This is a genomic window from Corynebacterium frankenforstense (genome assembly GCF_030211955.1).
Classification (GTDB): domain Bacteria; phylum Actinomycetota; class Actinomycetes; order Mycobacteriales; family Mycobacteriaceae; genus Corynebacterium; species Corynebacterium frankenforstense_A.
In genome coordinates this window covers 1-47,285 of the sequence record NZ_JASODI010000019.1, presented here as the reverse complement: position 1 = coordinate 47,285, position 47,285 = coordinate 1, and the positions used below count along the sequence as shown (strand labels likewise).

44 protein-coding genes and 4 tRNA genes are annotated in these 47,285 nt (G+C 70.8%); 28 read left to right on the top strand and 20 right to left on the bottom strand.

Annotated elements, in window-relative coordinates; translation table 11 throughout:
- Positions 1-212 precede the first annotated feature (212 nt).
- On the bottom strand, positions 213-587 hold the full coding sequence (locus tag QP119_RS09680) for a DUF3817 domain-containing protein (protein WP_284775689.1): 375 nt from the start codon (positions 585-587) through the stop codon (positions 213-215).
- A 116-nt stretch (positions 588-703) separates the two neighbouring features.
- Positions 704-1,243: a hypothetical protein gene (locus QP119_RS09675; RefSeq protein WP_284775688.1), complete on the bottom strand. Its 540-nt coding sequence runs from the start codon at positions 1,241-1,243 to the stop codon at positions 704-706.
- 98 nt (positions 1,244-1,341) lie between these two features.
- Between QP119_RS09675 and QP119_RS09670 the strand changes: the two genes are divergently transcribed.
- The 4 genes from QP119_RS09670 (at position 1,342) to thiE (ending at position 3,410) form a co-directional block, all read left to right on the top strand.
- A tRNA-Leu gene (locus tag QP119_RS09670) sits at positions 1,342-1,425 on the top strand.
- Positions 1,426-1,444: 19 nt separating this feature from the next.
- Positions 1,445-1,867: a holo-ACP synthase gene (locus QP119_RS09665; protein ID WP_284775700.1), complete on the top strand. Its 423-nt coding sequence runs from the start codon at positions 1,445-1,447 to the stop codon at positions 1,865-1,867.
- A gap of 11 nt (positions 1,868-1,878) precedes the next feature.
- Complete coding sequence (gene thiM, locus QP119_RS09660; protein ID WP_284775685.1) at positions 1,879-2,724, top strand: hydroxyethylthiazole kinase; 846 nt, start codon at positions 1,879-1,881, stop codon at positions 2,722-2,724.
- On the top strand, positions 2,721-3,410 hold the full coding sequence (thiE, locus tag QP119_RS09655) for a thiamine phosphate synthase (protein ID WP_284775683.1): 690 nt from the start codon (positions 2,721-2,723) through the stop codon (positions 3,408-3,410). Before thiM ends, thiE begins: the two co-directional genes overlap by 4 nt.
- 74 nt (positions 3,411-3,484) lie before the next feature.
- Here thiE and QP119_RS09650 read toward each other — a convergent pair whose 3' ends face one another.
- Together QP119_RS09650 and bcp are read right to left on the bottom strand one after the other, a co-directional pair.
- Entirely contained in the window at positions 3,485-4,135 is a 651-nt protein-coding gene (locus QP119_RS09650) for a TetR/AcrR family transcriptional regulator (RefSeq protein WP_284775682.1), read from the bottom strand.
- A gap of 13 nt (positions 4,136-4,148) precedes the next feature.
- Positions 4,149-4,643, bottom strand: a complete 495-nt coding sequence (gene bcp / locus QP119_RS09645; protein WP_284775680.1) for a thioredoxin-dependent thiol peroxidase — start codon at positions 4,641-4,643, stop codon at positions 4,149-4,151.
- A 41-nt stretch (positions 4,644-4,684) separates the two neighbouring features.
- On the opposite strand from bcp, the gene QP119_RS09640 reads away from it, so the two are divergent.
- The 4 genes from QP119_RS09640 (at position 4,685) to QP119_RS09625 (ending at position 7,941) form a co-directional block, all read left to right on the top strand.
- The gene (locus QP119_RS09640; protein ID WP_284775677.1) at positions 4,685-5,413 is read left to right on the top strand and encodes a DsbA family protein; all 729 of its coding nucleotides are present in this window, start codon (positions 4,685-4,687) and stop codon (positions 5,411-5,413) included.
- A 174-nt stretch (positions 5,414-5,587) separates the two neighbouring features.
- Positions 5,588-5,863 (top strand): DUF3618 domain-containing protein, encoded by a 276-nt coding sequence (locus tag QP119_RS09635; protein WP_284775697.1) that lies wholly within the window; start codon positions 5,588-5,590, stop codon positions 5,861-5,863.
- Positions 5,864-6,023: 160 nt separating this feature from the next.
- Positions 6,024-6,932: a hypothetical protein gene (locus tag QP119_RS09630; protein ID WP_284775674.1), complete on the top strand. Its 909-nt coding sequence runs from the start codon at positions 6,024-6,026 to the stop codon at positions 6,930-6,932.
- Positions 6,916-7,941, top strand: coding sequence for a hypothetical protein (locus QP119_RS09625; protein ID WP_284775672.1), 1,026 nt, complete (start codon positions 6,916-6,918; stop codon positions 7,939-7,941). Before QP119_RS09630 ends, QP119_RS09625 begins: the two co-directional genes overlap by 17 nt.
- Here the strand turns inward: QP119_RS09625 and QP119_RS09620 are convergent.
- From QP119_RS09620 to QP119_RS09595, 6 genes are all read right to left on the bottom strand, one after another.
- Positions 7,938-8,495: an isochorismatase family protein gene (locus QP119_RS09620; protein WP_284775670.1), complete on the bottom strand. Its 558-nt coding sequence runs from the start codon at positions 8,493-8,495 to the stop codon at positions 7,938-7,940. The two genes, QP119_RS09625 and QP119_RS09620, sit on opposite strands and share 4 nt — an antisense overlap.
- Before the next feature lie 154 nt (positions 8,496-8,649).
- Positions 8,650-9,123, bottom strand: a complete 474-nt coding sequence (locus QP119_RS09615) for a gluconokinase (RefSeq protein ID WP_284775694.1) — start codon at positions 9,121-9,123, stop codon at positions 8,650-8,652.
- A 59-nt stretch (positions 9,124-9,182) separates the two neighbouring features.
- Positions 9,183-9,329: a hypothetical protein gene (locus QP119_RS09610; protein ID WP_284775669.1), complete on the bottom strand. Its 147-nt coding sequence runs from the start codon at positions 9,327-9,329 to the stop codon at positions 9,183-9,185.
- Complete coding sequence (locus QP119_RS09605) at positions 9,295-9,840, bottom strand: enolase C-terminal domain-like protein (protein WP_284775667.1); 546 nt, start codon at positions 9,838-9,840, stop codon at positions 9,295-9,297. Before QP119_RS09605 ends, QP119_RS09610 begins: the two co-directional genes overlap by 35 nt.
- 355 nt (positions 9,841-10,195) lie before the next feature.
- Complete coding sequence (locus QP119_RS09600; protein ID WP_284775665.1) at positions 10,196-10,339, bottom strand: hypothetical protein; 144 nt, start codon at positions 10,337-10,339, stop codon at positions 10,196-10,198.
- 201 nt (positions 10,340-10,540) lie between these two features.
- Positions 10,541-11,692 (bottom strand): LacI family DNA-binding transcriptional regulator, encoded by a 1,152-nt coding sequence (locus QP119_RS09595; RefSeq protein ID WP_336620420.1) that lies wholly within the window; start codon positions 11,690-11,692, stop codon positions 10,541-10,543.
- A gap of 233 nt (positions 11,693-11,925) precedes the next feature.
- Here QP119_RS09595 and QP119_RS09590 point away from each other — a divergent pair, with 233 nt between their 5' ends.
- On the top strand, positions 11,926-13,215 hold the full coding sequence (locus QP119_RS09590; protein WP_284775692.1) for a glutaminase: 1,290 nt from the start codon (positions 11,926-11,928) through the stop codon (positions 13,213-13,215).
- 86 nt (positions 13,216-13,301) lie between these two features.
- Here the strand turns inward: QP119_RS09590 and QP119_RS09585 are convergent.
- Positions 13,302-13,377, bottom strand: a tRNA-Lys gene (locus QP119_RS09585).
- A gap of 594 nt (positions 13,378-13,971) precedes the next feature.
- Here QP119_RS09585 and QP119_RS09580 point away from each other — a divergent pair.
- On the top strand, positions 13,972-15,159 hold the full coding sequence (locus QP119_RS09580) for a L,D-transpeptidase (RefSeq protein WP_284775664.1): 1,188 nt from the start codon (positions 13,972-13,974) through the stop codon (positions 15,157-15,159).
- A gap of 197 nt (positions 15,160-15,356) precedes the next feature.
- Here QP119_RS09580 and QP119_RS09575 read toward each other — a convergent pair.
- Positions 15,357-15,429 (bottom strand) — tRNA-His (locus tag QP119_RS09575).
- Between the two features lie 48 nt (positions 15,430-15,477).
- Positions 15,478-16,131 carry an oligoribonuclease gene (orn, locus tag QP119_RS09570; RefSeq protein ID WP_284775662.1) on the bottom strand — a complete coding sequence of 218 codons (654 nt, stop codon included), beginning with the start codon at positions 16,129-16,131 and terminating at the stop codon, positions 15,478-15,480.
- Between the two features lie 330 nt (positions 16,132-16,461).
- Between orn and nrdD the strand changes: the two genes are divergently transcribed.
- Both nrdD and nrdG read left to right on the top strand, forming a co-directional pair.
- Positions 16,462-18,636: an anaerobic ribonucleoside-triphosphate reductase gene (nrdD, locus tag QP119_RS09565; protein ID WP_284775660.1), complete on the top strand. Its 2,175-nt coding sequence runs from the start codon at positions 16,462-16,464 to the stop codon at positions 18,634-18,636.
- A gap of 13 nt (positions 18,637-18,649) precedes the next feature.
- Positions 18,650-19,381, top strand: a complete 732-nt coding sequence (gene nrdG, locus QP119_RS09560; RefSeq protein WP_284775659.1) for an anaerobic ribonucleoside-triphosphate reductase activating protein — start codon at positions 18,650-18,652, stop codon at positions 19,379-19,381.
- Between the two features lie 63 nt (positions 19,382-19,444).
- Here the strand turns inward: nrdG and QP119_RS09555 are convergent, their stop codons facing one another.
- On the bottom strand, positions 19,445-19,831 hold the full coding sequence (locus QP119_RS09555; RefSeq protein ID WP_284775657.1) for a hypothetical protein: 387 nt from the start codon (positions 19,829-19,831) through the stop codon (positions 19,445-19,447).
- Positions 19,832-20,255: 424 nt separating this feature from the next.
- Here QP119_RS09555 and QP119_RS09550 point away from each other — a divergent pair, with 424 nt between their 5' ends.
- The 3 genes from QP119_RS09550 to QP119_RS09540 all read left to right on the top strand — a co-directional run bounded on the left by QP119_RS09550 (position 20,256) and on the right by QP119_RS09540 (position 24,646).
- Positions 20,256-22,223, top strand: a complete 1,968-nt coding sequence (locus QP119_RS09550; RefSeq protein ID WP_284775654.1) for a beta-glucoside-specific PTS transporter subunit IIABC — start codon at positions 20,256-20,258, stop codon at positions 22,221-22,223.
- 33 nt (positions 22,224-22,256) lie between these two features.
- Positions 22,257-23,669, top strand: coding sequence for a 6-phospho-beta-glucosidase (gene ascB, locus QP119_RS09545; RefSeq protein ID WP_284775653.1), 1,413 nt, complete (start codon positions 22,257-22,259; stop codon positions 23,667-23,669).
- A 140-nt stretch (positions 23,670-23,809) separates the two neighbouring features.
- The gene (locus QP119_RS09540; protein ID WP_284775652.1) at positions 23,810-24,646 is read left to right on the top strand and encodes a CAT RNA binding domain-containing protein; all 837 of its coding nucleotides are present in this window, start codon (positions 23,810-23,812) and stop codon (positions 24,644-24,646) included.
- A 23-nt stretch (positions 24,647-24,669) separates the two neighbouring features.
- Here the strand turns inward: QP119_RS09540 and cmrA are convergent, their stop codons facing one another.
- A complete protein-coding gene (cmrA, locus tag QP119_RS09535; RefSeq protein ID WP_284775651.1) occupies positions 24,670-25,470 on the bottom strand; it encodes a mycolate reductase in 801 nt (266 codons plus the stop codon).
- Between the two features lie 137 nt (positions 25,471-25,607).
- Between cmrA and QP119_RS09530 the strand changes: the two genes are divergently transcribed.
- Positions 25,608-26,801 carry a hypothetical protein gene (locus tag QP119_RS09530; protein WP_284775648.1) on the top strand — a complete coding sequence of 398 codons (1,194 nt, stop codon included), beginning with the start codon at positions 25,608-25,610 and terminating at the stop codon, positions 26,799-26,801.
- Positions 26,802-26,886: 85 nt separating this feature from the next.
- Here QP119_RS09530 and QP119_RS09525 read toward each other — a convergent pair whose 3' ends face one another.
- The 3 genes from QP119_RS09525 to QP119_RS09515 form a co-directional block, all read right to left on the bottom strand.
- Positions 26,887-28,710: a hypothetical protein gene (locus QP119_RS09525; RefSeq protein WP_284775645.1), complete on the bottom strand. Its 1,824-nt coding sequence runs from the start codon at positions 28,708-28,710 to the stop codon at positions 26,887-26,889.
- The gene (locus QP119_RS09520; protein ID WP_284775643.1) at positions 28,710-29,432 is read right to left on the bottom strand and encodes a hypothetical protein; all 723 of its coding nucleotides are present in this window, start codon (positions 29,430-29,432) and stop codon (positions 28,710-28,712) included. The genes QP119_RS09525 and QP119_RS09520 overlap by 1 nt, the downstream gene beginning before the upstream one ends.
- Positions 29,433-29,652: 220 nt before the next feature.
- A tRNA-Arg gene (locus tag QP119_RS09515) sits at positions 29,653-29,729 on the bottom strand.
- A gap of 134 nt (positions 29,730-29,863) precedes the next feature.
- On the opposite strand from QP119_RS09515, the gene QP119_RS09510 reads away from it, so the two are divergent.
- From QP119_RS09510 to QP119_RS09490, 5 genes are all read left to right on the top strand, one after another.
- Complete coding sequence (locus QP119_RS09510; protein ID WP_284775641.1) at positions 29,864-32,245, top strand: cytochrome c oxidase assembly protein; 2,382 nt, start codon at positions 29,864-29,866, stop codon at positions 32,243-32,245.
- 164 nt (positions 32,246-32,409) lie between these two features.
- A complete protein-coding gene (locus QP119_RS09505; RefSeq protein WP_284775640.1) occupies positions 32,410-32,985 on the top strand; it encodes a single-stranded DNA-binding protein in 576 nt (191 codons plus the stop codon).
- Positions 32,986-33,075: 90 nt separating this feature from the next.
- A complete protein-coding gene (gene ettA, locus QP119_RS09500) occupies positions 33,076-34,746 on the top strand; it encodes an energy-dependent translational throttle protein EttA (RefSeq protein WP_284775639.1) in 1,671 nt (556 codons plus the stop codon).
- 93 nt (positions 34,747-34,839) lie between these two features.
- Positions 34,840-35,334, top strand: coding sequence for an acyl-CoA thioesterase (locus tag QP119_RS09495; protein WP_284775637.1), 495 nt, complete (start codon positions 34,840-34,842; stop codon positions 35,332-35,334).
- Positions 35,331-36,089, top strand: a complete 759-nt coding sequence (locus QP119_RS09490) for a hypothetical protein (RefSeq protein WP_284775635.1) — start codon at positions 35,331-35,333, stop codon at positions 36,087-36,089. Before QP119_RS09495 ends, QP119_RS09490 begins: the two co-directional genes overlap by 4 nt.
- A gap of 120 nt (positions 36,090-36,209) precedes the next feature.
- On the opposite strand, the gene QP119_RS09485 is transcribed toward QP119_RS09490, so the two are convergent.
- Positions 36,210-37,181, bottom strand: a complete 972-nt coding sequence (locus QP119_RS09485; protein ID WP_284775633.1) for a mechanosensitive ion channel family protein — start codon at positions 37,179-37,181, stop codon at positions 36,210-36,212.
- 256 nt (positions 37,182-37,437) lie between these two features.
- On the opposite strand from QP119_RS09485, the gene QP119_RS09480 reads away from it, so the two are divergent.
- A complete protein-coding gene (locus QP119_RS09480) occupies positions 37,438-38,598 on the top strand; it encodes a cystathionine gamma-synthase (protein ID WP_284775632.1) in 1,161 nt (386 codons plus the stop codon).
- A gap of 163 nt (positions 38,599-38,761) precedes the next feature.
- Positions 38,762-39,430, top strand: coding sequence for an SDR family oxidoreductase (locus tag QP119_RS09475; RefSeq protein ID WP_423777796.1), 669 nt, complete (start codon positions 38,762-38,764; stop codon positions 39,428-39,430).
- On the opposite strand, the gene QP119_RS09470 is transcribed toward QP119_RS09475, so the two are convergent.
- A complete protein-coding gene (locus QP119_RS09470) occupies positions 39,384-41,399 on the bottom strand; it encodes an FAD/NAD(P)-binding protein (RefSeq protein ID WP_284775627.1) in 2,016 nt (671 codons plus the stop codon). The genes QP119_RS09475 and QP119_RS09470 overlap by 47 nt on opposite strands.
- Positions 41,400-41,531: 132 nt before the next feature.
- Between QP119_RS09470 and QP119_RS09465 the strand changes: the two genes are divergently transcribed.
- The 5 genes from QP119_RS09465 to QP119_RS09445 all read left to right on the top strand — a co-directional run.
- Positions 41,532-43,172, top strand: coding sequence for a TIGR04028 family ABC transporter substrate-binding protein (locus tag QP119_RS09465; RefSeq protein ID WP_284775625.1), 1,641 nt, complete (start codon positions 41,532-41,534; stop codon positions 43,170-43,172).
- Positions 43,169-44,107, top strand: coding sequence for an ABC transporter permease (locus tag QP119_RS09460; RefSeq protein ID WP_284775622.1), 939 nt, complete (start codon positions 43,169-43,171; stop codon positions 44,105-44,107). Before QP119_RS09465 ends, QP119_RS09460 begins: the two co-directional genes overlap by 4 nt.
- A 1-nt stretch (position 44,108) precedes the next feature.
- Positions 44,109-45,008 carry an ABC transporter permease gene (locus tag QP119_RS09455; RefSeq protein ID WP_423777795.1) on the top strand — a complete coding sequence of 300 codons (900 nt, stop codon included), beginning with the start codon at positions 44,109-44,111 and terminating at the stop codon, positions 45,006-45,008.
- The gene (locus QP119_RS09450; protein WP_284775620.1) at positions 45,008-46,675 is read left to right on the top strand and encodes a dipeptide ABC transporter ATP-binding protein; all 1,668 of its coding nucleotides are present in this window, start codon (positions 45,008-45,010) and stop codon (positions 46,673-46,675) included. Before QP119_RS09455 ends, QP119_RS09450 begins: the two co-directional genes overlap by 1 nt.
- The coding region (locus tag QP119_RS09445; RefSeq protein WP_284775618.1) for a CMD domain protein at positions 46,665-47,285 on the top strand (621 nt) is incomplete at its 3' end. The genes QP119_RS09450 and QP119_RS09445, both read left to right, overlap by 11 nt.

The following is a 47,285-nucleotide window of genomic DNA, read 5'->3' as shown; positions in this document are numbered from 1 at the left end:
GTGATGAGTTGGTCGAGCAGGTTCATGTCCCCCAGCATGACCGGCCCGCCAACAGTGCGCGAGAGCACTATGCCCTGTTTGTGGAGCACCAGGGCTGTTCCACAACCGCATTCACGGGCCGGCGCACGGGGGCGGCAATTTCTGGTACCGGCGCCCACGCACCCACCGGGAGGGAACCGCCGAGGGGCGGGACGGGACGTCGGCAATGGGGGTCAGCGCTCGTTGAGCTGGAACTTCTCCGTGACCTCGCGGCGGCGCCAGTGCTCGACGAAGAAGGACAGCAGCGGCACCACGCCCGAGATCGCCGTGACCACCCACGTCGCCGGCTTCCAGCGGGCCTTCAGACCCAGGTTCAGCGTCGCGATGACGAATGCGATGTAGGCCCAGCCGTGCAGGATGGCCACCCACGTCGCCCAGGAGGGCATCTCCATGTGCAGGAGGTACTCGGCGATCATGCGCGCGCACAGGAGCAGCAGCATGCAGCCGGTCGCCCAGGCCGCGAAGGAGAAGATGGTCAGGGCCTGGCGCACGCGGCGCTTACGCTCCGGGTGGACCTTCGGGCGGGGCTTCTCGGCGGGTGCCGTCATGGGGTCAGTCTCCTGGTCTCTGTCTCGGTCATGCTCTCGGTCAGTCGCGGAGCGCTGCCGCTCCGCCCATGAGTGGTCGAATTCGGTCGCGCGTCGGTTCCCGGCGCCGGGGTGCGTCAGTCGCCGGCGAGGTCGGCGAGACCGGAGAGGTCCTCGCCGCCTCGGCGCCGCCGGTTGAGGCGGTTGAAGTCCTCGACGTCGAGGATCGGGCGTTCGGGAAGGAACTGCGCGACCTCCTCGGATGCGGTGTCGTCGAACTCGGCGGCGTCCGCGGCGTAGAGGCGGTCCATCTCCGGGTCCGAGCTGGCCACGGCGCCGTCGGTGTCCGTGCCGGCCGCGTCCGCGCCGTCCGCGCCGTCCGCGCCGTCCGCGCCGTCCGCGTCGGCGCCGCGCTCGGCGGCGTCGAGGGCCGCGTTGTCCGCGTCGATCTTCTCGTTCTCGTACTGCAGGAACTTGCGGTAGGCGTAGACGAAGAAGGCGCCGAACATCGGCCACTGGAACGCGTAGCCGAGGTTCTGGAACGTGCCCGAGCCGGACTGGAAGCGCGTCCACTGCCACCACGCCAGCGCGATGGTGCACACCACGGCGATCGCGAGGAAGACGACGTGCGTGAAGCGGACCCGCACGTGCTGCCGTCTCTTCCTCTCACCACTCATGACTGTCCAGGATACCCGGATGCATCAAAAGGCGGAAAGCCTCGCGCGGCAGGCGGGCGGGGCCACCGCGTGCGGGCCCCGTTATGATGGACGCCTGCGCGCCCGTGGCGGAACTGGCAGACGCGCTGGATTTAGGTTCCAGTGTCTTTGACGTGGGAGTTCGAGTCTCCCCGGGCGCACCAGTGCAACAATGGCGGCATGTTGACCATCGGCACCGACCTGGTGCACGTGCCCGCCTTCGCCGCGCAGCTCGCGGTCCCGGGCAGCCGCTTCGGGCGCGTGTTCACCGCCGCCGAGCAGCGCCGCGCCGCCGGCCACGTAGACCGCGACGCGCACCTGGCCGGCCGGTGGGCCGCCAAGGAGGCCTTCATCAAGGCCTGGTCGCAGGCGCTGTTCGCCCACCCGCCCGTCATCGCCGCCGACGAGGTCGACTTCGCCGAGATCGAGACCGTCGCCGACGCCTGGCACCGCCCCGCCTACCGCCTCCACGGCGCCGTCGCCGAGGCCGTCGCCGCGAGCCTGCCCGACGGGTGGCGCGCCGAGCTGAGCATCAGCCACGACGGCGACTACGCCGTCGCCCAGTGCCTGCTGCACGCGCGGGGGAGCGCCACCCCCGCGGGGTAGCCTTGGCAGCCATGACCGACACCTCTGACATCGCCCCCGGCCTCGACGCCGGGGAGCTGGCCGCCGCCTTCGCCGAGGTCCGCGCCAACGGCCCCCTCGTCCAGTGCATCACCAACACCGTGGTCACCAACTTCACCGCCAACGCGCTGCTCGCCGCCGGCGCCGCCCCGGCGATGGTGGACATCGTCGGCGAGGCCGGCGACTTCGCCCGCGTGGCCGGCGGCGTGCTGGTCAACCTGGGCACGCCGACCCCGGAGCAGCGCACCGCCGCCCGCGAGGCCGTCGCGGCCGCCGGCGAGGCCGGCACCCCGTGGGTGCTCGACCCCGTCGCCGTCGGCGCGCTGAAGGTGCGCACCGAGCTGGCCGCCGAGCTCGTCGAAGAGCGCCCGGCCGCCGTGCGCGGCAACGCCTCCGAGATCCTCGTGCTCGCGGGCACCGGCGCCGGCGGGCGCGGCGTGGAGTCCACCGACACCCCCGAGGCAGCCCGCGCGGGCGCCGAGGAGCTGGCCCGCCGCACCGGCGCCGTCGTCGCCGTCTCCGGCGAGCGCGACCTGATCACCGACGGCGCCACCACCGTCCTGGTCACCGGCGGCGACGCCCTGCTGACCCTCGTCACCGGCGCCGGCTGCGCGCTCGGTGCCCTGGTCACCGCCTTTATCGCCGGCCGCGGCGGCCACTCCGTGCTCGCCGCCGTCACCGCCGCCCACGTCGCCTACGGCCTTGCCGCCGAGCGCGCCGCCGCGCAGGCGGAGGGCCCGGGCAGCTTCGCCGTCGCGCTTCTCGACGCCCTGCACAACCTGCAGCCGGACGACGTCGCCGCCGGCGCCCGCGTCGAGGTCCTGGAGCCCGCCGAATGAGCGCCGAGCGCGCCGACCGTACGCAGGCCGCCCGCGGCGTCTACCTCGTCACCGACCGCGCCCAGTGCGGCGGGCGCGGCGTCGTCGAGACCGTGCGCCAGGCCGTCGACGCCGGCGTGACCACCGTCCAGCTGCGCGACAAGGACGCCACCGACGCCGAGATCCTCGCCTGCCTGCGCGAGCTCGCCCCGGTCACCGCCGGGCGCGCGGTGCTCGTCGTCGACGACCGCCTCGACGCCGTCGTCGCCGCGCGCCGCGAGCGGCTCGCCGTCGACGGGGTCCACCTCGGCCAGTCGGACACCTCCGTGGCCGTCGCCCGCGCCGCGCTCGGCCCCGACGCCGTGGTGGGGCTCACCGCCGACCGCCCCGAGCACCTCGAGGCCCTGGCGAAGCTGCCCGCCGGCACCGTCGACTACCTGGGCGTGGGCGCCATCCACCCCACCGCGACCAAGGCCGACGCCCCCGAGGCGCTCGGCGTGGCCGGCTTCGCCGACTTCGTCGCCGCCGCCCCGTTGCCGTGCGTGGCCATCGGCGGCGTCAAAATTGCCGACGTCGCGCCCCTGCGCGCCGCGGGTGCCTGCGGCGTGGCCGTGGTCTCGGCGATCTGCGCCGCCGACGACGCCCGCGCCGCGGCCGCCGAACTCGTCGCCGAGTGGGAGAGCGCGGAGAGCGCGGAGGACGCGTAACGCGGCCGCGCGGGCCCACGCAGAGCCCGCACGGACTCGCACGGGCGACCGACGGGACGTCGGCAATTGAACGCCTAGGCGCCGGCGACGGTGAACAGGTACGCCACGAGCATGCGCTTGGTCTCGGCGACCACGGCGTCGACGTCGGCGTCGGTGCGCTCGGGCGCGCCCACGGCGTAGTTGAGCAGCGAGACCACCGTGTGCACGAGCACGCCGGCGAGCTTGCGGCGCTCGGTGCGCGGCACCCCGTGGGCCAGGGGGCCCAGCACCCCGGCGATCAGGTCGAGCATCTCGCGCTCGGTGTCCGCGGCCGTCGCACGCGTCGCCGGCGTGGACTGCACCGCGTGCCACACAGCGCGGCGCGAGGGGTCGCGCACCCACAGCTCGGCGAGGTGGTCGATGAAGTCCTCGAGCACCACCGGCCACTGCGGGGTGGGCACCTGCTCGGAGAAGGACCGCAGGGCGGCGACCGTGGCGTTCGTGTCCTCGCGGTCGAGCTCGCAGACCATCGCGTACTTGTTGGCGAAGAACTGGTAGATCGTGCCGATCGGCACGTCGGCGCGCTTGGCCACCTCGTCGAAGGTGAAGGACTCGAAGCCCGACTCGACCAGCACGCCGCGCGCGGCGGTGAGGATCCGGGAGAAGCGCTCCCGGCTGCGCGCCTGGGCGGGGCGCCGGCGCGGGCGCAGGATCTCCCCGCCCGCCGGGGCGTTCGCCGTGCTCACCGTCCGAGTCCCGCTAGGAGTTGTCCGCGGCGTCGACGTCGTCGAGGTCGCGGATGAAGCGGGCGACGTGTCCGGTGGCCTTGACGTTGTACTTCGCGGCGCCGATGGTGCCGTCCGGCTCGACGAGGAAGGTCGAGCGGATCACACCCTGGACGACCTTGCCGTAGTTCTTCTTCTCGCCGAACGCGCCGTAGGCGGTCATGACCTCCTTGTCGGGGTCGGAGAGCAGCGGGAAGGTCAGCCGGTGGTCCTCGCGGAAGGCGGCGAGCTTGTCCTGCTTGTCCGGCGAGATGCCCACGACGTCGATGCCGGCGTCGTTGAGCTGGGTGAGGCTGTCGCGGAAGTCGCAGGCCTCCTTTGTGCAGCCGGGGGTGTTGGCGCGCGGGTAGAAGTAGACGATGACGCGGCGGCCGGCGAAGTCCGACAGCGAGACCTCGTCGCCGTGGTCGTCGGTGAGCGTGAATGCGGGGGCGGTGTCGCCGGGCTGGAGTTTCTTCGTCTCGGTCATGGGTGCCACTCTACCCGCGGTGTTACGTACACTTGGTGGACATGAACGCTTTCCGACGTCCCGTCCGTTCCCTCGCCGCCCTCCTCGCCGTGGGTGCGTTTGCGCTCGCCGGCTGCGCCGGCGACGAGGGTGACACCTCCGGCTCGGCGGAGGAGTCCGCCGCCTCGCTGACGGCGTCCTCGTCCGGCGAGGAGGACGCCTCGGCTGCGGCCGACGAGTCGCCGCTGGTGGCGCTCGCGCGCGACACCGCCGACGACCCGCGGGCCCTGGGTGAGGCCGACGCGCCGGTGCAGGTGCTGCTGTTCACCGACCCGTCGTGCCCGCACTGCTCGAACTTCCACGAGAACGTGTTGCCGAAGCTGCAGTCGGACTACATCGACACCGGCAAGGTCCGCCTCGAGGTCCACGACCTCGGCGTGCTCGGCGAGGACTCGGTGAAGATGTCCGCGGCCTCGCGCGCCGCCGCCGACCAGGGCCGCTACTTCGAGTACATCGACCAGCTCTACCCGGCCACGCTCAACGGGGAGACCCGCGGCGTCGACGAGGACAAGCTCGTCGCCTGGGCCGAGGCCGCCGGCGTGCCGGACATCGACGCCTTCCGCGAGGCGATCTCCGGCGACGATCTCGCCGCCAACGTGCAGTTCGACTCCGAGGCCGCCACGAACGCGGGCCTGAAGGTCGTGCCCACCGTGATCGTCAACGGCAAGGAGGCCGAGAACGTCGAGGAGCTCGACGCCTTCCTGCCGCAGATCGACGAGCAGCTGGACTGACCGACGCGCGCCTGGCGCAGGCCTGGCGCAGGCCTGGCGCACGCCGCACCGGGGCGACGCTGACACGGCACGCGAAGGTGTGGCAGACTCATTACCCGGATACCCGCTTTCCGGGGTAGGGGCCTAGGGCGGCCCCGGGGAGCGGAAGCAGACAGAGTTGATTGGGAGATGACCGTGGCACGAGACATCGATGACATCCAGCGCGACATCGAGCGCACCCGCAGGCAGCTGGCCGGCACGCTGGATCAGCTCGCCGACCGCAGCAAGCCGAAGAACCTGGCCGACGACGCAAAGAACCAGGTCACCGACTGGCTGAAGGACCCGAAGGTGCAGAAGATCCTCGCCGGCATCGGCGTGGCCGTCACCGGTGTGGTCGTCTTCGCGGTCGTGCGCTCGCGCCGCAACCGCAACGACCTCAAGGAGCTGCGCAAGCTGCTCGCCGACCGCTGACCCGGTCGAGGCGCCGCGCGGCGCCCGCGCCCGGTGGGGAAAGCTCCCCGCCGGGCGTTTTCCGTGTGTCGGGCTCGGTGACCCGGGGGTAACTTCGCAGGGTAAGGTCAACGCGGACCGCTTCAGTTCGCGGTGAGATCCGCGGTGAGAAAGGACGATCATGAGCCCGAACGGCACGCCGGACCCGCAGGACAACCGTGACCGTGCAGACCAGTGGGGTGCGCAGTGGGGCGGCGACTCCGAGACGCGCCGCATCGTGCCCGGGGAGCAGGGGGCGGCCCAGGCCGGCGGCCAGACGGGGAGTGAGCGCCCCGCGCCGCGCCAGTACTTCCCCGGCGAGACCGAGCCCGGCATGCCCGACGGCTGGCAGGCGCCGCCGCAGGGGCAGGGCTACGGGCAGACGTACGGCCAGGACGGCTATGCGCAGGGCTACCCGCAGGGCCAGGGCTACGGTGCAGGCTACGGCCAGGAGGGCTTCGCGCAGGGCTACAGCGACGCCTGGGGCACCGGCGACGGCACGAACGGCGCGGTCGACGCCCCCGGGGCGACGGCGGCCGGCAAGGGCCGCGACCGCACATTCGTGGTGCTGTGCGGCGTCGCCGGCGTGCTGCTCGTCGCCGTGCTCGCGCTGGTGCTGTGGCTGTTCGTCTTCTCCTCCGACGGCGACGACACCGAGACCGGCGCGGCCGGCAACACGCTGACCTCGCAGTCGGCGAGCGAGTCGGCCAGCTCTCCGTCCACCGCCGCCTCCTCTTCCTCCTCCGAGGAGGCCGGCAGGCCCACCGACGCCAAGGTGCCCTCGGACGCCTGGGCCGTCAACGACGCCGCCAAGAACAACGAGCCCAGCGGCGACTTCAACAACGTCTACGCCTCCGGGCCGACCAGTGAGCCGTTTGCACTTGCCGTGCGCGACGCATTCGTGGATGCTTATCTGGACGACGGCCGCACCGACCAGACGATTGACGTCCACAGCTCGGTGACCGGCCGCAGCTACACCATGACTTGCGAAGACAACGGCTCCTACGTGCACTGCACAGGCGGCAACGACGCGAATGTCTACATCTCCTGACCGTCTGGTCCGGGCCGACGCCGCGGTGGCGGCGGCCGCCCTGCTGGTGGCTTCCCTGACCGCCTGCACGATCGACAAGCCCGGGGAGGCCACTACCACCCCCGCGGCGACGACCGCGCAGCCCACCCCGACCGGTGACCCCGAACCCGTCGACCGCGGCAACCCCGGGGTCTCCGAGGAGGCCCTCGAGAAGCTCGCCGACGAGGTCGCCGAGGAGTTCGGCCAGCCCGTCGGCGTGGCCGTCGCCGACCCCTTCGGCGTGCACACCGGCGGCGAGATCGAGTCCGCCGCGGCCTGGTCGACGATCAAGGTGCCCATCGCGGTGGCCGCCGAGCGCGGCGCCGACGGGGCGAGCGACGGGTCCGGCGCAGGTGCGAACACGTGGATCGACCAGCTCGTCGACCAGGCGATCACCGTCTCCGACAACGACGCCGCCGACAGCCTCTGGCTCAGCCTGGGTGACACCGCCACCGCCAGCCAGGCCACCGACGCGGTGCTCACCGAGGGCGGCGACGAACTCACCGACGTCGAGACCGATGTGCTGCGCTCCGGCTTCTCCGCCTGGGGCCAGACCGACTGGGCCGTGGCCGCGCAGGCCCGCTTCGCGCTGAGCCTGCCGGAGATGGCCGGCGCCGAGCACGTCGTCGAGGCGATGGGGCAGATCAGCCCCGACCAGGCCTACGGCCTCGGCCGCATCGACGGCGCCCACTTCAAGGGCGGCTGGGGCCCGGACGACCAGACCGGCGCCTACGAGGTCCGCCAGTTCGGATTCGTCAACACCGACTGCGGCCTGCGCGGCCTGGCGGTGGCCACCAACGGCGGCAACTACGACCAGGGCCAGGCGGTCCTCGACGAGCTGGCCCGCGGACTCGACAAGCTGGTCTGCGCGCCCCGCGACGCCGCACCGCAGCCCACGGCGACGGAGGGCGCGACGCGCACGGACGGGACGTCGGAAATCACACGGCAACGCACCGTGACGCCGCACCCGACGCAGGGCGCCCGGACCTAGATGATCTCGGCGCCGGCGGCGCGCATCTCCTCGATCGCGGCGGCGCCGCCCTCCTCGCTGACCGCGGAGCACAGCGACGTCAGCACGCGCACCGAGAAGCCGCGCTCCAGGGCGTCGAGCGCGGTGGCGCGCACGCAGAAGTCCGTGGCGATGCCGCACACGTCGACCTGCGTGACGTCGTGCGCGCGCAGCCAGGCCTCCAGGTCCTGCCCGCCGTCCGGGGTGGTGCCGGAGAAGCCGGAGTAGCCGTCGTCGTACTGGCCCTTGTGGAAGTACTCCTCGATGGCGGCGTCGGCCAGCGCCGGGTGCATCGCCGCGCCCTCGGTGTCCGCGCGGCAGTGCACGGGCCAGGTGTGCACGAAGTCGGGGTCCTCGGCGAAGTGGCTGCCCGGGTCGATGTGCCAGTCCTGGGTGGCCACGACGTGCTCGCGGCCGCCCGCGCCACGGGCGACGACCTCGGCGATGGCGGCGGCCACCTTGTCGCCGTCCGCGGTGCCGAGCGCGCCGCCGGGGCAGAAGTCGTTCTGGGTGTCGACGATGACGAGTGCCTTCATGCGGTCTCCTGAGGGTCGGGCGGAAAGTTCCTTCCGGCTAAGCCTAGTCCGGCGCGCGCGGGCGGGGGTGAACGGTTTTCGGCCCCGGGACACGAGGTGTGTCCCGGGGCCGGGGTTGCCGCGTCGCGGGCTGCAGGGTTCTCGGGGCGCCGTGCTAGTGGTCGCGCAGCCAGGCGGCGGCGTTGTCGGCGACGGTCTCGGGCGCGTCGGCGACGTCGACGACCACGCCGGGCTCGTCGTCGCCCAGCGGCTCGAGTGTGGCCAGCTGCGAGTCCAGCAGCGAGGCCGGCATGAAGTGGCCGGTGCGGTTCTCCATGCGCTCGCGCAGCAGCTCCGGGGTGCCGTGGACGTGCACGAAGTTCGCGTCCGGCGTGGCCTGGCGGATCAGGTCACGGTAGCTGCGCTTGAGCGAACTGCAGCCGATGATGCCGCCCTCGGCGCTGTCGTGCAGCCACTGGCCGACGAGGCGCAGCCACGGCCACCGGTCGTCGTCGTCGAGCGCCTCGCCGCGCGCCATCTTGTCGATGTTCTCCTGCGGGTGCAGGTCGTCGCCGTCGCGGTAGGGCAGGCCGAGGCGCTCGGCGAGCAGCTCGCCGACGGTCGTCTTGCCCGAGGCGGACACGCCCATCACGACGATGTGGGGGTGGGCTGCCAAATCGTTCTCCTTCGTGTCGCTGCGCCGGGTGCTCACCAGTTGTGGACGGTGCCGTCCGCGAGCCGGTTGTAGGGCAGGTAGGCCTGCTCGTAGGGGAACTTCTCGGCGATCTCCGGGTGGAACTCCACGCCCAGGCCGGGGTTGTCACCCGGGTGCAGCAGGCCGTTCTCGAAGGTCATGGAGGTCTCGAAGACCTCGAGCGTCTCCTTGGAGTGGGTCATGTACTCCTGGGCGCTGGGCGCCGTAGTTGTGGATGTTGATGTCCAGGTGCAGCTCGGCGGCGAAGCCGATCGGAGAGACGTCCGTGGGGCCGTGGAAGCCGGACTTGATCTGGTACGGCTCGGCCTGCGCCATGGCCTTCTTCAGCGGGGTGATGCCGCCGAAGTGGGTGGTCGCGCAGCGCACGTAGTCGATGAGCTGGTTGTCGATGAGGTCCTTGATGTCGTAGACCGAGTTGAAGACCTCGCCGATGGCCAGCGGGGTGGTCGACTGCTCGCGGACGTAGCGCAGGTTCTCCTGGTTCTCGCCGAGGGTGACGTCCTCGAGCCAGAACAGGTTGTAGGACTCGAGCGACTTGGCGAACTGGGCGGCCTCGAGCGGGGTCAGGCGGTTGTGGCCGTCGTGCAGCAGCGGCAGTTCGGTGCCGAACTCGTTGCGCACGGCCTCGAAGACGGTGGGCACGTGGCGCATGTAGGCCGCGGAGTCCCAGTCCTCCTCGACGGGCCAGTCGCCGCGGTTGGCCGGCTCGAAGTCGTAGCGCTGCCCGGACGACTGCTCCTGGGCGGCGATACCGTAGAGCTTGTTTGATGCCCGGCACGGAGGTCTGCACGCGGATCATCGTGTAGCCGAGGTCCATCTCGTAGCGGATGGAGTCGAAGAGGCTCTCCAGGTCGGTGCCGGAGGCGTGGCCGTAGGCGCGCGCACCGGTGCGCGAGGCGCCGCCGAGCAGCTGGTAGACCGGCATGTTCGCCATCTTGCCCTTGATGTCCTACAGGGCCATGTCCACGGCGGCGACGGCGGCCATGGTCACGGGGCCGCGGCGCCATTAGGCGGAGCGGTAAAGAAACTGCCAGGTGTCCTCGATGTTGCGCGCGTCGCGGCCGACGAGCAGCTGGCAGACGTGGTCCTTGAGGTAGTGGGCGGCGGACAGCTCGCGGCCGTTGAGCGTCGCGTCGCCGACTCCGACCACGCCGTCGTCGGTCTCGACGCGGTCCTCCCCGCATGCGCGGGGGTGAGCCCCACACCCCGGACCCCGATCACCCCTCCCATCCGTCTTCCCCGCATGCGCGGGGGTGAGCCGGCCCCCACACCGTGATGGTGTGGGGGCCAATCGTCTTCCCCGCATACGTGGGGGTGGCCCGGAGATCATCATCGACACCGGCATCGGTGATTACAGTTCCCGCACCGGCGGGAGTCCACCCGGCGGCCGCAGACTCAGTCCCCGCCGGGCGCGCGCCGCGTCGACTCCCGCTCGATCAGCCGGGTCGGAAGCACGTGCGGCCGGCTCATCGGCCCGCGCTCGCCGCGCACCAGCGCCATCGCGTTGGCCGCGGCCAACGCGCCCGATCGAGCGCAGCGGCCTGGCCACCGTGGTCAGCGAGGGCCGCACGATCGTGGTCAGCTCCGTGTTGTCGAAGCCGACCACGGCGACGTCCTCGGGCACCCGCCATCCGTCGTGGCGGGCCTGCTGCATGAATCCGATGGCCACCAGGTCGTTGAAGCACATCACCGCGTCCGTGGGGTCCTTGCGCCAGCGCACGAAGGCCCGCTGCCCGCCGGCGGGTGGTCGGCGCGTCGGCGTGCATAGGGTGCACCGAGACCCGCGCGAGCGGCGCACCTGCTCCAGCGGCAGCTGCGCGCTGCGGGTGAAGGTGACCACGTCCTCGGTGGTCTCCGCGTTGCCCACCGCGTCGAGCAGCCCGCGCAGCCGGATCGCGTCCGCCCACGATCCGTCTGGGCCGCCGATGTAGGTGATCGAGCGCGCGCCGAGCTCCTCGAGGTGGCTGGCCGCCTTGGTCGCGCCCTCGTAGTTGTCCACCAGCACACTGGGCACCCCGGGCACCGGCCGATTGACGCACACCGTCGGCAGCCGACGGGCGATCTTGGCGACCTCGTTGTTGCTCAGCCGCGCCGAGGCCAGCAGCAGCGCGTCGACGTGCGGGATGAACGCCTCGGCGGCGGAGTGCGAGCGCCCGCGCACCTCGTCGACGTTGGCCACGAGCACCTGGAACTCGCCGACGTGCGCGGCGTGCTCGGCGCCGCGGATGATCTCCAGGAAGAACGGGTTGGTGTTGTCCGCGACCACGATGCCGAGGTTGCCCGTGCGCTCGCGCCCCGGGTTGCTGCGCGTGGCCAGCTCGCGCCGGTAGCCCAGTTTCTTCGCTGCCGCGCGCACCTTCTCCGCGGTGCGGAAGCTGACCCGGTCCGGCCTGTTCAGGGCCCGGGAGACCGTCGCGGCCGACACCCCGGCCGCCGCGGCGACGTCGTAGATCGTGACCTTGCGGTCCGGCCCGCCCTCCGGCGTCGAGTCTGCTTCCTGCATAAGGGGCAATATAAGTACGTTTCCGCCCGTGGCGGCGCGTGATTGCCGACGCCCCGCGTCCCCCACGCGGCGCGCCGGCGCACCCGGTGCGCGTGACCTGGGGTGCGCTCCGCGCGCCCCGCCCGCCCACGCCGCACGGGTGCGCCGGGGGGCGGGAAGCACGGCGTCGGCAATCGGGGGGCGGGTAGCCTGTGTGCGACCGACCGAAGGGTGGAATGACCGTGGTGGAACAGATCAAGTCGCCGGTGCCGCAGTACCTGGAGAACCTGCTCGACGAGGTGCGCGACAACACCGACGGCGCGGTGGCCGACTACATCCCGAACCTCGCCGAGGCCGACCCGGACCCGCTGGCGATCGCGCTGTGCACCGTCTCCGGGCGCATCTACGCCGCCGGCGACGCCGACCGGCTGTTCACCATGCAGTCGATCACCAAGCCGTTCGTCTTCGGGCTCGCGCTGCAGGAGCACGGCGAGAAGGTGCTCGACGTCGTCGGGCTGGAGCCGTCAGGGGAGTCCTTCAACGAGCTCTCGCTGGACCGCAGCACCCACCGGCCGATGAACCCGATGATCAACGCCGGCGCCATCGCGGTCAACCAGCTGATCAACGGCACCGAGTCCAGTGTGGAGGACCGCGTGGCCGTCATCCACGACTTCCTCGGCCGCCTCGCGGGGCGTGACTTGAGCGTCGACGAGGACCTGGCGGACAACGAGCTGGCCAGCGCCGACCGCAACCTGGCGCTGGCGCACATGCTGCGCAGCCACGGCGTGATCAACGACGACGCCCGCGACGCCGTCGACAGCTACATCCGCCAGTGCGCCGCCGAGGTCAGCGTGCGCGACCTGGCTGTGATGGCCGCGACCCTGGCCAACGGCGGGGTGCAGCCGCAGACCGGCGAGCGCGTCCTCGACCCCGGCGTGGCGCGCCTGACGCTGGCGGTGATGAGCTCGGCGGGCATGTACGACGGCGCCGGGCGCTGGATGGCGCGTGTCGGCATCCCGGCCAAGTCCGGGGTCTCCGGCGGGCTGCTCGGCTCGCTGCCCGGCCAGCTGGGCATCGGCACCTTCTCGCCGCGGCTCGACTCCGAGGGCAACAGCGTGCGCGGCCGGCTGCTCTACGAGCTGCTCTCCGACTCGATGGGCCTGCACCTGATGAACCCCGCCGAGGTCGGCGTGCACGCGGTGCGCTCCATCCTGGTCCACGGCGAGGACACGGTGCTGACCCTGCAGGGCGTGATCAACTTCTCCGCCGCCGAGTCGATCCTGCACGAGATCGCCCGCCACGACTTCACCGAGGGCCGCCTGGTCCTCGACGTCACCCGCGTGGTCACCGTCGAGTCGATCGGGCGGAGGTTCCTGTCCTCCGTGCTGGCGAAGATGCGCGCAGCCGGCCTGGACATCGCGCTGCACGACCCGGAGGACCGCCTGCGCGAGCTGACCGTCGACGGCGACCGCCCCGAGAGCCTCGACGCCGAGGAGCTCGCCGAGGTCGAGGCCGAGCCGCCGGAGAACGACGGGGAGTGGTGAGGCGGTAAGGCCCGCGCCGCGGCTGCCGCTGCCCCCCGCATGCAGAAAAGGCCCGGTACGATGTACCGGGCCCTACCTGCTGTTATTGGTGCGCCATCAGGGAATCGAACCCCGAACCCACTGATTAAGAGTCAGTTGCTCTGCCAATTGAGCTAATGGCGCATGTTGCTCGGGCGGTCTGTGCCGCTCCCCTGCAACGGACAGTTACTTTAGCACCGCACCCGGGGACCGTAAAATCGGCTGGTCATAGGTCATTTCATGCATTCCGTCGCGGTGCTTGGCCGGTGCCTCTGTGGCGCACTTGCGCGCGGCGCGTTGGCGCCGCGCCCGATTGCCGACGCCACGCGGCGCGCCGAGGGGTGGTACCCGCCGCGCCGTGGGGCGCGACGTCGTCAAGCGTGTCGGCGCGCGCCTGCCCGCGCTCGCACAGCGCCCACCCCGCGCGGGGAGTGCTCCTCGCTCTGTTTGGTCCGCCAATAGGCAAGCGGACTACTATCCGTGTACGTGTCCTCAATCGCGCGCGGGCGGCACCCCGGCGCGGGGGAGGGGCGTCGCTCACACAACGTCCGCCATGTTCCGGCGGAGACCGGGAAAAGCGTCGTGACCGGGGAAGATTGCCGTTTCCGACAAACTCTCGATAACCGTTTGATTACGTTTGTGCGTCGCGGCTAACGGTGTGTGGCGGTGGCTCGTAAAGAGGGTATGGTGACCGCAGATCTCCTGTGGGGTAGTCGAAAATTCAAAGGATTGACGGAGATGAAGCATTACCGGACACGGGCGTTCGTCACCGCCACGCTGACGGTAGTGGCGCTGGTGGCGTCAGGTTGCACGATCGGCCAGGCCGGTCCCGACCACGAGAACACGGCAGAGGTCGAGGAGGCCACGCAGGACGCCGAACCGGAGGTCTCCGTCAAGGACGACGCCACCGAGGTCGACCCCTCCGAGCCGGTGACGGTGACCTCCCGGGGCGAGGGCCTCAAGGACGTCACCATGACCAACGAGCAGGGCTACGAGGTCGAGGCCAAGTTCAACGAGGACCACACGGAGTGGACCACCGACGAGGTCCTCGGCTACAACCGCACCTACACGGTCAAGGCCACCGACAAGAACGGCAAGAAGACCTCCGTCCAGTTCCAGACGATCATGCCGTCTTACACCGCCAACGTGGCGCTTTCGCCGCTGGAGGACGCCGAGGTCGGCGTCGGCCAGACGATCGCCGCGCGCTTCTCCGTGCCGATCGAGGACCGCCAGGCCGCCCAGGACGCCATCAAGGTGACCACCGAGCCGTCCGTGGAGGGCGCGTTCTTCTGGGTCAACAACTACGAGGTGCGCTGGCGCCCCGAGAACTACTGGCGGCCGGGCACCAAGGTCAAGGTCGAGGCCGACATCTACGGCATGGACCTCGGCGGTGAGGTCTACGGCGAGTCCGACAACGCGACCTGCTTCACCATCGGCGACGACGTGCGCACCGTCGTCGACGACTCGACCAAGCAGATGACCGTCTACCGCAACGGCGAGGCGCTGCGCACCATCCCGGTCTCCCTGGGCCGCGACGGCGCCTACGCCACCCCGAACGGCATCTACATGATCGGCGACAAGAACCCGTCGATGATCATGGACTCCGAGACCTTCGGCCTCTCGCACGAGGCCGGCGGCTACCGCACCGCGGTCGACTGGGCCACGCAGATGTCCTACTCCGGCATCTACGTCCACTCCGCGCCGTGGTCGGTGTGGGCGCAGGGCTCGCAGAACACCTCGCACGGCTGCATCAACGTCACGCCCGAGGCCGCCAAGTGGTTCCAGGACACCGTCAAGCGCGGCGACATCGTCGAGGTCAAGAACACCTCCGGCGAGACGCTCTCCGGCTACGACGGTCTGGGGGACTGGAACATACCCTGGAAGACCTGGAAGGCCGGCAACGCCAAGGACAACACCGCCGCCTGATCGACTCACCCCCGCACTTGCCGACGCCGCGTCGCCCACCCGGGCGCCGCGGCTTCGCCGTCTCTGCGTGGCGCGGCGCGCGTGCCGCGTGCCGCGCGCCGGGGTCGGGGTCGGTGCCGGCGGCCTGCGCGGTCGGGGCGTGCCCGCGCATGCGACGAGCCCCGCACCGTCTCCGGTGCGGGGCTCGTCTTCTTCGGGGTGGATGACGGGACTCGAACCCGCGACACCCAGGATCACAACCTGGTGCTCTACCAGCTGAACTACATCCACCATCGCCGCGAAATGCAGCGTGGACAACCATAGTCCAACGGTTCACATTTACAAAAACCGCTGGTAGGCCTCGGTGGCTTCCTGCTGTGCGGTGGCCGCCTCCTCCGAGGTCGGGCCCGGTTCGGCGACGAAGGCCACGCGGCGGTAGTAGTCCAGCTCGCGGATGGACTCGACGATGTCGGCCAGTGCGCGGTGGGCCATGCCCTTGTCGGGCTGGTGGTGGTAGACGCGCGGGTACCAGCGCCGCGCGAGCTCCTTGATCGAGGAGACGTCGACCATCCGGTAGTGCAGGGCGGCGTCCAGGCGCGGCATCTGCTCGCGGATGAAGGAGCGGTCGGTGGCGATGGAGTTGCCGGCCAGGGGAGCGGGGTGGTCGGGGTCGCAGTGCTTCGCGATCAGGTCGAGCACGGCCTGCTCCGCCTGCTCCATGGTCACCTCCGAGGCGCGGATCTCCTCGGTCAGGCCGTTGGTGGCGTGCATGTTCTGGACGAAGTCGTCCATCTCCGCCAGCTGCTCGTCGGTGGCGTGGACGACCAGGTCCACGCCTTCGCCGAGGATGTTGAGGTGGGCGTCGGTGACCAGCGCGGCGATCTCGACGATGGTGTGCCGGTGGATGTCCAGGCCGGTCATCTCGAGGTCGATCCAGACCAGCCGGTCGTCCTTGGGGGCAACGGTGTGATTTTCGGTCGCTTGAGCGGACATGCCCCAACTGTAGAACAAGGCGACGGTGCGGTCGGCGCGACGTCGTCAAGCGGTGGTCCGGCAGTGGTCGAGCGGTGGTCAAGCAGTGGTCCGGTAGTGGTCCAGCCCCATGGATGGGGTTACACCCTGAAAGGGGGTACTACATATTGTGTGTGATGTAAATCTGAGCGGCGGAAAGGCGGCCGCGGAGCCAGAGGTGGCGGTCGCCGATAGGCGCGACCTTTCACAGAAATGAAATGCTTCAAGATCATTCTTACGATGGAGTTCGCTGCTCAAGGTCACAACGACGTAATTACAGCGGTCAGAGCGAAAGGACGGTATCGGATCTCCATGACGAAGGCGACGGTCATCAAGCGGGACGGGCGACACGTGGCGTTCTTCCCCGCCAGGATCCTCAACGACCTGCGCTCCGCCGAGCGCGTCTACGGCGTGTGCCCCGCGCGCCCGGCCGGGGAGATCGTCGCCGAGGTTGCCGCCCGCGTCGAGGCCGCCGCCGCTGATGCTGCTGACGCAGACGCCGCCGGCACCGACGCTTCCAGCGCCGACGCCGCCGTTACCACCACCCGCATCCGCGAGTTCCTCGGAGAGGCCCTGGCGGACTCGCCGGAGGTCTGCGACGCGCTGCGCGAGCAGGGCGCACGCAAGGAGGCCCAGCTGGCCACCGCCACGGACCTCACCCACGCCATCGACCGGGTAGTCAGCAAGGACGTCGACGTCATGGCGGAGAACGGCAACAAGGACTCGCGCACCTTCACCACCCAGCGCGAGATCCTCGCCGGCGCCGTCACCCGCGCCGAGGGCCTGCGCATCTACCCCGAGGACATCCGCCGGGCCCACATCAAGGGCCTGATCCACCTGCACGACCTCGACCGCTCGCCCTTCGGCGCGCTGCCGAACTGCTCGCTGCCGGACTTCGAGTACCTGCTCTCCCACGGCTTCACCCTCGGCAACGCGCGCATCGAGCCGCCGCGCTCCATCGGCGTGGCCGCCACCCTGCTCGTCCAGCTGCTCGGCGCGATCTCCGGCGAGCAGTACGGCGGCATCTCCATCCACGAGATCGACCGCCTGCTCGAGCCCTACGCGGAGCTGACCTTGCAGAAGGACCGCGACCTCTACGCCGAGATCGTCGACGACGAAGACGAGGTCGAGCGCCTGGCGCGCAAGAAGGCGCAGAAGGACATCTACGACGCGATGCAGGCCTTCGAGTACCAGGTCAACACGCTGACCACCTCGGCGGCGCAGACCCCGTTCACCTCGGTCTCCTTCGGCATGGTCACCTCCTGGTGCGCCCGCGAGATCCAGAAGGCGATGCTCGCCGTGCGCGAGAAGGGCATGAGCGGGGAGACCGCGATCTTCCCCAAGCTGCTCTACTTCGTCGACGAGGGCGTGAACCACTCGCCGGGCGACCCGAACTACGACGTCAAGTGCGCCGCGATGCGCTGCTCGACCAAGCGCATCTACCCGGACCTGATCTCCGTGCCGCGCATCCGCGAGGAGAAGAACGGCCTTTTGGTCACCCCGATGGGCTGCCGCTCCTTCCTGCACTTCTGGGCGGACGAGGACGGCCGCCCCCGCATCGTCGGGCGCAACAACCTCGGCGTGGTCTCGCTGAACCTGCCGCACCTGGCCATCCAGGCCGAGGGCGACCGCGACGTCTTCTTCGACTCCCTGGACGAGGCCGTCGATTTGGCCGTGCGCGCCCTGCACCTGCGCGAGGACATCGTGCTCGGCGCCGAGCTGGAGAACGCCCCGGTGATGTACACCCAGGGCGGGCTGGGGGATCCGACCGGGATCACCTCGGTGCGCGACTGGTACACGGGGAAGAACGAGAAGCGCTCGTCGATCTCGCTGGGCTACATCGGCATCCACAACGCGATGGTGGCGCTGACCGGCGAGGAGCACTGGCAGGAGGACACGGACCTGCGCGCGCTGGGCCTGCACATCATGGAGCACATCAACGCCCGCGTCGACGCCGTCCAGGACCTCTTCCACGCCAAGCTGACGGTCTACTCGACGCCCTCGGAGTCGCTGTGCGACCGCTTCGCCGCGATCGACCGCGACCGCTTCGGCGAGATCCCCGGGGTCAACGACCGCGAGTACTACGAGAACTCCTTTCATTTCCCGAGCTACCAGGACACCGACCCGGTCTCGAAGATCCACTTCGAGGCGCCCTACATGCACCTGACCCCGGGCGGGTTCATGTACTACGTCGAGGCGCCGAACCTGCAGTCCAACTCCGCGGCCTTCGAGGCGCTGTGGGACGAGGCCTTCGACAACGTCGGCTACTTCGGGGTCAACTCCCCGGTCGACTACTGCTTCCTGTGCGGTTTCGAGGGCGAGTTCCGCTGCGACGAGGAGGGCTACTACTGCCCGACCTGCGGCAACCGCGACGAGACCCAGGCCAGTGTGACCCGCCGGCTGTGCGGCTACCTGGGCTCGCCGATGAAGCGCCCCGTCGTCGCCGGCAAGCAGAACGAGATCAACTCCCGCGTCAAGCACATGTGAGTGAAGGAGGACCATGACCACCGGCGTGCGCACCACGATTGACGACGCCGCGCCTGCCGCCACCGGGCGCACCGACGCACCGTGCGCGGGTGCCGGGCGCGCCGGCGCAGCGGGCGCCGGCGCCGGGCTGGCCGGCTACTACGACGCGCCGCACACCTCCGCCGAGCGCCTCGAGCGCATCGCGCGGATGGACCGGCGCTCGCGCACCTGGGCCGACGCCCCGGTGCTCCGCGTCGCGGACTACAAGCCCTTCCAGGTCCTCGACGGCGAGGGGTTGCGCTGCTCGCTCTACGTCTCCTTCTGCGCGTTCAACTGCCGGGGCTGCTACAACAAGGCCGCCCAGAAGCGGAACTACGGCGTCGAGTACACCGCCGAGCTCGAGGAGCGCATCCTGCAGGATCTGGCGGGGCGCCACGTGGCGGGGCTGACCCTGTGCGGCGGGGAGCCGATGCTCAACGCGACGAACCTTTTGCCGCTGGTGCGGCGGGTGCGCGCGGAGCTGCCGGAGAAGACCGTGTGGTCCTACACCGGCTACCGGTGGGAGACCCTCGAGCTGATCGGCGGGGACCGCTGGGAGCTGGTCAAGAACCTCGACGTGCTCATCGAGGGCCAGTTCATCGCCGAGGAACGCGACGAGTCGAGCCTCAAGCCCTTCTGCGGCAGCTCGAATCAGCGGCTGATCGACGTGCAGGCCTCGCTGGCCGCGGGCCGGGTCGTCGAGTACGAGGTCACCGCGCGCTTCTGAGTCGGGGCCGGTGCCGGGCTCTCGCGTGGTGCGCTGCGCCGCTCGCGCGCCGGGCCTGTGCGCCTAGCCGGCGAGGACGCTGAAGGTCCCGTCGGCGTGCTTGGCCACGGTGTCGCCGCCGCGGGCGATCGAGCCGTCGGGCAACTCGAGCTCGGTCAGGTCGAGGGTCTCGAACTCCGGGGCGACGAACTCGCCGCCGTCGAGCCAGGCCTGGAAGGCGCTGCGGGCGGTGCCGGAGCCGCTGAAGATGTGCTGTTCCACGATGTCGGCGTCTCCTTCGTCCGCGCCGGTCTGGTCGTTGTCGGAGCTGCCCGTCTCCTTGCCGGAGGATGCGACGATGCCCCAGTTGAAGCCGGGGTCGACCGGGGCGGAGGAGAGGTCCGCGCTGGCGGAGAGCGGCGAGCCGCCCAGCAGCAGGGCGCTCAAAAACGTGGCGATCGAGGTGTCCATGGCGCCGAGGTTACGCGCCGGCGCGCGCCACGTGAACCGTTGCCAGGGGATTCCCCGGCACCTCCGCCGTCGCGCCCAGCAAGGCCCACCGCACCCAGCAAGGCCTCGTATAGCAAGGGCGCTTCTCGACCCAGCAAGGCGTGTCCCTGCTGTGCAGGAGCTTGCTGGGCCGACGCTCGGCGGGCGGCCCCGGCGCAGGACAACCCCCGCCCCGGTGACGGTGAGCACACTCGGTTGCCTTTTGCGTCGCGGCGTGGTCATGATGGAAGGCGTCAAAGGATTGTGACCCCGGCACAGACTTCCGGGGGCAAGACCTGGCAAGCAGATGACGTCTCGTCGTCTGCGGGCCAGGTCTTTTTTGTTGCCCGGACGCCTCGGCGCCGGGCACGGAAACCGGGTGAACACCCGGGGAAAGGCAGAGACAATGGCAACGGCAACGGACTTCGCGCCCCTGGCCGGCGCGGTGGTCAAGGGGCTGGGCGGGCCGGACAACATCCGCTCGTTCACCCACTGCGCCACCCGGCTGCGCTTCAAGGTCAAGGACGCCTCCCTGGTCGACTCGGCCGCGGTCGAGGGCACCGAGGGCGTGCTCGCGCTCATGGCGGCCGGCGGCCAGCAGCAGGTCGTCATCGGCAACGACGTCCCCTTCGCCTACGCGGCGGTCCAGGACGTCGCCGGCATGCGTGCCAAGGGCACCAAGGACTCCGAGGACTCGGACGAGACCGACGCCGCCGACGACGACACCTCCGGCGAGAGCAAGAATCTCTTCAACCGCTTCATCGATCTGATCTCGGCGCTGTTCACCCCGATTGTGATGGTGCTGGCGGGCATCGCCATCGGCAAGGCCTTCCTCCAGATGGGCCTGCAGTTCGGCTGGCTCGCCGAGAACTCCGGCACCGCGGTCGTCTTCAACGCGACCTTCGACGGCGTCTTCTACTTCCTGCCGCTCTTCCTGGCGGTCACCGCGGCCAAGCGCTTCCGCATGAACACTTTCGTGGCGCTGGCCGTGGTCACCCCGTTGGTCCACCCGGGCATCGTCGAGCTGGCCGCCACCGAGGGCGCCACCGCCTTCGGGCTCAGCTTCCCGTCGATGAGCTACTCCTCGTCGGTCATCCCCGCCATCGTCGCGGTGTGGGTGGCCAGCTACGTCGAGCACTGGTTCAACAAGATCCTGCCGGGCGCCGTGCGCAGCTTCCTGACCCCGCTGCTCGTCGTGGTCGTCATGGTGCCGCTGACGCTGTTCACCATCGGCCCGGCGACCACCTGGATCTCCACCCAGATCGCCTCCGGTGTCACCTCTCTCTACAACGCCGTGCCCTGGCTGGCGGGCGCTATCCTGGGCGGCTTCTGGCAGGTCTTCGTCATGTTCGGCCTGCACTGGGGCTTTGTGCCGGTGTTCATCAACGACCTCGGCGTCAACGGCTACGAGCCGCTGCTCGCGCCCATCCTGGCCGCCGTCATGGCGCAGGCCGCCGCCACCGCGGCCGTCGCGATCTGGTCGCGCAGCGCCGCGCGCAAGAAGGTCGCCGGCCCGGCCGCCTTCTCCGGAATCGTCGCAGGTGTCACCGAGCCCGCCATCTACGGTGTGAACCTCCCGCTGAAGATGCCGTTCTACATGGGCATCGCCGGCGGCATCGTCGGCGGCCTGATCGCCGGCCTCTCCGACACCGCCGCGAACTCCTTCATCTTCCCGGCACTGCTGGCCCTGCCCGCCTACACCGAGGTCGGCAACTTCGTCCTGCTGCTCATCGGCACCGCCGTGGCCATGGTCATCGCCTTCGTCGGCACCGCGGTCACCCTGCGCCGCGCCGAGGCCGAGGTCGAGGTCCCCGCTGGTGCGCATCCCGAGATTGACGACGCCGCGCTCGCCCCCGTCGCCGCCGAAGGCGACGCCGGGCGTGCTACCCCGGTGTCTGTGCCGACGGCACAGGCCACGGACCACCCTGTGGTGGTCGCGCCGGTCAGCGGCACCGTGGTGCCCCTCGAGCAGGACGACGACAAGGTCTTCGCCTCCGGATCCATGGGGGCGGGCACCGCGATCGAGCCGAGCGACGGGCGGATCGTCGCCCCGGTCTCCGGTGAGCTCATCGCCGTGCAGAAGTCCGGCCACGCCTACGGCCTGCGCAGCGACGACGGCGTCGAGGTGCTCGTGCACGTCGGCATCGACACGGTCATGATGAAGGGCGAGGGCTTCACCGTGGACGTCACCCGCGGCCAGCACGTCGCCGCCGGCGAGCAGCTGGGCACCGTCGACCTCGCCGAGGTCGCGGCCAACAACCACCCGGCCACCACGATCGTCGTGGTCACCAACTCCCGGAAGCTCGGCGCGGTGATCCCCACCGCCACGGGTGAAGTGGCCGCCGGCGCCGCTGTGCTGGACGTCGAGAAGTAACACACAACCCAACCACACGAGAGGAAAGAGACCATGAGCAACTTCCCCGAGGGCTTCCTGTGGGGCGGCGCGACCGCCGCCAACCAGATCGAGGGCGCGTACGACGAGGGCGGCAAGGGCCTGTCCATCCAGGACGTCATGCCGCACGGCGGCACCGCGCCGTCTACCGAGGGCCCGACCGAGGACAACCTGAAGCTTGAGGCCATCGACTTCTACCACCACTACGCCGAGGACATCGCCCTGTTCGCGGAGATGGGCTTCAGCGTCTTCCGCTTCTCCATCGCCTGGTCGCGCATCTTCCCGCGCGGCGACGAGGAGGAGCCCAACGAGGAGGGCCTGAAGTTCTACGACCGCGTCATCGACGAGTGCGAGAAGCACGGCATCGAGCCGCTGATCACGCTCAGCCACTACGAGACCCCGCTCGCGCTCGCCCGGGAGTACGGCGGCTGGCGCAACCGCAAGCTCGTCGACTTCTTCGCCCGCTACGCGCACACCGTGCTCGAGCGCTACGGGGCCCAGGTGAAGTACTGGCTGACCTTCAACGAGATCAACGCCATCCTGCACCTGCCGTTCATGGCCGGCGGCATCGAGCTTGATCGCGAGAACCTGGCCGACCAGGAGCTCTACCAGGCCATCCACCACGAGCTGGTCGCCTCCGCGCTGGCCACCAAGATCGCCCACGAGGTCAACCCGGAGATCAAGGTCGGCTGCATGGCCGTCGCCGTGCCGCGCTACCCGCTGACCCCGGACCCGCGCGACGTGCGCCAGGCGCAGTGGGAGTCCCAGCAGGACATGCTCTTCGCCGACGTGCACTGCCGCGGCGAGTACCCGGCCTCGGCGAAGCGCTACTTCCGCGAGAACGGCATCGAGATCGAGTTCGCCGAGGGCGACGCCGAGCTGCTCAAGGAGCACACCGTCGACTTCGTCTCCTTCTCCTATTACATGTCCGCCTGCTCGACCGCCGACCCGGACAAGCAGGTCCGCGGCGAGGGCAACATCATGGGCGGCGTGCCCAACCCGACGCTTCAGGCCTCCGAGTGGGGCTGGCAGATCGACCCGGTGGGCCTGCGCGTGGTCATGAACGACTTCTGGGACCGCTGGAACAAGCCGCTCTTCGTCGTCGAGAACGGTCTGGGTGCGCGCGACGTGCTCATCGACGGGCCCGACGGCCCGACCGTCGAGGACGACTACCGCATCGAGTACATGAACGATCACCTCGTGCAGGTCGGCGAGGCCATCGCCGACGGCGTGGAGTGCTGGGGCTACACCTCCTGGGGCTGCATCGACCTGGTCAGCGCGTCCAAGGCGGAGCTGTCCAAGCGCTACGGCTTCATCTACGTCGACCGCAACGACGACGGCACCGGCACACTCGACCGCTACAGGAAGAAGTCCTTCGACTGGTACGCCGAGGTCATCCGCACCAACGGCGACAGCCTGAAGGCCTGACCGGCGGTACGGCCTCCCGGCACGGCGGCCAGCGGGCCGGCCGCCGGGAGGTCGCCGCGTACCGCGTGCCGGACGCGCGGCACAATGGCGATGACAGAGACGACGACCAAGACGATGACGAGGATGAAGGGAGGCCGGCGGTGAAGGTACTGCGCGTGCTCAACAACAACGTGGTGCTCGCCGCGCGTGCCGACGGCGGCCCGGTGGTGCTCACCGGCAAGGGGCTGGGCTTCAACACCCGCCCCGGAGACGAGGTCGACCCGCGGGCCGTGCGCCGCACCTTCGTCCCCGACGAGGGCCGCGACGCCGACAACGTCGCGCGCATGGTCGCCGACGTGCCCGCCGACTTCGTCGACCTGGCCGCCGACCTGCTCGCCGGGCACGACGTGCCCGCCTCGACCGTCATCGCGCTGGCCGACCACCTCAACGTCGCCGTGCGTCGCAACACCGCCGACCCCTCGGCGGCCGCGCAGCCGAACCCCTTGGCCGCGGAGGTCTCCCACCTCTACCCGCAGGAGCTGGCCACCGCCCGCGAACTGCTGGCCCGGGCCAACGGGTGGATCACGCAGCGCGGCGAGCGCCCGTTGCCGGCGGCCGAGGAGACCGCGATCGCCCTGCACCTGGTCGGCACCGGATTCCAGGGCGGAAACCTCGCGGCGACCTACCAGATGACGGGCGTGTTCTCCCAGCTCTTCGACGTCATCGACGCCGCCTACGGCACCCGCATCGACCGCGACGGGCTGAGTGCGGCCCGCTTCATCACCCACATGCGCTACTTCTTCGTGCGCGTGGACAAGGGCGAGCAGCTCGACGAGGGCATGGGCGTGCTCGGCGACTCACTGGCCGAGACCCACCCGCAGGCGATCAGCTGCGCCGACCGCCTCGCCGCGGTGCTCGAGCTGCGCCTGAACACGCAACTGACCGCGGACGAGCGCGCCTACCCGGCACTGCACGTCGTGCCCCTGACCGCGAAGTAGCGGCAGGCGCGGCGTCGTAAATCTCAGCCCATCTTGGCGTAGAACCAGCCCATCACCGGCGAGAGCAGCCCGCTCGGCGCGTAGGCCGAGATGGCGTTCATCGCCTTCGACAGGGGGCCGGGCACCACGCGGCGACGGTTCTTGGCCAGCGCCTCGAGGGTCTCGTCGGCGCAGGACTCGTAGGTCGTCCACAAAAAGTCGGGCACGACCTTGTCCACGATGGACTGCTCGGACTCGGGGATCTCCGCCTCGCGCACCGGGCCCGGGGCCAGCAGCGTGCAGTGCACGCCGGTGCCCTTGAGCTCGTAGTGCAGCGCCTCGGTGAAGGCGTTGACGCCGGCCTTGGTGAACACGTAGGTCGCGTTGTTGGGGATCGGCACGTTGCCGGCCGCCGAGCCGACGTTGCAGATGGCGCCCTCGCCGCGGGCGACCATGCCCGGCAGCGCGGCGCGGGTGAGGCGGAAGACGGCGGTGGCGTTCAGGTTGAACTGGTTGGTCTCGTAGTCCCAGTCCTGGTCGAGGAAGGGCCCGAAGCTGGCGATGCCGGCCGAGTTGACCAGGATGTTGATCTCCCGGTTCTCGATCTCCTCGACAAGTTTCGTGACCTCCTCGGCCTTGGCGAGGTCGGCCGGGCGGACCTCGACGGTGACCCCGTGGGCCTCCTCGAGCTCCGCGGCGATCTTCTCGAGGACCTCCCGGCGGCGGGCGACGAGGATCAGGTTGTGGCCGTAGCGGGCCAGCTTGCGGGCGATCGCCTCGCCGATGCCCTGACTGGCACCGGTGACCAGCGCGGCGGCGGAGGTCGAGGGGTAGGGCAGGGTCATCGGGCACCGTTCCTTCATCGGGGATCGTGTCGAAATCGTGACACGGCGTGCGTGTTCAACGATGCTACCCGCGCGCGGCGCGGGGCTACACTGGCTGCCGCCAATAGCCCTCGACCCACAGAAAGCGGTATCCACCGATGACGAAGTCCGTGCGCACCCGTGTGCTCGCCGCGCTGCTGCCGGCTGCCCTGGCCACCGCCGTGCTTTCCGACGCCCCCGCGGGCGCCGACGAGCGCGCCGCGCTCGCCGCCCCCGGCGCCCCCATGCGCAGCGACGTGCAGCTGACCGACATGCCCCTGCCAGAGTACCTGAACCGCCAGGTCTGTAGCCAGGGCGTCATCGGCACGGTGGTGCTGCCGGACGGCACGCAGCAGCGCGTGCTGGTCACCGCGGGGCACTGCCTGGCGCCGATGGAGGGCCAGCCGGAGTTCGGCGACCGGGTCTTCGCGCCGACGCGCAGCGGTGGCGACACCGTCATCGGCTACCGCGACCAGGCCCACGCCCCGGCGACCAACGAGGCGGACCTCGCGCAGGCCGAGGGGGACCTCGCCGAGACGCTGCGCCTGTCCGTCGACTCGCCCGACTGGGGCACCGCGGTGCTCAACGAGGGCGTGGTCGACAGCCGCATGGCCGACTCCGTGGACAAGGCGGGCAACGCGCACGGCACGCCGGTGCGCCTGACCGCGATCCGCGACTACCCGGACCTGGCCCCGGGCCAGTACGACTTCTCCGTGGCCGGCCAGCCGATCTGCAAGGACGGCACCACCACCGGCCGCAGCTGCGGCACCCTGCTGGTGCGCTCCCAGAACGGGCTGTGGGCCTGGGACCTGGGCTACGTGCAGGGCGACTCGGGCGGCGTGAACTTCGACCCGAACACCGGCGAGGTGCTCGGCGTGAGCTCCATGGTCTTCGGGCCGATCACCCGCGCCCAGCCGGCGGACGTGGCCGTCGAGCAGGCCTACGGCATCCCCGACGGCCAGGTCAACGAGCGCTTCTCGCTGACCGACTCGGAGGCCAAGCACTCCGACGACCTGCGCACCTTCGGCGAGGACGAGGCCGTCGCGCTCGACTGGGCCCAGGAGAACGGGGCCATGCCGGACTTCGTCGCCGAGCACCAGCGCAACGTCGCGGCCGCCGAGGCCGACGCCGCGGAGTACTCGCAGCGCATCGGGGCCGACGCCCAGGGTGCCGTCGACGCGCTGGGCGCGGGCCAGGACCCGGCGAGCGCCTTCGCCCCGCTGGGCCAGACCCTCGACGAGGCCGGGCAGTCGGCCTCCCACCACGCCGAGGTGCTGCCGGAGAGCGCCGTGCTCTCCATGCTCTCCCAGTAGGGGAGAGGCAGGGGCCGGCCGATCCGGATCGGCCGATCGAGGCCGGCAGATCCGGGTCGGCCGCAGCGGGTCTGACCGGGGACGGTCAGACCCGCTGCTCGCGGGCCCAGTCGCCGATGACCCCGGGCACCGTCGGGGTCGGCTCGCCGAGGAGCTTGCGCCGGTTCTCGTCGAGCTCGACGGCGGTGGTGACCGCCTTGACCGACCTGGAGCTCCCGCCGGACTGACCGGCGCCGTTCGCCCCCATCATCGGCGCGACCGGCATCCCGCCGCGCATGCCGGTACCGGCCTGGCCGCCGCCTGTGCCCGCACCGGCGGTTGGGACGCCGGCGCCGGAGACACCGGGTGCTCCCGCCCCGGGCGCGCCGGGCACCACGCCTCCGAAGCCGGCGCGCCCGCCGGGGGAGTGGGCCCCGGCAAGGCCCGCCGAGCCGCCGGCCGAACCACCGAAGGAACCTGCTCCGCCGCCGCGGACCGCGCCGAGTGCCGGGGATCCCGCGCCACCCGGCAGCCCGCCGCCGATGCCGCGCGGCATGTTCGCGGAACCACCCAGGCGCGGCGAAGTCGGGGTGTCCGTCCGCGCGGACCCGGAGTTGCCAGCCCCGAATGCCCCCGGGGCGAGCATCCCAGACTGGGACGCGACACCGGATACCGGAGAGGCAGTGCCGAGAGACCCGGTGCGACCGGCGCCGCCTGCTCCCAGACCGCCGTTGATTCCGTTGGCCCCGCCCAGGGCCCCGGACCTGCTGAGCGGTGCGGCGGCGCTGGCGCCGGTCGTCCCGCCGATGCCGGGGACCGGACCGTTGGCGCCGCCCAGGGTCGGGGCGGCAGCGGCGGGGGAGCCGAGCGGGTGGCTCGCCGGGGTCGTCAGCGCCGGCGGCCCGGCCATGCCGGAAGGCCCGGCGTAGTGGCTGGCCTGAGGGGCGCCCCCGCCGAGGACGGTGGCAGCCTGGGTGACCAGGTGGTTGCCCGCGCCACGCCAGGCGCCGGCGGCCTCATCGATGCGGGCGTTCGTCGTCGCGTACTGCGGGTTCTCGCTGACCTGGCCGCCGCCCTGGGCGGTGGCGGGGTCCATGAGCATGTGCACCGCCGGGATGGCCGGGGCCAGCGACGCCTGGAACCTCGGGACGAAGGTGGTCAGGAAGGCCTGCTCGGCGGCGATGCGCTCGGCCGGCGGCATGGCCGTGACCGCCGCCCGGGCCGCCTGGACCTCCGCGTTGCCGGCAGCGTGGGCTGCATGCAGAGCCTGGGTGTGCTGGGCCATCACCATCGCGTTGGCGGAGAAGTGCCCGGCGCGGGCAGCCATCTCGGTGATGCGACCGGCGGCGCTGTCGAAGACCGCACCGGTGTTGGCCCCGGTGACGTCGGCGGCGACGGCGTTGAGCTCGTCGGCGACCGCCGCCAGCGCGCGTGCCATGGTGTTCCAGGAGTCGGTCGCCTGGATGGTCAGGTGCGTGCCGGTGGCGGCGAACTCCCCGGCGAGCTGGTCGAGGCTCAGCGTCGGGGCGACGACCGGGTGGGTGGGGTTGAGCGCGCCGTAGTTGGCTGCGGGCTCGTTCGGGAGCTGGGTCGGGCTCAGCGGCTCTCGGCCGGCCTCATAGAAGTTGTTGAGCAGGCCCATGGAGTTGGCGAGGTCGCGGCTGGTGAGGATGCTGTCGGTCCAGGCGAGGGCCTCCTGCGCCCAGTTGAGTTGCTCGGCGAATTGCTTGAGGACTCCGGCGGCAGAACCGTTTCCGCCTTGGAGGGCAATTCCATGCGCGGCACCGAGTTGATCGAGGCCGGATACCGCCGAATATGCGCCACTTATGGTCGACCGTTGTGCGGCAAACATGGCTTCCTGTGCGGCATTGACCTGGGCGACGATCTTGGTGATTGCGCGTTTGGTTGCTGCTCTATCTAGTTCGATCATTATGCATTTCCCCCGATGAGTTTCGTGATCGTTTCGTGTGCTTCCCTCGCACGCTTACAGGACTCCGCGGTATTTCCGGTATTCAGAGGTGGGATAAACATGATTTCCCAACGCCCCCGATTGGTGTTGACCCCGCTCGCGCATTCGTTCCTGTCCGCTGTCCCGTTGATCAGATGGGGCGAGAACGGATCTTGCTCAGAGATCTCAAAAATCTCAATACCTTGGTTCTGAAGATCAGCCAGGGTGGAACGAGAACTGAGAATCTGGAATCGCTCGCCACCTGGTTCGTGTGGAGACGCGTCAGTTGATGTCTTGCTCCCCGAACAGCTCGCGACGTAGCCGGCGAGCTTGTCCATGTCGGGCTCGATCTTGAGCTCAATGCCTGCCTGCCGGTAGATCTCCGGGGAGATCTCCGTGCAGGGATTGAACTGCTCGTCCGGGTGCGTGGCCATGTCGATCTGCCCGGGCTCGAAAGGCAGCTTCGACGAGGGGACGCCGAACAACGTCGGCCCGTCGTGCGCGCTGTCGGCGGCCTCCGTCCCGGCGCTGTCCCCACCACCGTCGCTGCCCTTGATCGCGGCGGCGGTGTCGAGCACCGGGCCCGCGGAACCCGCGCAGCCCACGGTGAGCAGACCCGCGACGGTGACTGTCGCGAGCGTCGTCAATCGTCGGGTCGGTGGTGGTCGCATCGGCATTGCCCCCTCGCTGTCGAAGCCTCTCAACCGGTCGTGATGCGGGGATCTCTCTTCCCCTCGTCCCCCTTAGACCGGTCCGGGGCGCCTCCGGTTCCCTTTCCGGGGCGACCCGTGGGGGCCATTGTGCGCGACGCGAAAACATCCCGCATCTCGGGCGGGGAACTCCCCGCTCGGGGCACCGCCGCCGCAGACGTGGGAAAAAGCGCTGGCCGCACACTCGAAAAGATGCGTTGACCAGCGCTTTCAGTGGTGCCCCCAGCAGGATTCGAACCCGCGACCAGCCGGGTAGAAACCGGATGCTCTAATCCACTGAGCTATGGGGGCGCGGCGGGGACGGTGAGTCGGACGCAGCGCGTCGCAGCGCGGCGTCGGCAAGCGTCCCCACGTGCAGTGACTCTAGTGCACGGCCCCCTGCGCCCCAAGAGGTGGCCGGGCGGCGGGGAAGTAGGGTGGTGGCTATGTCTGACACGCTCGTTCGGGACGGTGAGGCCCCGGCCGGCCCGGCCTGGCGCCCCTCCGTCCGGTCGACCTGGCCGCTCTACCTCGCCTTCATCGTCTTCGCCGGCGTGGTCGGCGCGGCGATCTCCTGGGGGCTGCTCGCCGACTCCCTGGCGGCACTCGGCATCCCGGACCCCGGCCGGCTGACCACCGTCGGCCTGCCCTTCCTGCGCGCGGCCTCCTGGATCGTCTCCGCGCTCGCCGTCGGCTCGTACCTGGCCGCCGCCTTCCTGATCAACCCGGACGTGCCGGAGAACGACAACTCCCGCATTCTCGAGGCCCGCCTGACCGTCGACGGGCACATCGCCGCGCGCACCGGCGCGCTCTCCTCGCTGGCGCTGGGTGTGATCTCCCTGGTCATGGTGCCGCTGACGCTCTCCGACGTCTCCGGCACCCCGTTTTCCCAGGTCCTCCAGCCGGCCGCCTGGGCCACCGCGCTCGAGCAGGTCTCCGCCGCGCAGGCCTGGGCGTGGACCGCGGGGCTGGCCTTCCTCGTCGGTGTGCCCGCCCTCTTCGCCCGCCGCTGGTCCAGCCAGCCGCTCGCCCTGGTCTTCGCGGTGCTCGCCGTGGTGCCCAACGGGCTCGACGGCCACTCCGCGGCCGGCGGCAACCACGACTACGGCACCAACTCGTATCTGTGGCACCTGATCTTCCTGGTGCTCTGGATCGGCGGCCTGATGGCGCTGATCGCCCACTGCCGCCGCCTCGGCCCGGACACGGAGACCGCCGTGGCGCGCTACTCGAAGCTCGCGCTGTTCTCGATCATCGTCATGACCGTCTCGGGTATGGTCAACGCCGCGGTGCGCATCGACTTCTCCGACTGGCTGACCACCACCTACGGCCTGATCATCACCGCCAAGGCCGTCGGCGTGGTCGTACTCGCCTTCCTCGGCTTCGTCCACCGCCAGGTCACCATGCCCAAGCTCGCCGGACCTGACCCGGGCCAGCGCGCCTTCCGCCGTGTGGCCGTCGTCGAGGTGGCCGTCATGGCCGCCGTGACCGGCGTGGCCATCTCCATGGGCCGCACCCCGCCGCCGCCCCCGCGCGACCCGAACCTCTCGCCGATGGCCGTCAAGATCGGCTTCGACCTGCACGAGGCGCCCACCTTCTGGAACGTGTGGACGATGTGGCGCTTCGACATGCTCTTCGGCACCATCGGCCTGGTGCTCGCCGCCGCCTACATCTACGGCGTGGTGCGCGTGCACCGCCGCGGCGGTGACTGGCCCGCCGTGCGCACCTTCTGGTTCCTGCTCGGCTGCCTCTCCCTGACCGTGATGATGAGCTCGGGCATGGGCATGAACATGATGGCGCTGTTCTCCGTGCACATGATCGTGCACATGGGCCTGGCTATGGTCGTGCCGGTCTTCCTGGTCCTCGGCGCGCCGTTCACCCTGGTCATGCAGGCTGCCGAGCCGGGCGCGCCGGGCCGGCCCGGACCGCGCGAGTGGGCCTTCGCCCTGTGCCACAGCCGCACGCTGGGCTGGATCACCAATCCGGCGGTCAACACGCTGCAGTTCCTCTTCTTATTCTACATCATCTACATCACCCCGCTCTTCGACGTGATGGTCGCCGAGCACGGCGGGCACGTGATCATGAACGTGCTCTTTTTGACCTCCGGCTTCCTCTACTTCTGGGAGATGATCGGCTCGGACCCGATCCCGAAGCGCGGCAGCGTGCTGCTGCGCCTGGGCTGGCTGATGCTCTCGATGCCGGTGCACCTCTACTTCGGCGTCTACCTCATGCAGCTCAACGAGGTGCTCGCCGAGGACTTCTACGCCGGCCTGCTGCTGCCCTGGGCGCCGGACCTGCTCGCCGACCAGAAGGTCGGCGGCGGCATCGCCTGGGCCTCGGGCTCCTTCCCGCTGGTCGTCGTCTTCGGCGCGCTGTTCTACCAGTGGCTGCGCGACGACAAGGCCGAGGAGAAGGCCTACGAGGCGCGCGCCGAGGCCACCGACGACGCCGAGCACTCCGCCTACAACCAGTGGCTGGCCAGCCTCAACGACGACACCGAGCCTGCGACAGAGATTGACGACGCCCCGTCCGCCCCCGCCGGCGGTACCCCTTCCGGAGCTGCGTCGGCGCCTGCGCCGCAGGCGCAGGACGGCGCAACCACGGACACGGCGGTGACGGAGACCGCGACGGCGGGCGACGGGACGTCGGCAAGCGAGGCCGACGACGCGGAGGCCGAGGACGCCCGCCCGCGCCGCCGCGACGCGCGCCCCGAGCACCCGGGCGTGCCCTGGCCGATGTCGGACTCCGCCTACTACACCGAGGAGTTCGGCGAGGCCCGCGAGCGCGGGGAGCGCAAGCGCAAGAGGCGCGGCGGGCGCAAGCGGCGCTGAGGCCGGCCTGTGGATGACGTCGGGTTGTCCACAGGCGCGCGCCGGGGCGCTGCGGGCGGTCGCGGTCACAGGGCAGCATCGGGGGCGAGCCCCCGGGGGGAGATTCCGCGGGAGTGTCCGGGGGCGCACCGATCACCCTCGCGCTCCCGCGGGAAAGGACCGTCATGGCCATCAACCACCCGGTCACCCTGACCGGCAACCTCACCCGTAAGCCCTGGCTGCGGCGCACCCAGACCGGCGCGCTCGTGGTCAAGATGCGCATCGCCGCCGACCGCTCCCTGCGTGACGAGAAGTCCAAGACCGGCTGGAGCAGCGTCGACGAGCTCTTCATCGACGTCGAGGCCTGGGGCGACCTGGCCTACAACTGCCGGGTGAGCCTGGACAAGGGCTCGCCGATCGTGGCCACCGGCTACCTCGTCACCGAGGAGTGGGAGGGCAAGCAGGGCGCCACCGAGGAGGATCGGCGCCGCTCGCGCGTGCTGCTGAAGGCCCGCGCCGTCGCCCACGACCTCAACCGCCACTTCGCGCGCGTCAACCGCTGCGTCAACGTGGTGGAGCGCTGGGCCAACGAGCGCGACCCGCAGAACCAGGCTCTGTTCGCCCAGAACGTCGACGAGGACCTCTACAAGCCCCAGAACGTCGAGTTCGGGCAGGCCCCGGACGGGGACTCCGAGCCGGCGACCTTCGACACCGCCCCGGGCGGGGAGGAGGTCCCCTTCGCCACCGCCGACGTCGCCTGAGCCCCGCTCGGTGCGGCCTGGCCCGGCGCCGCGCTGCTGGTAGGGTTACCCTCTAGTGTCTGACGCGAATAACCACGACAGAGGGGAAACATGGGCGAGTTCATCTACACGATGAAGAACGTGCGCAAGGCCATCGGTGACAAGGTCATTCTCGACGACGTCACCATGGCCTTCTACCCGGGCGCCAAGATCGGCGTCGTCGGCCCGAACGGCGCCGGCAAGTCCTCCATCCTGAAGATCATGGCCGGGCTCGACCAGCCCTCCAACGGCGAGGCCTTCCTGGACCCCGGCGCCACCGTCGGCATCCTGCTGCAGGAGCCGCCGCTGGACGACTCGAAGACCGTCCGCGAGAACGTCGAGGACGGCCTCGGCGACGTCTTCGAGAAGAAGCGCCGCTTCGAGGAGATCGCCGAGGAGATGGCGACCAACTACAGCGACGAGCTGATGGAGGAGATGGGCAAGCTCCAGGAGGCGCTCGACGCCGCCGACGCCTGGGAGGTCGACTCCAAGATCGAGCAGGCCATGGAGGCCCTGCGCTGCCCGCCGTCCGACGATCCGGTCACCCACCTCTCCGGTGGTGAGCGCCGCCGCGTGGCCCTGGCCAAGCTGCTGCTCTCCGAGCCGGACCTGCTGCTGCTCGACGAGCCGACCAACCACCTCGACGCCGAGAGCGTGCAGTGGCTGGAGAAGCACCTGCAGGACTACCCGGGCGCCGTGCTGGCCGTGACCCACGACCGCTACTTCCTCGACCACGTCGCGGAGTGGATCTGCGAGGTCGACCGCGGCAAGCTCTACCCCTACGAGGGCAACTACTCGACCTACCTGGACACCAAGCAGAAGCGCCTCGAGGTCGCCGGCAAGAAGGACGCCAAGCTGCGCAAGCGCCTCAAGGAGGAGCTGGCCTGGGTCCGCTCCGGCGCGAAGGCCCGGCAGGCCAAGAACAAGGCCCGCCTGGAACGCTACGAGGAGATGGCCGCCGAGGCCGAGAAGTACAAGAAGCTGGACTTCGAGGAGATCCAGATCCCGACCCCGCCGCGCCTGGGCAACAAGGTCGTCGAGGTCAAGAACATGTCGAAGGGCTTCGACGGGCGCACCCTGATCAAGGACCTCTCCTTCACGCTGCCGCGCAACGGCATCGTCGGCGTGATCGGCCCGAACGGCGTGGGCAAGACCACCCTGTTCAAGACGATCGTGGGCATCGAGGAGCCGGACGAGGGCTCCGTCGAGGTCGGCGACACCGTCAAGCTGAGCTACGTCGACCAGAACCGCGAGAACATCGACCCCGAGGCCACGGTCTGGGAGGTCGTCTCCGGCGGCCTGGACTACATCCACGTCGGCCAGAACGAGATGCCGTCCCGCGCCTACCTGTCGGCCTTCGGGTTCAAGGGCCCGGACCAGCAGAAGCCGTCGAAGGTGCTCTCCGGCGGTGAGCGCAACCGCCTGAACCTGGCGCTGACGCTCAAGGAGGGCGGCAACCTACTGCTGCTCGATGAGCCGACCAACGACCTGGACGTCGAGACCCTCGGCTCCCTGGAGAACGCCCTCGAGAAGTTCCCGGGCTGCGCCGTGGTCATCTCCCACGACCGCTGGTTCCTGGACCGCACCTGCACCCACATCCTCGCCTGGGAGGGCAACATCGAGGAGGGCAAGTGGTTCTGGTTCGAGGGTAACTTCGGCGACTACGAGAAGAACAAGGTCGAGCGCCTCGGCGAGGAGGCCGCCCGCCCGTCGCGCGTGACCCACCGCAAGCTGACGCGCTAGGCGTCGGCGGGTCTCTGCCCGCCCGGCCGGCCGGCACCGCACTTACGCAGGCACCGCATCACAAGGCACGAATCAGAGAGGGAAGCGAGAACAATGGCATCCATCCACGAGGGCTCCGTCCACCGGACCTACGTGCCGCTGCGGTGGAACGACTTCGACCGCTACGGGCACCTCAACAACGCCCAGTACATCGAGCTGGCCCAGGAGGCCAGGGTGAAGTTCGCGCTCACGGAGTTCCCGCGCGCCGGGCTGAAGACCCCGATGTTCTTCCTGCGCAACCTCGAGGTCGACTTCATGAAGCCGATCCTGCCGAACAAGGAGGACCGCGTCCTCATCGAGACCACGGTCGAGGCGATCGGCACGACCTCCATGACCACCCGCCAGGAGGTCAAGGACCCCGAGGGCCGCGTGGCCGCCGTGGTGCGCTGCGTGTCGGTGGCCATGGACCGCGAGTCCGCCCGCCCGCGCGCGATCAGCTCCGCGGAGATCGGCGTGCTGACCCAGTACGCGGAGTCCTCCGAGGACAGGGGCCCGGCCGGCGAACTCGAGGGCCCCGACCACGGTGACCGGGAGGACGGCGCCCGTTGACCGGTGCGAACGGCGGCTGGACCGAGGAGTTCCTCGAGATCTCCGACGGTGCGTCCGGCCTGCAGGCGCTCGTCTCCCGCGCCGTGGGACTCGACGCCACGGCGCTGGCGCGCCTGCAGCAGCGCGGTGAGTTCGTCGAGGTCTTCGTGACCACGCCCTTCGACGTGGTCGCCTCCCGCCGCGTGCGCGGCACCGCCTCGCGCGACGGGGCGGTCGTCTCCGCGCGCCGGCTGCTCGACGAGCTGGTCGTCTACAACTCCGCGGAGCCGAGCTCGCGCCACCTGGCGCTGGGCTCGCCGCGTGACCCCTCGTGGCCCGGGGCGCTGCCGCCGGCGCAGGGCTTCAGGGAGATCGACCGGGTGCCCGTCGACGTGGTGCGCACCCTGGCCGACAAGGGTCAGTCGCTGGCCCGGCAGTTCTCCGGCCCGCTGGGCCCGCCGCGCAGCCTGCTCGACCAGACGGTCCTGGAGGTCAGCTCGGACCCGGAGGGCCGCGAGTCCGCGACGGCCACCGGCGCCTCGGGGGCCGGGGGAGCGGGCACCGCGGCCGGTGACTCCGCCCCGGCCGAGGGCGTGGAGACGGTGGAGATCCCCATGCGGATGATCTTCACCTGCACCTCGCTGGGGCTGATCCCCGGCTTCGCCGCGAGCACGGATATCCCCCGCCACCTGCGGGTGGCCAAGCTGGGCCGGTGGGTGCGCCTGGACGCGCCCTTCGGCACCGTCTACCGCTCCACCAGGCTCTCGCTCTTCTGAGCCGCGGCGCGGCGGAACCGCACCAGCCGCGCACCCGCACACGGAAAACCGCCGCACCCGGAAGGGGTGCGGCGGTGTGGAACCGACGGGACGTCGGAAATAGACGGAGGTCTGAGGGGCCTAGGCCTCGTCCCCCTCCATCGAGGGGTGCTGGATGCCGATGCCGTGCGGGTAGGGCACCTCGATGCCCTCCTCGTGCATCCGCGCCAGGATGTGGCCTTGGACGTGACGCTGCACGTCCCACTGGTCGCCGGGCATCGTGGTCACGGAGATGCGGTAGGAGATGTGGTCGATCTCGAAGGCGGAGACACCCTGCATCTTCGGCTTGTCCAGGATCTTGGAGGCCACCTCCGGTGCCTCGCAGGCCTCCTCGGCCGCGGCGGTGATGACCTTGCGCGCCTCGTCCGGGTCGTTGGAGAGGCTGACCGGGATCTGCAGGCGGGCGATGGCGTACTCGTCGGCGAAGTTGCCCACGCGCAGGATCTCGCCGTTGCGCACGTACCACAGCGTGCCGTCCATGTCGCGGATCGTGGTCAGGCGCAGCGAGATGTCCTCGACGTCGCCGATGATGCCGTCGCCGACGTCGATGACGTCACCCACGCCGTACTGGTCCTCGAGCAACATGAAGATGCCTGCGAGGAAGTCCTTGACCACGGACTGCGCGCCGAAGCCGAGGGCGACGCCGGCGACACCGGCGGAGGCGATCAGCGGGGCGATGTTGACGCCCAGCTTGTCCAGGATCGCCAGCGCGGCCCACACCCAGATGATGATGCCGACCGCGGACTTGCCCACCTGGGCCAGCGTGCGGACGCGCGACTTGCGGCGCCGCTCCTTGGCCCGCTCGGCCAGCGTCTGCTCCTGCTGCTGCTCGGCGTCGCGCTGCCGGCCGATGGGCAGCAGGTGCGACTTCTTGCGCGGCTTGCGTTCGATGTTGCTTTCGGCCAGGCGGTCGATGAGGCGGCGCAGCGCCCAGTGCGCCACGATCGCGACGACGAGGGTGATGCCGAGGCTGATCGGCACGTCGATGAGCCACTGCTGGACGAGATCGTTCTCCCACCAGGAGGTCACGGTGGTGGCCGCGGAATCGGTCATCCCGGAGACACCTTCGGGTGAATTAGCTGCGAGTAATGCGAGGTCATCGGGGTTCATTGGCCCCAACGTAGTGGCGGAAACGGCCCGATGCGACCGCTGGGGCGGCGCTGGGGGTGGGCACGGCGCGCAGCCCCTGGGTGTGCGGGTCGGGGGGAGCAGGGGGAGTGGACCGGACCGTGTGACAAACCTGTACCGCTTGGTCTATTGTTGCGGGAAACCCCCGGACCGCCTTTCCCGACGCGAAGGAGAACCCCACGTGAGCGCCCCGTACCCCGGCTTCTTCACCGACGCGATCCACGCCGGTTACCACCCGGACTCGCACACCGGCGCGGTCAACGTGCCCGTCTACACCTCGACCACCTTCGCCCAGGACGACATCGCTACGCTTCGCGGCGGCTACGAGTACGGCCGCTGCGGCAACCCCACCACCGCAGCGCTGGAGAAGGTCGTGGCCACCCTCGAGGGCGGCGAAGAGGCCTCGGGGCGCGCCTTCGCCTCCGGCATGGCCGCCACCGACACCGTGCTGCGCGCGCTGACCCGTCCGGGCGCCCACATCATCCTCGGCGGTGACGTCTACGGCGGCACCTACCGTCTCATCGAGACCGTCTTCAAGCCCTGGGGCGTCAACTACTCCGTGGTCGACACCACCGACGCCGGCCAGGTCCGCGGCGCCCTGCGCGACGAGACCGCCGTGGTCTGGCTCGAGACGCCGACCAACCCGATGCTCGGGGTGACCGACATCGCCGCCGTCGCCGGGGTGCTCGACGGGCACCCCGCCCGCCTGGTGGTGGACAACACCTTCGCCACTCCCTACCTGCAGCGCCCGCTGAGCCTGGGTGCCGACGTGGTGGTCCACTCGACCACGAAGTACCTCGGCGGCCACTCCGACGTCATCGGCGGGCTCGTGGTCACCCCGCACCCCGAGATCGACGAGCTGGTGCTGAAGTTCCAGGGCGACATCGGTGCCATCCCCGGCCCCTTCGACTCCTACCTGGCCTACCGCGGCATCAAGACCCTCGGTGTGCGCATGGACCGCCACTGCGCCAACGCGCAGGCACTCGCCGAGTTCCTCCGGTCCCGCGACGAGGTCGCCGAGGTGCGCTACCCGGGCCTTCCCTCGCACCCGGGCCACGAGGTCGCCGCGCGCCAGATGTCCGGCTTCGGTGGCATGGTCTCGGTGCGCCTGGCCGGCGGCGAGGAGGCCGCCAAGCAGTTCTGCCGCAACACCGAGCTGATCTGTCTGGCCGAGTCCCTCGGCGGCGTGGAGAGCCTGCTCGAGCACCCCGCCACCATGACGCACCTCTCGGCCGAGGGGTCCGCGACCGCCCCGCCGCGCGACCTGGTGCGCATCTCCGTCGGTCTCGAGGACCGCGACCAGCTGCTCGCCGACGCCGCCCAGGCGCTCGACCGGCTCTAACCCCCCGCCCGCGCCCCGGGCCCCGCGCTACCCTGGCCGCATGAACACCACCGACACCACCGACACCACCGCGGACACCGCGAACCCCGCGGCCGCCACCACCGCCGCCGCAGATCCGGAGCGCCCCCGCAAGGTCGCCGTCGTCACCGGAGCGACCGGCGGGATGGGCGTCGAGATCGTCGCGGACCTCCTGCGCGACCACGACGTGTGGGCCATCGGCCGTGATGCGGCAGGCCTCGACCGCCTCGGCGCCCTGGCCCACGTCACGGCCGTGCAGGCCGACCTGGTCACCGAGCTGCTCGACGAGCCCACCGGCGCGCTCGACGAGGTGCTGGGCCTGGAGCGTGTCGACATCCTCGTCCACGCCGCGGCCGTCGCCCGGCGGCGCACCGTCGAGGCCGCCTCAGCGGAGGAGTGGCGCACGCATCTCGACCTCAACGTCGTCGTGCCCGCGCAGCTGACCCGCCGCCTGCTGCCGGCGCTGCGTCAGGCCGGCGGCGACGTCGTCTTTATCAACTCCGGGGCCGGCGACGGCGCCTTCCCCGGCAACATCGTCTACGCCGCCTCCAAGCACGCCCTGCGCGCGCTGGCCGACGGCCTGCGCAAGGAGGAGGCCCCGGCCGGGGTGCGCGTGAGCACCGTCGCCCCGGGCCCCACCGACACCCCGATGCTCGAGACGCTGGTCGCCCAGGAGGGCGGCACCTACACCGTCGAGCACTACATCGACCCCGACGAGGTCGCCCGCGCGGTGCGCACGGCCGTCGACGCCGGGCCGTCGACCCAGATCACAGAGATCGCGGTACGTCCACGAGTCGAGTTGACGGACCGCTGAGGAAGACCTCGACGGCGTGGCGCGCCGCCTTGTCGGTCTCCTGCAGCATCAGCGGGTCGGTGCCGGGCATCGGCGAGATCGTCGTGTCCGCCATCTGCCCGTAGGTCGGGATACCCAGCAGCATCAGCCGTGCGTCCGGCGTGCCGTCGGGGTGGACCAGCGCGCGAGTCTCCGGGTCGACCTCGGGCGAGCCGGTGGGCACGGCCTGCCCGTCGGAGGTGTGGTTGTCGAAGGCGCGCCAGCGGCCGGCCGCCTCGATCGAGCGCGACAGCTTGTCGGTCGCGCGCTGGATGACCGGCTTGTGCATCCAGGCGTCGACCAACGTCGTCGCGCGCACGGGCGTGCCCGTGGTGGGGGAGACCACGGTGAAGTGCGCGTCGCTTGACGACGCCGCGCCTGCCGCGGCGTGTGCGCCCTGACTCACCGTCACCGTCGGCTCGGCGCCGAGCAGGGTGACCAAGCCGGCGTCGATGAGGGCGAGCAGCTCGCGGGTGCGGAAGAGCGGCGGGCCGGAGCCGACCATCTGGCCGAGGGCCATGAACGCCGAGAGCGTGGTGCGCCGCGACTCGGCGGTGTAGACGCCCTGGTCGCCGAGGATGGCCGACGGCTTGCGCGAGGCGCTGATCGACCACAGGCCCGCCTTGAGCGGGGAGTCCCAGGCGTCGACGGCCTCAGCGATGTCGCGCGCGAGGAAGCCGGCGATGGTCTCGGTGACCTCCTCCGGGGTGCCGGAGACGCCGGCGAGCGGCTCGAACCAGGCGGAGAGCCGGAAGAGGTCTTTTTCTGCGACGTGGCCGGCCAGGGTGTCCTCGAGCCGGTCGACGGGGGTGGCGTCGATGAGCCCGATCAGCGAGTCGAGACCGGTGTCGATCGCCCCGGGGCGCGTGGCGGCCAGCGTGCGATAGTAGGCGGCGTGGGCGTCGCGCACGATCGCCGGCCACACCTCGGCGGTGAAGTCGACGCTGTCGCGGCCGCTCAGCTCGTTGATGACGGCGCGCAGCCGCTCCAGGGAGGCCTTCGGCGGCAGCGAGCCGTAGTCGGACTTGGGCACGTAGGGGTAGCCGCGCCGCGAGGAGACCCACAGGTGCGGCTCGCGCCCGGACGGCTCGTAGCGCAGCCCCGAGCGCGCCGAGTCGTCCTCGAGGAAGCGTCCGCCGCGGCCGATGGTCAGCAGCGCCATCGCGTCGAAGAAGCCCATGCCCAGCCCGCGCACGATCACGTCGCCGCACTCCGGCACCGCGTCGAGGTTCTGGTCGATGGGGTTGTCCGGGCGCACCCAGGTCAGCCCCGGGTGCTCGGCGACGGCCGCGGCCAGCGCCTCCTCCTCGGCGGTGGGGCCGGGCTGGACCCAGCCCGGGGCGATGACGGTGGCGTCGGCGCGGATGAGCTCGCCGTTGTCCAGGCGCAGCCAGTCGATGCCGTTGTCCTCGTCGGCGATGACCTCGACCACCCGGCCCGGGTGGCGCCAGACGGAGACCTCGGGCGGCAGCAGCATCTCGGCGACCTCGGCGAACCAGGTGATGTAGAGCCCGTAGAGCGCGCGGGTGGGGTGGGACTGCTCGACGGTCGCGTCGATCTCCTCGCGGAACTCCGCCAGCTGCGTCGGCCGCACGGGGTTGAGGCGGAAGAGCCGCTGCTTCTCGGCGGAGATGCCCTCGGTCTCGCCGCGGACCAGGCGGATCCACTCGAAGAGGGTGGGGCCCTCCTGGACGGGGTTGCCCACCGAGGAGCCGGGCTCGGTGAACAGCGTGACCGCCCCGGCCAGCGTGTTCATGCACAGCGTCTGGCCCTGGTCGGGGTTCCAGATCCGCCCGCCGTAGAAGACGACGTCGTCGATGAGGTGGATGAACGTGAAGTTCTTCGGCGGGTTCGCGGCGATGCGTTCGATGACGGAGATGCCGCGCGGACCGGCGCCGATGATGGCGATGCCGGGGGCGGCGGCGTCGTCGGCTGCGTGTTCCTTGGTCATGTCTTCAGACTCTAGTACACCTCCAGTAGACCGATTTGTATGCCCCTGACGAACTGATCTGTACGTAACAGTGATACGGTCGGCGTCGTGAAACTTGATACACCCCGCCCGACCCGCAGGAGGCGGCGCCCTGTGCGCGCCGCCGTGGCCGCCGTCCTGGTCGCCGTCACCGCCCTGAGCGCCTGCGCGCGCCCGGCGGGGCCGGCCGGCGCGGCGGAGAACTCCCTGACCTACCTCGAGCCGCAGTTCTTCAACACCCTCTACCCGCCGGCCGCCGGCTACTACGCCAACGGCGCGGTGGTCAACAACATCACCGACCGGCTGCTCTACCAGGACCCGGAGACCCTCGAGCTCTCCCCGTGGATCGCCACCGAGTTGCCCGAGGTCAACGCCGACGCCACCGAGTACACCTTCACCATCCGCACGGACGTGACCTACTCCGACGGCTCGCCGCTGACCGCCGAGAACGTGGTCAAGAACTTCGACCTCTACGCCCTCGGCGACAAGACGCGCTCGCTGACCAGCTCCGAGCAGATCTCCAACTACTCCCACGGCGAGGTGCTCGCCGAGGACCGCGTGCGCTTCCACTTCGACGCGCCCGCCCCCGGCTTCGCCCAGGCGACCAGCTCCTTCAACGCCGGGCTGCTCTCGGACGCCACCCTGGACAAGGGCAACGAGGGCTTCTCGCCCGGCTCGGCGACCGGCGTCTCCGGCTCCGGGCCCTTCGTGATCACCGCCGAGCAGCTCGGCACCGAGCTCGTGCTCACCGCCCGCGAGGACTACGACTGGGCCCCGCCGGCGCTCGAGCACCAGGGGCGCGCCGGGCTCGACGAGGTCCGCTACGTGCTCGCCGGCGAGGAGTCCGTGCGCGTCGGCGCGCTGACCGCCGGCCAGGCCGACCTGGTCCGCGAGGTCGCCGCCCCCGAGGAGCGACACCTCGAGGACCGCGGCATCGGCATCGTCTCCCACGGCACCAACGGGATGAACAACCAGCTGGCCTTCCGCTTCCGCCACCCGCTGCTGCAGGACAGGCGGGTGCGCCAGGCGATCATCGCCGGCATCGACCGCGAGGAGATCATGCGCACGCTCTTCTCCGCGTCCTACCCGATGGCCGACGCCCCGATGGCGCGCACCGCGCTCGGCCACAAGGCCCAGCCCGACGAGGCCTACGCCTTCGACCCGGAGCGCTCACGCGAGCTCTTCGCCGAGGCCGGCTGGACGCCGGGCGAGGACGGCATCCTGGTCAAGGACGGGAGGCGCATGGAGCTGACGGTCAACGAGGCGATCGCCCAGCCGCGCTCGCGCGAGGTGGTCACCAAGCTGCAGGAGCAGCTGCGCCGCGTCGGAATCAAGATCAACCTCAACCCCGGCGACAACGCCACCCAGAAGGCCGACCTGCTCGACCAGGACAAGATCCAGATCGCGCACACCATGGTCGGCCGCGCCGACTATGACGTCATCCGCTCGCTCTACCACTCCGAGACCCGCAACCAGATGCTCAACGGCGACTCCGCCGACGGCAGCGTAGGCGACGAGCACCTCGAGGAGCTGCTCGACGCCGTCGCCTCCGACCCGGACGCCGCCGACCGCGAGCGCCTGGCCGGCGAAGCGCAGGACTGGGTCACCGAGAACGCCTACGTGCTGCCGCTGTTCGAGGAGCCCGTCGTCTACGGCGTCCAGCCCTGGGTCAAGGGCTTCCAGCCAGAGTCCATCGGGCGCCCCAGCTTCTACACCGTCACCCTCGACACCGAGGCCCGGGAGGCAGACAAGTGACCGCCCGCTACATCGCACGCCGCATCGGCCAGGCCGTGCTCGTGCTCTTCATCACCTTCACCGTCGCCTTCTTCCTGCTCTCGGCGCTGCCCTCCGACGGCGTGCTCGCCCGCTACGCCGGCCCCGAGCTCGGCCTGTCGCTGCAGGAGATCGAGGCCATCCGCGACGAGCTCGGCGCCGACGACCCCCTGATCGTGCAGTACCTGCGCTCGCTCGGCGGCTTCCTCACCGGCAACTTCGGCTACTCGGTGCAGACCGGATCCTCGGTGGCCGGCATGATCGCCGAGGCCCTGCCCGGCACCCTGGCCCTGGCCGCGGCCGCCTTCGTGCTTGCCGTGGTCATCGCCCTGGTCATCGCGGCACTCGCCGCCATCGAGCGCGCCGAGTGGCTCACCGGTGCGGTGCGCGCGCTGCCGGCGCTGATGGTCTCCTTCCCGAGCTTCTGGATCGGCATCATCCTCATCCAGGTCATCTCCTTCCAGCTCGGCTGGGTGCCCGTCATCGGCGCCAGCAGCGTGCAGGATCTCATCCTGCCGGCGGTCACCCTGGCCGTCCCCGTGGCCGCCCCGCTGGCCCAGGTGCTCGTGCGCGCGGTCGACGAGGTCCGCGCCGAGCCCTTCGTCCAGGCCACCCGCGCCCGCGGCGCCTCGCCGTCCTGGCTGTTCTGGCGCACCGTCATGCGCGCGGCCCTGCTGCCCGCGGTGACGATGGCCGGCCTCGTCTTCGGCGAGCTCGTCGGCGGCGCCGTGGTCACCGAGGCCGTCTTCGGCCGCCACGGCCTGGGCCGGATGACCGTCGACGCCGTCGCCTACCGTGACACCCCCGTCCTCCTGGCCGTCGTGGTCATCTCCGCGGCCGCCTACGTGACCATCAACCTCCTCGTGGACCTGGCCTACCCGGTCCTCGACCCCCGCCTGCGCAGGAAGGCGAACTGACGTGACGCACCTGAACCTCACCAAACGCACCCGCCACGCCGACGCCGCAGGCGGCGGCGCAACCGCCGACCGGGACGCAACCGCCCGGCGCACCCGCTCGGCGTCGGCAAGCGTCTGGCGCCGCCCGGCCACGATCGCCGCACTGATCGTGCTGGCCGTCGCCGTCGTCGCCGCGCTCTTCCCGGCGCTGCTGGCCACCGACGACCCGGTCTCCGGCACCGCCACCCCGCTCGCGCCGCCCTCGGCCGAGAACTGGCTGGGCACTGACGCCGTGGGCCGCGACCTCTACTCGCGCATCGTCTTCGGCGCGCGCCACTCGCTGTCCGGCGCGGTGATCGCCGTGGCGCTCGGCCTGGTCGTCGGCACGCTTGTCGGCCTGCTGGCCGGCACCCGCGGCGGCTGGGTCGACGCGGTGCTCATGCGCGGCGTCGACGTGCTGCTGTCCGTGCCGTCGCTCCTGGTCAGCCTCTCGGTGATCATCATCCTGGGCTTCGGCACCGTCAACTCCGCCATCGCCGTCGGTGTCTCCTCGGTGGCCACCTTCGCCCGCCTGGCGCGCTCCCAGGTGCTCAAGGTCGCCGCCACCGACTACGTCGAGGCCGCATTCGGCTCCGGCGGCACCCGCACCCAGGTGCTCGTGCGCCACGTGCTGCCCAACTCGCTGGCCCCGGTCGTCGCGCTGGCCGCCGTGCAGTTCGGCTCGGCGATCCTGCAGCTGGCCACCCTCGGCTTCCTCGGCTACGGCGCCCCGCCGCCCACCCCGGAGTGGGGCCTGATCATCGCCGAGGCTCGCGACTACATCGCCACCTCCTGGTGGCTGACCCTGATGCCCGGACTGGCCATCGTCGCCGTCGTCCTGGCCGCCAACCAGCTCTCCCGCGCGCTGAGGAAGGTGCTCTGATGACCGGAACAGGAACCACCGGAACCACCGGAACCCCCGCCCCGGGAACGCCCGCCCCGGCCGCGGACACCCCGCTGCTCGAGGTCCGCGACCTCGCCGTCAGCTACGCCGGCACCCGCGGGCCCGTGCACGCCGTGCGCGGCGTCGACCTCGAGGTCCACCCCGGCGAGATCACCGCCATCGTCGGCGAGTCCGGCTCCGGCAAGTCCACCACCGCCGCCGCCGTGATGGGGCTCCTGCCGGACTCCGCCACCCTGGACACCGGCAGCGTCCGCATCGCCGGCCGCGAGGTCACCGGGCTGAAGGAACGCCAGTGGCGCAAGTTCCGCGGCACCACCGTCGGCCTGGTGCCCCAGGACCCGCAGAACTCGCTGAGCCCCGTGCAGACCATCGGCGCCTCCGTGGCCGAGGGCCTGGCCATCCACCGCCGCGGCACCCGCGCCACACGGAAGAAGAAGGCCCTCGAGCTGCTCGAGCGCGTCGGCATCGACGACCCGGCCCGCCGCTTCGACCAGTACCCCCACGAGCTGTCCGGCGGCATGAAGCAGCGCGCGCTCATCGCCGCCGCCGTGGCCCTCGAGCCGCGCCTGCTCGTCGCCGACGAGCCGACCAGTGCCCTCGACGTCACCGTGCAGAAGACTATCCTCGACCTGCTCGACGAGATGCGCCGCGAGCTCGGCCTCGGCGTTCTGCTGATCACCCACGACCTCGCGGTGGCCGGCGACCGCGCCGACCGCGTGGTCGTCATGCAGCACGGCGAGGTCCGCGAGTCCGGCCTGGCCGCCACCGTGCTGACCGACCCGCGCGACGGGTACTCGCGCCGCCTGCTGCGCGACGCACCCTCGCTGCACACCGCCGAGGCCTTCCGCACCCACACCCCGGACCCGCAGGCCGAGACGGTGCTCACCGTCGACGGGCTGGGCCAGGACTTCGACGGGGTCACCGCCGTCGACGACGTCTCCTTCAGCGTCGCCCGCGGCCACACCCACGCCATCGTCGGCGAGTCCGGCTCCGGCAAGACCACCACCGGCCGCGCCGTCGCCGGCTTCCGTACCCCCACCCGCGGCACCGTCGACCTCGACGGGATCGACGTCGGCGGCCTCGACGAGCGCGGCCGCCGGAAGCTGCGGAAGAAGGTCCAGCTGGTCTACCAGAACCCGTACTCCTCGCTGGACCCGCGCCAGCGCATCGGCTCCATCGTCGCCGAGCCGCTGCGAAACTACGGCCGCGACGCCTCCGAGAAGGTCGTCGCCGCCGCGCTCGAGCGCGTGGCCCTCGACCCGGCGCTGGCCGGGCGCCTGCCCGCGGAGCTCTCCGGCGGGCAGCTGCAGCGCGTGGCCATCGCGCGTGCGCTCGTCGTCGAGCCGGACGTCGTCGTCTTCGACGAGGCCGTCAGCGCCCTCGACGTCTCCGTGCAGGCCCAGATCCTGCGCCTGCTCGACCGCCTGCAGCAGGAACTCGACCTGACCTACGTGTTCATTTCGCACGACCTGGCCGTGGTACGCCAGATATCGGACACCGTCTCGGTGATGGCCGGCGGCCGCCAGGTCGAGTCCGGCCGCACCGAGGAGGTCTTCACCCACCCGCAGACGGACTACACCCGCGAACTCATCGACGCGATCCCCGGGTCGCGCTACCGCACAGGAGGACTGAACCTTGGGCTCTGAACTTTCCGCCGACATCATTGACGTGCTTGCCGACGTCCCGTCGGTCACCGACCTGCGCGCCGGGCGCGCCCAGGCGCGCGAGAACGCGCAGCGCGCCTTCGCCGCGCTGCTCGAGCCCGAAAAGCCGGGCACCTTCACCCAGGCCGAGCGCTACGCCGTGGCCGCCTTCACCGCCCTGCTCCACGACCAGCAGCGCGCCGTGATCTTCTACCTGGAGCTGCTCTCCGACGAGACCGACGAGATCCACGCCGGCATGGTGGCCAAGCTCGCCCGCGCCGCCGCAGGTACCGGCCCCTACGGCGTCTACCGGGAGACCGGGCTGGCCGGCGAGTCCGCGCCCGGCCCCTGGTTCGACGAGGAGGCCGCCGCCGCGAAGGTCGGCGGGCGCCTCGCCGCGGCCTTCGGGCTGGCCCACCTGTTGGTCTTCCACCCGCGCGACTCCCGCCCGGGGATCTGGGAGCCGCTGGCGAAGGCCGGCTGGACCACCGACGAGACGGTCAGCCTCGCCCAGCTCATCGCCTTCCTCGCCTTCCAGCTGCGCGTCGTCCGCGGGCTGTGGGTCCTCGGCGGCGCCGAAGGTGACGGTGACGGCGCAGGCGCCGGTGACGGC

Bases quoted from the DNA above. Each gene is read 5' to 3' on its own strand.
- QP119_RS09680 (WP_284775689.1), bottom strand. From the start codon at position 587: ATGACGGCACCCGCCGAGAAGCCCCGCCCGAAGGTCCACCCGGAGCGT.
- QP119_RS09675 (WP_284775688.1), bottom strand. From the start codon at position 1,243: ATGAGTGGTGAGAGGAAGAGACGGCAGCACGTGCGGGTCCGCTTCACG.
- thiM (WP_284775685.1), top strand. From the start codon at position 1,879: ATGACCGACACCTCTGACATCGCCCCCGGCCTCGACGCCGGGGAGCTG.
- thiE (WP_284775683.1), top strand. From the start codon at position 2,721: ATGAGCGCCGAGCGCGCCGACCGTACGCAGGCCGCCCGCGGCGTCTAC.
- bcp (WP_284775680.1), bottom strand. From the start codon at position 4,643: ATGACCGAGACGAAGAAACTCCAGCCCGGCGACACCGCCCCCGCATTC.
- QP119_RS09640 (WP_284775677.1), top strand. From the start codon at position 4,685: ATGAACGCTTTCCGACGTCCCGTCCGTTCCCTCGCCGCCCTCCTCGCC.
- QP119_RS09630 (WP_284775674.1), top strand. From the start codon at position 6,024: ATGAGCCCGAACGGCACGCCGGACCCGCAGGACAACCGTGACCGTGCA.
- QP119_RS09625 (WP_284775672.1), top strand. From the start codon at position 6,916: ATGTCTACATCTCCTGACCGTCTGGTCCGGGCCGACGCCGCGGTGGCG.
- QP119_RS09620 (WP_284775670.1), bottom strand. From the start codon at position 8,495: ATGAAGGCACTCGTCATCGTCGACACCCAGAACGACTTCTGCCCCGGC.
- QP119_RS09615 (WP_284775694.1), bottom strand. From the start codon at position 9,123: ATGGGCGTGTCCGCCTCGGGCAAGACGACCGTCGGCGAGCTGCTCGCC.
- QP119_RS09610 (WP_284775669.1), bottom strand. From the start codon at position 9,329: ATGACCTTCGAGAACGGCCTGCTGCACCCGGGTGACAACCCCGGCCTG.
- QP119_RS09605 (WP_284775667.1), bottom strand. From the start codon at position 9,840: ATGCGCCACGTGCCCACCGTCTTCGAGGCCGTGCGCAACGAGTTCGGC.
- QP119_RS09595 (WP_336620420.1), bottom strand. From the start codon at position 11,692: ATGCAGGAAGCAGACTCGACGCCGGAGGGCGGGCCGGACCGCAAGGTC.
- QP119_RS09580 (WP_284775664.1), top strand. From the start codon at position 13,972: ATGAAGCATTACCGGACACGGGCGTTCGTCACCGCCACGCTGACGGTA.
- orn (WP_284775662.1), bottom strand. From the start codon at position 16,131: ATGTCCGCTCAAGCGACCGAAAATCACACCGTTGCCCCCAAGGACGAC.
- nrdD (WP_284775660.1), top strand. From the start codon at position 16,462: ATGACGAAGGCGACGGTCATCAAGCGGGACGGGCGACACGTGGCGTTC.
- nrdG (WP_284775659.1), top strand. From the start codon at position 18,650: ATGACCACCGGCGTGCGCACCACGATTGACGACGCCGCGCCTGCCGCC.
- QP119_RS09555 (WP_284775657.1), bottom strand. From the start codon at position 19,831: ATGGACACCTCGATCGCCACGTTTTTGAGCGCCCTGCTGCTGGGCGGC.
- QP119_RS09550 (WP_284775654.1), top strand. From the start codon at position 20,256: ATGGCAACGGCAACGGACTTCGCGCCCCTGGCCGGCGCGGTGGTCAAG.
- ascB (WP_284775653.1), top strand. From the start codon at position 22,257: ATGAGCAACTTCCCCGAGGGCTTCCTGTGGGGCGGCGCGACCGCCGCC.
- cmrA (WP_284775651.1), bottom strand. From the start codon at position 25,470: ATGACCCTGCCCTACCCCTCGACCTCCGCCGCCGCGCTGGTCACCGGT.
- QP119_RS09530 (WP_284775648.1), top strand. From the start codon at position 25,608: ATGACGAAGTCCGTGCGCACCCGTGTGCTCGCCGCGCTGCTGCCGGCT.
- QP119_RS09525 (WP_284775645.1), bottom strand. From the start codon at position 28,710: ATGATCGAACTAGATAGAGCAGCAACCAAACGCGCAATCACCAAGATC.
- QP119_RS09510 (WP_284775641.1), top strand. From the start codon at position 29,864: ATGTCTGACACGCTCGTTCGGGACGGTGAGGCCCCGGCCGGCCCGGCC.
- QP119_RS09505 (WP_284775640.1), top strand. From the start codon at position 32,410: ATGGCCATCAACCACCCGGTCACCCTGACCGGCAACCTCACCCGTAAG.
- ettA (WP_284775639.1), top strand. From the start codon at position 33,076: ATGGGCGAGTTCATCTACACGATGAAGAACGTGCGCAAGGCCATCGGT.
- QP119_RS09495 (WP_284775637.1), top strand. From the start codon at position 34,840: ATGGCATCCATCCACGAGGGCTCCGTCCACCGGACCTACGTGCCGCTG.
- QP119_RS09485 (WP_284775633.1), bottom strand. From the start codon at position 37,181: ATGACCGATTCCGCGGCCACCACCGTGACCTCCTGGTGGGAGAACGAT.
- QP119_RS09475 (WP_423777796.1), top strand. From the start codon at position 38,762: ATGGGCGTCGAGATCGTCGCGGACCTCCTGCGCGACCACGACGTGTGG.
- QP119_RS09470 (WP_284775627.1), bottom strand. From the start codon at position 41,399: ATGACCAAGGAACACGCAGCCGACGACGCCGCCGCCCCCGGCATCGCC.
- QP119_RS09450 (WP_284775620.1), top strand. From the start codon at position 45,008: ATGACCGGAACAGGAACCACCGGAACCACCGGAACCCCCGCCCCGGGA.